Origin of the sequence: Aquabacterium sp. (genome assembly GCF_049274795.1) — a bacterium.
In the GTDB taxonomy this organism is placed as follows: domain Bacteria; phylum Pseudomonadota; class Gammaproteobacteria; order Burkholderiales; family Burkholderiaceae_C; genus Aquabacterium.
Map to the genome: position 1 here is coordinate 1 of NZ_JBASTH010000092.1, position 42,106 is coordinate 42,106.

40 protein-coding genes are annotated in these 42,106 nt (G+C 66.3%); 24 read left to right on the forward strand and 16 right to left on the reverse strand.

All coding sequences use genetic code 11. The features are described 5' to 3' along the window. The 3 genes from WAQ08_RS15125 to WAQ08_RS15135 all read right to left on the reverse strand — a co-directional run. The coding region (locus WAQ08_RS15125; RefSeq protein ID WP_422192581.1) for a c-type heme family protein at nt 1–931 on the reverse strand (931 nt) is incomplete at its 3' end. A 156-nt stretch (nt 932–1,087) separates the two neighbouring features. Further along, nucleotides 1,088–1,930 (reverse strand): archaetidylserine decarboxylase, encoded by an 843-nt coding sequence (gene asd, locus WAQ08_RS15130; RefSeq protein WP_422192582.1) that lies wholly within the window; start codon nt 1,928–1,930, stop codon nt 1,088–1,090. 38 nt (nt 1,931–1,968) lie between these two features. Then, nucleotides 1,969–2,874 (reverse strand): LysR family transcriptional regulator, encoded by a 906-nt coding sequence (locus WAQ08_RS15135; RefSeq protein ID WP_422192584.1) that lies wholly within the window; start codon nt 2,872–2,874, stop codon nt 1,969–1,971. A gap of 99 nt (nt 2,875–2,973) precedes the next feature. On the opposite strand from WAQ08_RS15135, the gene WAQ08_RS15140 reads away from it, so the two are divergent. The 11 genes from WAQ08_RS15140 (at nt 2,974) to WAQ08_RS15190 (ending at nt 12,787) form a co-directional block, all read left to right on the forward strand. Further along, nucleotides 2,974–3,777, forward strand: a complete 804-nt coding sequence (locus tag WAQ08_RS15140) for a sulfite exporter TauE/SafE family protein (RefSeq protein ID WP_422192585.1) — start codon at nt 2,974–2,976, stop codon at nt 3,775–3,777. A gap of 102 nt (nt 3,778–3,879) precedes the next feature. Continuing rightward, a complete protein-coding gene (locus WAQ08_RS15145; protein ID WP_422192587.1) occupies nt 3,880–4,932 on the forward strand; it encodes an ABC transporter substrate-binding protein in 1,053 nt (350 codons plus the stop codon). A 77-nt stretch (nt 4,933–5,009) separates the two neighbouring features. Beyond that, complete coding sequence (locus WAQ08_RS15150; RefSeq protein WP_422192588.1) at nt 5,010–5,849, forward strand: ABC transporter ATP-binding protein; 840 nt, start codon at nt 5,010–5,012, stop codon at nt 5,847–5,849. Continuing rightward, a complete protein-coding gene (locus tag WAQ08_RS15155; protein ID WP_422192589.1) occupies nt 5,846–6,619 on the forward strand; it encodes an ABC transporter permease in 774 nt (257 codons plus the stop codon). Before WAQ08_RS15150 ends, WAQ08_RS15155 begins: the two co-directional genes overlap by 4 nt. Before the next feature lie 182 nt (nt 6,620–6,801). Further along, on the forward strand, nt 6,802–7,407 hold the full coding sequence (locus tag WAQ08_RS15160; protein WP_422192591.1) for an NAD(P)H-dependent oxidoreductase: 606 nt from the start codon (nt 6,802–6,804) through the stop codon (nt 7,405–7,407). A gap of 68 nt (nt 7,408–7,475) precedes the next feature. Then, entirely contained in the window at nt 7,476–8,501 is a 1,026-nt protein-coding gene (locus WAQ08_RS15165; protein ID WP_422192592.1) for an ABC transporter substrate-binding protein, read from the forward strand. Nucleotides 8,502–8,545: 44 nt separating this feature from the next. Beyond that, nucleotides 8,546–9,484, forward strand: a complete 939-nt coding sequence (locus WAQ08_RS15170; protein ID WP_422192593.1) for an isopenicillin N synthase family dioxygenase — start codon at nt 8,546–8,548, stop codon at nt 9,482–9,484. Further along, nucleotides 9,459–10,229, forward strand: coding sequence for an ABC transporter ATP-binding protein (locus WAQ08_RS15175; protein ID WP_422192595.1), 771 nt, complete (start codon nt 9,459–9,461; stop codon nt 10,227–10,229). The genes WAQ08_RS15170 and WAQ08_RS15175 overlap by 26 nt, the downstream gene beginning before the upstream one ends. Next, nucleotides 10,226–11,023, forward strand: coding sequence for an ABC transporter permease (locus tag WAQ08_RS15180; RefSeq protein ID WP_422192596.1), 798 nt, complete (start codon nt 10,226–10,228; stop codon nt 11,021–11,023). The genes WAQ08_RS15175 and WAQ08_RS15180 overlap by 4 nt, the downstream gene beginning before the upstream one ends. Nucleotides 11,024–11,045: 22 nt before the next feature. Then, nucleotides 11,046–12,440 carry an amidohydrolase family protein gene (locus WAQ08_RS15185; RefSeq protein WP_422192597.1) on the forward strand — a complete coding sequence of 465 codons (1,395 nt, stop codon included), beginning with the start codon at nt 11,046–11,048 and terminating at the stop codon, nt 12,438–12,440. Between the two features lie 164 nt (nt 12,441–12,604). Next, complete coding sequence (locus WAQ08_RS15190) at nt 12,605–12,787, forward strand: CsbD family protein (protein WP_422192599.1); 183 nt, start codon at nt 12,605–12,607, stop codon at nt 12,785–12,787. A 503-nt stretch (nt 12,788–13,290) separates the two neighbouring features. On the opposite strand, the gene mscL is transcribed toward WAQ08_RS15190, so the two are convergent. Continuing rightward, nucleotides 13,291–13,695 carry a large conductance mechanosensitive channel protein MscL gene (mscL, locus tag WAQ08_RS15195; RefSeq protein WP_422192601.1) on the reverse strand — a complete coding sequence of 135 codons (405 nt, stop codon included), beginning with the start codon at nt 13,693–13,695 and terminating at the stop codon, nt 13,291–13,293. Nucleotides 13,696–13,821: 126 nt separating this feature from the next. On the opposite strand from mscL, the gene WAQ08_RS15200 reads away from it, so the two are divergent. From WAQ08_RS15200 to WAQ08_RS15210, 3 genes are all read left to right on the forward strand, one after another. Beyond that, nucleotides 13,822–14,322, forward strand: coding sequence for a nucleoside deaminase (locus WAQ08_RS15200; protein WP_422192603.1), 501 nt, complete (start codon nt 13,822–13,824; stop codon nt 14,320–14,322). Nucleotides 14,323–14,424: 102 nt separating this feature from the next. Continuing rightward, a complete protein-coding gene (locus tag WAQ08_RS15205; RefSeq protein ID WP_422192604.1) occupies nt 14,425–16,428 on the forward strand; it encodes an acetoacetate--CoA ligase in 2,004 nt (667 codons plus the stop codon). A 168-nt stretch (nt 16,429–16,596) separates the two neighbouring features. Continuing rightward, nucleotides 16,597–17,118 carry a GAF domain-containing protein gene (locus WAQ08_RS15210; protein ID WP_422192606.1) on the forward strand — a complete coding sequence of 174 codons (522 nt, stop codon included), beginning with the start codon at nt 16,597–16,599 and terminating at the stop codon, nt 17,116–17,118. A 31-nt stretch (nt 17,119–17,149) separates the two neighbouring features. Here the strand turns inward: WAQ08_RS15210 and WAQ08_RS15215 are convergent, their stop codons facing one another. The 7 genes from WAQ08_RS15215 to WAQ08_RS15245 form a co-directional block, all read right to left on the reverse strand. After that, nucleotides 17,150–17,335: a hypothetical protein gene (locus WAQ08_RS15215; RefSeq protein ID WP_422192608.1), complete on the reverse strand. Its 186-nt coding sequence runs from the start codon at nt 17,333–17,335 to the stop codon at nt 17,150–17,152. Between the two features lie 5 nt (nt 17,336–17,340). Beyond that, complete coding sequence (locus WAQ08_RS15220; protein WP_422192610.1) at nt 17,341–17,556, reverse strand: ribbon-helix-helix protein, CopG family; 216 nt, start codon at nt 17,554–17,556, stop codon at nt 17,341–17,343. Between the two features lie 25 nt (nt 17,557–17,581). Further along, complete coding sequence (locus WAQ08_RS15225) at nt 17,582–18,271, reverse strand: glutathione S-transferase family protein (RefSeq protein WP_422192611.1); 690 nt, start codon at nt 18,269–18,271, stop codon at nt 17,582–17,584. After that, on the reverse strand, nt 18,268–19,722 hold the full coding sequence (locus WAQ08_RS15230) for an efflux transporter outer membrane subunit (protein ID WP_422192612.1): 1,455 nt from the start codon (nt 19,720–19,722) through the stop codon (nt 18,268–18,270). The genes WAQ08_RS15225 and WAQ08_RS15230 overlap by 4 nt, the downstream gene beginning before the upstream one ends. A 46-nt stretch (nt 19,723–19,768) precedes the next feature. After that, on the reverse strand, nt 19,769–21,796 hold the full coding sequence (locus WAQ08_RS15235; RefSeq protein WP_422192613.1) for a MacB family efflux pump subunit: 2,028 nt from the start codon (nt 21,794–21,796) through the stop codon (nt 19,769–19,771). A gap of 16 nt (nt 21,797–21,812) precedes the next feature. Next, nucleotides 21,813–23,051: an efflux RND transporter periplasmic adaptor subunit gene (locus tag WAQ08_RS15240; protein WP_422192615.1), complete on the reverse strand. Its 1,239-nt coding sequence runs from the start codon at nt 23,049–23,051 to the stop codon at nt 21,813–21,815. A 108-nt stretch (nt 23,052–23,159) separates the two neighbouring features. Beyond that, entirely contained in the window at nt 23,160–24,143 is a 984-nt protein-coding gene (locus WAQ08_RS15245; RefSeq protein WP_422192616.1) for a DUF3034 family protein, read from the reverse strand. Between the two features lie 110 nt (nt 24,144–24,253). Between WAQ08_RS15245 and WAQ08_RS15250 the strand changes: the two genes are divergently transcribed. Both WAQ08_RS15250 and WAQ08_RS15255 read left to right on the forward strand, forming a co-directional pair. Then, nucleotides 24,254–24,748, forward strand: coding sequence for a group I truncated hemoglobin (locus tag WAQ08_RS15250; RefSeq protein ID WP_422192618.1), 495 nt, complete (start codon nt 24,254–24,256; stop codon nt 24,746–24,748). A gap of 104 nt (nt 24,749–24,852) precedes the next feature. Further along, entirely contained in the window at nt 24,853–25,458 is a 606-nt protein-coding gene (locus tag WAQ08_RS15255) for a methylamine utilization protein (RefSeq protein ID WP_422192619.1), read from the forward strand. 72 nt (nt 25,459–25,530) lie between these two features. On the opposite strand, the gene WAQ08_RS15260 is transcribed toward WAQ08_RS15255, so the two are convergent. Next, nucleotides 25,531–26,523 (reverse strand): asparaginase, encoded by a 993-nt coding sequence (locus WAQ08_RS15260; RefSeq protein ID WP_422192621.1) that lies wholly within the window; start codon nt 26,521–26,523, stop codon nt 25,531–25,533. Nucleotides 26,524–26,605: 82 nt separating this feature from the next. On the opposite strand from WAQ08_RS15260, the gene lexA reads away from it, so the two are divergent. Together lexA and WAQ08_RS15270 are read left to right on the forward strand one after the other, a co-directional pair. Continuing rightward, nucleotides 26,606–27,322, forward strand: coding sequence for a transcriptional repressor LexA (gene lexA, locus WAQ08_RS15265; protein ID WP_422192622.1), 717 nt, complete (start codon nt 26,606–26,608; stop codon nt 27,320–27,322). 141 nt (nt 27,323–27,463) lie between these two features. Then, a complete protein-coding gene (locus tag WAQ08_RS15270; RefSeq protein ID WP_422192624.1) occupies nt 27,464–27,718 on the forward strand; it encodes a hypothetical protein in 255 nt (84 codons plus the stop codon). A gap of 196 nt (nt 27,719–27,914) precedes the next feature. On the opposite strand, the gene phbB is transcribed toward WAQ08_RS15270, so the two are convergent. The 3 genes from phbB to phaC all read right to left on the reverse strand — a co-directional run bounded on the left by phbB (nt 27,915) and on the right by phaC (nt 31,929). Continuing rightward, complete coding sequence (gene phbB / locus WAQ08_RS15275) at nt 27,915–28,652, reverse strand: acetoacetyl-CoA reductase (protein WP_422192625.1); 738 nt, start codon at nt 28,650–28,652, stop codon at nt 27,915–27,917. A gap of 134 nt (nt 28,653–28,786) precedes the next feature. Beyond that, on the reverse strand, nt 28,787–29,965 hold the full coding sequence (locus WAQ08_RS15280; RefSeq protein ID WP_422192626.1) for an acetyl-CoA C-acetyltransferase: 1,179 nt from the start codon (nt 29,963–29,965) through the stop codon (nt 28,787–28,789). A gap of 68 nt (nt 29,966–30,033) precedes the next feature. Beyond that, complete coding sequence (phaC, locus tag WAQ08_RS15285) at nt 30,034–31,929, reverse strand: class I poly(R)-hydroxyalkanoic acid synthase (protein WP_422192627.1); 1,896 nt, start codon at nt 31,927–31,929, stop codon at nt 30,034–30,036. 201 nt (nt 31,930–32,130) lie between these two features. Between phaC and WAQ08_RS15290 the strand changes: the two genes are divergently transcribed. Then, a complete protein-coding gene (locus WAQ08_RS15290; RefSeq protein WP_422192629.1) occupies nt 32,131–32,433 on the forward strand; it encodes a hypothetical protein in 303 nt (100 codons plus the stop codon). On the opposite strand, the gene pgeF is transcribed toward WAQ08_RS15290, so the two are convergent. Continuing rightward, nucleotides 32,359–33,258 carry a peptidoglycan editing factor PgeF gene (gene pgeF, locus WAQ08_RS15295; RefSeq protein ID WP_422192630.1) on the reverse strand — a complete coding sequence of 300 codons (900 nt, stop codon included), beginning with the start codon at nt 33,256–33,258 and terminating at the stop codon, nt 32,359–32,361. The two genes, WAQ08_RS15290 and pgeF, sit on opposite strands and share 75 nt — an antisense overlap. A 94-nt stretch (nt 33,259–33,352) precedes the next feature. Here pgeF and WAQ08_RS15300 point away from each other — a divergent pair, with 94 nt between their 5' ends. The 5 genes from WAQ08_RS15300 to WAQ08_RS15320 form a co-directional block, all read left to right on the forward strand. Next, the gene (locus WAQ08_RS15300; protein ID WP_422192632.1) at nt 33,353–33,952 is read left to right on the forward strand and encodes a chorismate--pyruvate lyase family protein; all 600 of its coding nucleotides are present in this window, start codon (nt 33,353–33,355) and stop codon (nt 33,950–33,952) included. Between the two features lie 43 nt (nt 33,953–33,995). Continuing rightward, the gene (locus WAQ08_RS15305) at nt 33,996–34,541 is read left to right on the forward strand and encodes an NUDIX hydrolase (protein WP_422192634.1); all 546 of its coding nucleotides are present in this window, start codon (nt 33,996–33,998) and stop codon (nt 34,539–34,541) included. A gap of 133 nt (nt 34,542–34,674) precedes the next feature. After that, nucleotides 34,675–36,810, forward strand: coding sequence for a type I secretion system permease/ATPase (locus WAQ08_RS15310; RefSeq protein WP_422192635.1), 2,136 nt, complete (start codon nt 34,675–34,677; stop codon nt 36,808–36,810). Between the two features lie 15 nt (nt 36,811–36,825). Next, on the forward strand, nt 36,826–38,262 hold the full coding sequence (locus WAQ08_RS15315; RefSeq protein ID WP_422192639.1) for an HlyD family type I secretion periplasmic adaptor subunit: 1,437 nt from the start codon (nt 36,826–36,828) through the stop codon (nt 38,260–38,262). A gap of 311 nt (nt 38,263–38,573) precedes the next feature. Further along, nucleotides 38,574–42,106: tandem-95 repeat protein (locus tag WAQ08_RS15320; RefSeq protein ID WP_422192637.1), on the forward strand; the 3,533-nt coding region annotated here is incomplete at its 3' end.

Sequence of the window (42,106 nt, forward strand, 5' to 3'; positions counted from 1 at the left end):
GCGCCCCGCCATCGTCCGCACGGCGCCTGAACATGCCGCGCAGCGTCAGGCCCACCACGCCCAGCCCGGCCAGCGCCGCACCGGCAAATGCCAGCCAGGCCTTGCCCGGCAGGCCATCGCTCAGCAGGGTGTAGGTGTCAGGCACGGGCACGGTCACGCTGATCACGCCGGCGGGCTTGCCCGTCACGTAGCCGAAGCCACCGCCGCCGTTGAACTGGTTGTTCACGCGCAGGAACTCGGGCGCCTTAGCGGCCGAGTCATGGCACTTCAAGCAGCTCTTCTGGGCGATCACGGCACGTGCATACAGCAGGCGCCCGCCCTCCACCTTCCAGTACTCCAGCGGCTCGCCAGCACCTTGCGAAGTGGCCTGGCTGGCCGACTGGTGCGCCACGCGCGCGGCACTGGCCGCGGTCTGGCGCCCGGCCGAAGCCTGCATCGCCGTCAGGGCTTCCAGCTCGAAGGCATTGGGCGCATTGCTTTCGTTGAGCACGGTGCGCGCGGTCAGGCGGTACTGGGCCTTGCTGCCGGCTGCCAGCAGCACATCGGCCAGCTCGCGCTGGATCAGCGCGGGGTTCTTCCAGTGGTAGGCCTCCACGCGCTGCATCACTTCCTTTTCAGACAGCTTGGGCGCGTCCTTCTCTTCAGCGCGGGCCCCTTGCAGGAAAGCGGCATCGCCATTGCTCATGGCGTAGACCGAGCGTGTCAGGAAGGTGCCGGGCAAGGCCGCCTTGGCCCCTTCGGTGCGCACATGCACGCCGCCGTACTGCGAGGCCCAGCGGCCCACGTTCTCGGCCATGTCGGCCACGGTGCGGCCTTCACTGACGGTGCGGGACACCACCAGGGATTCCGCCGACCACCAGGCCCCCGTGCCCAAGGCCAACACCAGGATCGCGGACAGCAGAAGAACCAGGAATCCAGACAGGCGTGGCACGGCAAAACCTTTTCGGGGACCGCTGCGCGTGCCTCAGGGCCCTGTCAGCGGCGGGTGAATCTCATGTGGCGGGAATTATCTCCGCCCATCTGCCCATAATTGAGGACAAATGACCCCACCCCCCACATCCCGGGGGATACCCTTAATCGCAACCGATCAAATGCGCGCCATTTCCTCACCCAGGCGCACGGCGCCGGCGGGCTGCCAGCCCGGATTGAAGGCCAGCGGCCCCTGCGGGAAGAGCAGCACCACGGTGGAGCCGAGCAGGAAGCGCCCCATCTCTTCCCCCTTGCGCAGCACGATCTGCTGATCGTCGTAGCGCCACTCACGCACCTCGCGCGAACGCGGCGGGTTGACCACGCCATGCCACACCGTGCCCATGCTGCCCACGATCGTGGCGCCTACCAAGGTCAGCACGAAGGGCCCGTTCGGCCCCTCGAACACGCAGACCACGCGCTCATTGCGCGCGAACAGGCCGGGCACGCCGCGCGCCGTGGCCGGGTTCACAGAGAACAGATCGCCCGGCACATAGATCATGCGCAGCAGACGCCCATCACAGGGCATGTGGATGCGGTGGTAATCGCGCGGGCTCAGGTAGATGGTGGCGAAATGGCCGTTCTCGAACTGCTTGGCCAGCGTGCCGTCACCGCCCACCAATGCGGTCGTGCTGTAGCTGTGGCCCTTGGCCTGGAAGATCTGGTCGCGCTCGATCCGGCCGAACTGGCTGATGGCGCCATCGACCGGGCAGATCAGCTCCGCATTGGCGATGGGGCGCGCGCCAGCCTTCAAGGGCCGCGTGAAGAACTCGTTGAAGGTGGGATAGACGCTGATGTCCGGGTTGGCCGCCTCGGCCATGTTCACGTTATAGCGCTTGACGAACCAGCGGATCACCGCCGTGGTCAGCGCACCACCCTTGGCCGATGCGGCCTTGCCCGCCAGGGCCGTCAGGGCCTGCTTGGGCAGGACGTATTGCGACAGCACGAAAAGACGGTCAGACACAGGCGCACCCCGGATGATTGCGAAGGGCGCCATTCTAGCTAGGGGGCGGTGGCCCTGTAGGCAGCGAAGCGATCGGCCAGGAAGTCGATGAACACGTGCACCTTGGCCGACAAGTGATGGCGCTGCGGGTACAGCGCATGGATGTCGGCTGACACATCGGCCCACTGCGGCAACACCTGGTGCAACTGCCCCGCCTTCAGCATGGGCGCGATGTCCCATTCCGAACGCAGCAAGATGCCGTGCCCGGCCGTGGCCCAGTCCACCGCCACCTCACCGTGGTTGGTGCTGAGCGGGCCGCGCACCTTCACGCTGGTCTGCTCGCGCCCGTCTGACAACTGCCAGTTGTTAAAGGCACTGGTGTTCTCGCGGATCACGATGCAGCGGTGCTCCACCAGATCACGCGGCGTGGCCGGCTCGCCATGCGCGGCCAGATAAGCAGGCGCGGCACACAGCAGGCGGCGGTTGCTGACAATCTTGCGCGCGAGCACCCGCCGATCGGGCGGTTCGCCGAAGCGGATGCCGATGTCCATGGCGTGGGCCACCAGGTCCAGCGGCTTGTCGGTGAGTTCCAGCACCACCTCGACCTCCGGATAGCGCCACGCAAAATCGGAGATGGCCGGCGCCAGGTGGCGGCGCCCGAAGCCGAAGGTGGCGTTGATGCGCAGCAGCCCGCGGGGCTGCTCACGGCTGGCTGCCAGCGAGCGCTCCAATTGGTCGATTTCTCGCAGGATGCGGCTGCCTTCTTCCAGATAGCGTTCCCCTTCTGGCGTGAGGCTCAGCCGCCGGGTGGTACGGTGCAGCAGGCGCACCCCCAGGCGGTTTTCCAGTGCGGCCAGGCGGCGGCTCACGGCGGGCGGCGTCACCCCCAGTTCCGGCGCGGCCGAAGCCAGGCTGGGATGGCGGGCCAGCAGTTCAAAGAAAGCCAGATCGTGGGCGTCGCTCATGAGGGCAGGCGTTGGTCCGCCAATTGATGCATTCAAGTAATGAATCAAATGATTTCATAACCATTGATGAATCACAAGTCATCAATGAAGATGCAGCCCATGATGACCCTGCCCTTCATCCACCTGGTACCCGCACTGGGGCTGGGCGCGGCGTTGGGCTTCTTCGGCGGCTTGTTCGGCATCGGGGGCGGCATCATCGCCATCCCGCTGCTGGTGCTGGCCTTCGGCATGGACCAGCCCATGGCGCAAGGCACGGCGCTGGTGATGATGGTGCCCAACCTGCTGATCGGCTGGTGGCGCTACAACCGGCGCCAGCCCGTGCCCTGGCAGCGCGCACTGGCACTGGGCCTGATCGCCGCAGCCACCACCTGGGTGGTGGCGCACTTGGCCACGCGCATGCCGCCGCAATGGCTGCGGCAACTGTTCAGCCTGTTCCTGCTGGGCCTGTCGGTGAATCTGCTCTGGAGCCTGCACGCCTCAAAGCACCAAACCGACGCATCAAATCCCGAAAGTGGTGCATCCCGCGTGCCCCAGCGTTACCTGCCCCTGGTTGGCTTGGTGGGGGGCAGCAGCATGGGCTTGCTGGGCATCGGCGGCGGGCTGGTGGCCACGCCCATCTTCACCAGTTGGTTCGGCCAACGCCAGGCTGTGGCGCAGAGTTTTGCCCTGGCCCTGGTGGCACCCAGTTCGGTCATCGCGCTCAGCACCTACGCCACCGCGCACCAGGTGGATTGGTCGATGGGGCTGCCGTTGGCCGTCGCGGGCATGTTCACCGTGTCCTCCGGCGTGGCACTGGCCCATCGCCTGCCGGAGGCCAAGCTGCGCGCGGCCTTCGCGTGGATGCTGCTGGCCACCGCCCTGTGGCTACTGATCGGGCCTTTGCTGACCTCACAAGGCGGTTGATGACCTGATTTCTCAGCCTGGCGGCGAGAGGTTTGGCGGGGTGTGCACGCTTCTTGCTGCACACAGAACTGTATACAGTTTTACCCCCTGGAGCCTCTCGACATGACCGTGATGAAGTCCACCCGCCGCACCCTGCTCAGCACCGTTCTCTCCGCTGCCGCACTGACTCTGGGCATCGCAAGCCCCACCATGGTGCGCGCCGACACCCCCATCAAGTTCCAGTTGGACTGGCGTTTCGAAGGCCCCTCCGCCCTGTTCCTGCAGCCCGCGGCCAAGGGCTACTTCAAGCAGGCTGGCCTGGACGTGACCATCGACGCCGGCAATGGCTCGGGCGGCACCGTCACCCGTGTGGCCTCGGGCACCTACGACATGGGCTTCGCCGACCTGGCCGCCCTGATGGAGTTCCACGCCAACAACCCGGACGTGCCCAACAAGCCCGTGGCCATCATGATGGTCTACAACAACACGCCAGCCGCCGCCTTCATGCTCAAGAAGTCGGGGCTGAAGACCCCGGCCGATCTGGTCGGCAAGAAGCTGGGGGCCCCGGTGTTCGATTCGGGCCGCAAGTCCTGGCCCATCTTCGCCAAGGCCAACAAGCTGGGCGGCGTGAGCTGGATCAGCATGGACCCGCCCCTGCGCGAAACCATGCTGGTGCGCGGTGACGTGGACGCCATCACCGGCTTCACCTTCACCTCGCTGCTGAACCTGGAAGCCCGTGGCGTGAAGGCCGAGGACGTGGTCGTGCTGCCCTACGCCCAGTACGGCGTGAAGGTCTACGGCAACGTGATCATCGCCTCGCCCAAGTTCCTGAAAGAGAACCCCGATGCGGTCAAGGCCTTCCTGAAGGCCTTCGCCAAGGGCGCCAAGGACGTGCTGGCCAACCCCGACGCTGCCATCGACAGCGTCAAGGCCCGCGACGGCATCATCAACGTCAAGCTGGAACAGCGCCGCCTGAAGATGGCCATCAACGACGTGGTCAACAGCCCCGATGCACGCGCCGAAGGTTTCGGCCAGGTCAAACTGCCGCGCCTGTCGCTGATGGCCTCGCAGGTGGGCGATGCCTTCAACACCAAGACCCGCGTGAACCCCGAAGCCGTGTGGGCGCCGGCCTACCTGCCCTCGGCTGCCGACCTGGACGTGCTGCCCAAGAAGTGATCAGCGCCTGAATAACGACAACAACGATCCCCGCTGACCACCCCTTTCATGCGCAACACGAACGAGGTCCCCCACCGATGAGCACCTTCGTCGATTTCCAGAACGTCTGGCTGGCCTACAACGACGAGTTGTTGGCCAACGGCCAGTTCGCCGTCGAGGACATCAGCCTGAAGATGGCCGAGGGCGAGTTCATCGCCATCGTCGGGCCTTCGGGCTGCGGCAAGTCCACCTTCATGAAACTGACCACCGGCTTGAAGATGCCGTCCAAGGGACACATCCTCATCGATGGCAAGCACGTGGACGGCCCGCTCAAGATCACCGGCATGGCCTTCCAGGCCCCATCGCTGCTGCCGTGGCGCACGGTCGTCAGCAACGTGATGCTGCCGCTGGAGATCGTGGAGCCCTACCGCTCCACCTTCAAGGCCAAGCGCAAGGAGTACGAGGCCAAGGCCCGCGCCCTGCTGCAGAGCGTGGGCCTGGGCGGCTACGAGGACAAGTTCCCGTGGCAGCTCTCGGGCGGCATGCAGCAGCGCGCCAGCATCTGCCGCGCGCTGATCCACGAGCCCAAGATGCTGCTGCTGGACGAGCCCTTTGGCGCGCTCGACGCCTTCACGCGTGAAGAACTTTGGTGCGCCCTGCGCGACCTGCAGGCCGCGCAAAAGTTCAACGTGATCCTGGTGACGCACGACCTGCGCGAGGCCGTGTTCCTGGCCGACACCGTGTACGTGATGAGCCGCAGCCCCGGCCGCATCGTGGCACAGCGCGAGATCGAACTGCCGCGCCCGCGTGACCTGGAGGTGACCTACACCCCCGAGTTCACCGGCATCGTGCACGAGCTGCGCGGCCACATCGGCGCGCTGCGCAAGCCCACCAACCTCGCGGCCCCTTCCAACAGCACGACGGACATCGCCCAATGAAGCTCAGCCAGAAACAACTCGAACGCTGGTCGCCCTGGGTGCTGCTGGCCGCGGTGCTGCTGGTATGGCAGTTCATCTGCATGGCCTTCGATGTGCCCGAGTACCTCTTCCCCAGCCCCAGTCGCATCGCGCACCAGTTCCTGGAGTTCCGCGACGAGATCCTGCGGCACGCTTGGCGCACCTTCTGGGTGACGATGCTGGGCTTCGGCATCTCCATCGTCGTGGGCGTGCTGCTGGGCTTTTTGATCGGCAGTTCGCGCGCGGCCTACGCGGCCATCTACCCCTTGATGACAGCGTTCAACGCATTGCCCAAGGCGGCCTTCATCCCCATCCTGGTGGTGTGGGTCGGCATCGGCGTGGGGCCGGCCGTGCTCACGGCCTTTTTGATCAGCTTCTTCCCGATCACGGTGAACATCGCCACGGGCCTGGCCACGCTGGAGCCCGAGCTGGAAGACGTGCTGCGCGTGCTGGGCGCCAAGCGCTGGGACGTGCTGGTCAAGGTGGGCCTGCCCCGCTCCATGCCCTACTTCTACGGCTCGCTCAAGGTAGCGATCACGCTGGCCTTCGTCGGCACCACCGTGTCGGAAATGACAGCCGCCAACGAAGGCATCGGCTACCTGCTGATCAGCGCCGGCTCGTCCATGCAGATGGCGCTGGCCTTCGCGGGCCTGGTCGTCGTCGGTGCGATGGCGATGGTGATGTACGAGCTGTTCTCGGTGGTCGAGAAGCGCACCACGGCGTGGGCGCACCGCGGCAGCCAAGGTCACTGATCGAGTTTGACGAAGATCAACAAGCTGGCCCGCAGTTTGCATTGATCAACAGGCAAGAGTAGAAGCGTTCACCAGCGGCACCTCCCCGGTGCCACTGACCGGAAATTGCTCTTGAGATGGCCCCCAAAGGTTCTGCCGCCACCGCGCGGCAGGGCCGCCATGTCAAGAACGCACACGCCGCCATGAACGCCTTGCCCGGCTTTCAGCCACAGCAGCAATCGGATCCGCACAGCTTCAACGCCGCGCTGCACCAGGCCGCGCTGGACACGTTGCGCGCGGCCGGGCACGAGGTGCGGGATCTGGACCTGTACAAGTTGAGCTTCGACCCCGTGCTGGGCGCGGCCGAGAAGCTCACCTACCTGGGCGACACGCAGGTCAACATCGACGCGCTGAACGCACACGTCGAGCCGCTGCAATGGGCCGATGCGCTGGTTGTGGTCTACCCCACCTGGATGTACGGCCCGCCCGCCATCCTCAAGGGCTGGCTGGACCGCGTGATGCTGCCCGGCGTGGCCTTTCGCCTGGGCGGGCACCCGCTGCGCCCGATCCGAGGCTGCCTGGACAACATCCGCCATTTCGTCGGCATCACCACCTCGGGCTCGCCGTGGTGGTGGCTGCGTGTGATTGGCGATCCGGGCCGCAGCCTCTTCATGCGCGGCCTGCGCCCCCTGTTCGCCCGCCGCTGCTGTGCGCAATGGCTGCAACTGCATTCGATGAACCACACCACGCGCAAGCAACGCCACCGTTTCCTCACGCGGGTGCAGGCCTGCCTTGGCCGGCTGGCATGAGCGCGCGCAGACCCTTCGATTTCACCCCTCACCCTCAACCCCGACTTCACCCCACCGGAGCCTTGACGATGACCCGATGCAAAACCCTGTCGCTGAGCAAGCTGAGCCAATTCACCAAGCTGGCCCTGTCCGCCGCGGCGAGCGCCGCCGTGCTGGCATCGGCCCTGCCCGCGCAGGCGGCCGACAAGTTCACCTTCCTGACCAACTGGTACGCGCAGGCCGAGCACGGCGGCTTCTACCAGGCGCAGGCCACGGGCTTGTACGGCAAGGCCGGCCTGGACGTGACGATCAAGATGGGCGGCCCACAGGTGAACCTGATGCAGCTGCTGGTAGCCGGCCAGGCCGACTGCATCATGGGTTACGACGTGCAGACCATCAAGGCCTGGGAGCAAGGCATCCCCGCCGTCACCGTGGCCGCCGCCTTCCAGAAGGATCCGGCCGTCATCATCGCGCACCCGCAGGTTAAGAAGTTCGAAGATCTCAAGGGCAAGACCATCCTGGTCGGCAGCGCCGGCCTGGTCACCTACTGGCCCTGGGTGAAGAGCAAGTACGGCTTCACCGACAGCCAGGTGCGCCCCTACACCTTCAACATCCAGCCCTTCCTGGCCGACAAGGACATCGCACAGCAAGGCTACCTGGCCTCCGAGCCCTACAGCATCGAGAAGGAAGGCAAGATCAAGCCAAGTGTGTTCCTGCTGTCCGACCTGGGCTGGCCTCCGTACGCCACCACCGTGGTCTGCGCGGCCGACACGGTCAAGAACAAGCCGAAGATCGTCGCAGCCTTCGTGAAGGCCTCGATGGAAGGCTGGAAGAGCTACCTGAGCGCCGATCCGGCCCCAGGCAATGCGCTCATCAAGAAGGACAACCCCAACATGACGGACGACCTGATCGCCAATGGCATCAGCAAGATGAAGTCCGAGGGCATGGTCTTCGGCGGCGACGCGGCCAAGCTGGGCATCGGCATCGTGACCGACGAGCGCATGAAGACCACCTTCGACATGATGGTGGCCAACAAGCTGGTCGACCCGAGCAAGGTCGACCTGAAGAAGACCTACACCACCCAGTTCGTCAAGGACCTCAAGGTGATGCCTTGATGGCCTGAGCACTTGAGCGACGACACAGCCGAGAGCAACACACCATGCACAGCCTGCCCATCATCGACCTGCGCCAGACCGAGGGCCTGGCCGAGCGCATCGACCAGGCCTGCCGTGACCGCGGGTTCTTCTACCTCGTGGGCCACGGCGTGGACCCGGCCCTGCGCGCGGCCATGTTCGACGCGGCGCAGCGCTTTTTCGCGCTGAGCGAGCCTGAGAAGGCCCGCTGGCACATCGAGCGCAGCGGCATCCACCGAGGCTTCGACCCCATCGGGTGGCAGGCGCTGGAGCCGGGCCAGCCGGGCGATCTGAAGGAAAGCTTCTACCTGGGCGTGGACCGGGGCGAAGACGATCCTTTGGTCAAAGCCGGCACGCCGAACCAGGGCGCCAACCAGTGGCCCGATGAAGCGCTGGTCGATGGCTTCAAGCAGGCTGTGCAGGCCTACGAGCAGGCGCTCAATGCGCTGTCTCACCGACTGCTCTCGCTGATGGCCGCAGGGCTGGGCCTGGCGCCCGACCACTTCGAGCGCTACCTGCTCGATCCGATGCCCGTGCTGCGCCTGCTGCACTACCCCGAGCAGCCGCCTTCGGAGGCGCTGCTGCCCGGCCAGATCGGCTGCGGCGCGCACACCGACTGGGGCAGCGTGACCCTGCTCGCGCAGGACGATGCCGGTGGCCTGCAGGTGCAGGCGGCCGATGGCAGCTGGTTCGACGCGCCGCCCGTGGAGGGTAGCTTCGTGGTCAACCTGGGCGACATGATGGCCCGCTGGACCAACGACCGCTACCGCTCCACGCCGCACCGCGTCTTCAACCCGCAGGGGCGCGAGCGCTATTCCATCGCCTACTTCTTCGACATCGACTACCACGCCGAGGTCAGTGCCCTGCCCGGCTGCTTCAGCGATGCCAATCCCCCCCGCTACCCGCCCACCACGGCGGGCCAGCACATCATCGAGATGTATGAACGCACCCGTGCCAGCCATTGAAGTCCTGTCGGCCGAACAGGTCTACCCCAACGGCACCCGCGCGCTGACACCGGTGTCGCTGGCGATCCAGCCCGGCGAGTTCGTGACCCTGCTGGGCCCTTCGGGCTGCGGCAAGAGCACGCTGCTCAAGATGGTCGCGGGCCTGCTGGAGCCCAGCGATGGCCGCATCCTGCTCTCGCGCAAGCCCGTGCAGGATGCCAACGCCGATCATCAACTGTCCTTCGTCTTCCAGGAGGCCACCCTGATGCCCTGGTCCACGGTGGAGGCCAATGTGCGACTGCCGCTGGACCTGGCCGGTGTGCCCAAGGCCGAGGCCGCGCCGCGCGTGGCCCAGGCGCTGGAGATGGTCGGCCTGGGCGCCTTCGGCAAGCACCGCCCGCGTGAACTGTCAGGCGGCATGCAGATGCGCGTGTCCATCGCGCGCGGCCTGGTCACGCAACCCAAGCTGCTGCTGATGGACGAGCCGTTCGGTGCGTTGGATGAGTTCACCCGCAACAAGCTGGACACCGACCTGCTGGATCTGTGGCGCCGCCAGGGCCTCACGGTGGTGTTCGTGACGCACAGCATCAGCGAGGCCGTGTTCCTGTCCACCCGCGTGATCGTGATGGCCGCCCGCCCCGGTCGCGTGGTGGAAGACATCGCCATCGACCCCAGCATCCCGCGCGACGACGATTACCGCACCAGCCCGCGCTTCAACGAGCTGGTGCGCCATCTGCAGCACAGTCTGTCGGAGGCCCACGCATGAGCACCCCGCTGATCAGGAACGAGCGCGCGTTGCAATGGCTGCTGCCACTGCTCGTGGCCGCCGTGCTGCTGGGCCTGTGGCAAGGCTGGACGGTCGTCGCCGACGTGCCCGCCTACCTGGTGCCCTCACCCCGGGCCATCGCCAAGACGCTGGTGGCCGACTGGGCGCTGCTCAGCGGTTCGCTGTGGGTCACCGTCAAGATCACCGTGCTGGCCTTCCTGGTGTCGGTGGTGCTGGGCTCGCTGGTGGCCTTCGCCTTCGTGCAGAGCCGCTGGATCGAATCGGCCTTCTTTCCCTACGCCGTGCTGCTGCAGGTGACACCGGTCGTGGCCATCGCCCCGCTGATCATCATCTGGGTGAAGGACCCCACCGCCTCGCTGGTGGTCTGCGCCACGCTGGTCGCGCTGTTCCCCATCATCAGCAACACCACGGTGGGCTTGCGCAGCGTTAACCCGGGCCTGGCAGCCTACTTCAAGCTGCAACGCGCCTCGCGCTGGCAGACTCTGGTGCGCCTGCGCATCCCTTCGGCCCTGCCTTACTTTTTCGCTGGGCTGCGCATCTCCGGCGGCCTGGCGCTGATCGGCGCCGTGGTGGCAGAGTTCGTGGCCGGCACCGGCGGCACGGGCACGGGCCTGGCCTACCAGATCCTGCAATCGGGCTACCAGCTCAACATCCCGCGTCTGTTCGCAGCCCTGGTGCTGATCTCGGTCACCGGCGTGGGCGTGTTCGCCGTGCTGTCGGCCATCTCGCGCTGGGCGCTGGGCGGCTGGCACGAGAGTGAGATGAGCCGCTGACCGAACCTTGATGCCATTCGACATGACGACACCTTCTTCCATCCTGATCCGCAACGCCCGCGCCATCCTCACCGGCCTGCCCGGTGACGCCATGCGCCACGACGTGGCCACGCATGGCGCCGACATGCGCGTGCGCGGCGACGTGATCGAGGCCATCGGCACGCTTGAGCCCCAACCCGGCGAGCGCGTGATCGACGCCAGCGGCAGCGTGGTCATGCCCGGCTGGGTCAACACCCACCACCACCTGTTCCAGAGCCTGCTCAAGGGCATCCCGGCCGGCATCAACGAAGGGCTGATGGGCTGGCTCAGCGCCGTGCCCGTGGCTTATCGCCGCCACTTCGACCACGACGAGGTGATGCGCGTGGCCGCACGCCTCGGCATGGTCGAGCTGCTGCTGTCGGGCTGCACCACCGTGGCCGACCACCAGTACCACTACTACCCGGGCATGCCCTTCGATGCCTCGGCCGCCGTGTTCGACGAGGCCGAAGCCCTGGGCCTGCGCTTCGTGCTGTGCCGGGGCGGGCAGACCATCGTGCGCGCCATCGATGTGAACCCGCCGCCGCAGGTGCGCCCCGAAACGCTGGAGCAGTTCTTCACCGCCGTGGAGCGCGATGTGCATCGCTACCATCAAGCGGGCCCAAGGCCCATGCGTCAGGTGGTGAGCGCGCCGACCACGCCCACTTGGTCCGTGCCGGTGGAGCACCTCAAGCCCATGGCCCAGGAGGCCCGCCGCCTGGGCATCCGCCTGCACAGCCACCTCAGCGAAACGGTGGAGTACGTCACTTACTGCCGCGAGGTGCACGGTTGCTCGCCGGTGGAGTTCGTCGACCGCCACGACTGGCTGGGCGAAGACGTCTGGTACGCCCACCTGGTGCACCTCACGCCCCAAGAGATCCAGACGCTGGCCGAGACCGGCACCGGCATGGCCCACTGCCCGCAAAGCAATGGCCGCCTGGGCTCCGGCGTGGCGCCCGCGCCCGAGCTGATGCGCGCCGGTGGCCGCGTTTCGCTGGCCGTGGACGGCGCGGCCTCCAACGAAGCCGCCGACATGTTCCACGAAGCGCACACCGCCTGGATGGTGCACCGTGCCGTCAAGGGCCCAGGCGCGCTCAGCACCGATGAGGTCATCCGCATGGGCACGGCCGGCGGCGCACAGGTGCTGGGCCTGCAAGGCGTGGGCACGCTGGCACCGGGCCAGGCCGCCGACCTGGTCGTGCTGCCCTTGAACGATCCGCGGCAGTGGGGCCTGCACGATCCCGCCGTGGCCCCCGTGGCTTGTGGTGCCGCACGGCCCAGCCATGTGCTGTGCGCGGGCAGGCTGGTGGTCGATGAAGGCGTGATCCCCGGACTGGACATGGAGAAGCTTCACGCCCAGGCCGATGAAGCCGTGCGCCACATGCAGAAGGCAATGGCCTGAACGCGCGGCCAGATGTGGCTCAAAACCCTGACGCACTCATGCCATCAGCCCCTTACACATCAATCGGCACGGGCCGACTGACACGCCCCGCAGCCAGGCGCACAGTAGGAGCCATGGATACAGCAATCCATGTCTTCCCACCCGATGACAAAAGGAGCAAGATCATGAACAAAGACCAAGTGAAGGGCCGTATGCACCAGGCTGTTGGCAAGGCCAAGGAAGCGGCGGGCGACGCCACCGACAACTCCAAGCTGCAGGCCAAGGGCATCGCCCAGCAGGCCAAGGGCAAGGCCCAGGCCAACTACGGCGACGCGAAGAATTCCGTCGCCAAGAAGATCGACCGTTGATCACAACCGTTGATGGAGCGAGGGCGATGCGAGACCACTTGACCATATCAGGCGTTTTCGCCGCCCCGCCCAACCCGCCGGATGCGCCGCCGCACCCCAACCCGGTGCACGGCACGCCGCCCATGACGGATCCGGAAGATACCCCGACTCCCCTCCACAGACCCTCCGACGGAGAGCCGGTGCAGGAGCCGGTCGAGCCGGACACCCTCTAGGTGTGCTGACTGCGACGCGCCCCGCAGGCCACCGCTTCAACGCGGTGACCTTCAGGCTCGCTGAGGAACTGCTTGCGAGCAGCACCCCAGCGGGCCTCCTTGCGTTCTGTGCCCGAAAGGCGCCGATGCCATCGCGTCGCCCTTCACGCAGGTTGCCTGTCCTTGCTCTCGTTGCTGCCATCAGGTGTTGGCACGGGGTTGTCCGGCTGATCAGGTACCGTCAGATGCGAGGTGCAATTCGGACAACGGCACGCCTTGATCGGGATGATGCTTCGGCAGTAAGGGCACTTCTTATCGGAAGGCTCGCCCGGTGGTGGCAGTGGCTCCTGGAAATGCGCATCCATCTGCGCCTCCGCCCGGCTCATCAGCCGACTCACGATGAACATCGCCAGGCCCACCAACATGGTGGGCCAGCATCGCGTTGATGAACATGCCGTAGTTCAAGGTCACCGCACCAGCCGCCTTGGCTTGCGCAAGCGTGAGATACGGGCCGGCAGCGCTAGGCCCTTCTCTCAGCACCACGAAGAAATCCTTGAAGTCGGTGCGCCCCATCAGCAGGCCCACAGGCGGCATGATGATGTCGTCCACCAGGCTGCGCGCGATGGTCGTGAAGGCCGCGCCCACGGTGAAACCCACAGCCAGGTCCACCAGGTTGCCGCGGGTCACGAACTTGCGAAAATCTCTCCAGAAATGCATGGCGATGTCATGAGAACAATGTTCACCGCATTGCATCGCCTTTGCGCCCATGCGGCTATCGGCCTGGACCGATGCCCGGTGTAGGCATCGGTCGTCACCTTGTTATCACCTCAAAGCAGTAGAACCATGAGCACCCATCCCGCCCGGCCCCCTCTGAGCCAGGCCCAGATCGTCAAGCACCTGCACCGCGCCAACGAGGTCGCGCGTCGTGCCATGGGCCTGGGCAAGCACCCCTTCGGCGCGATCCTCGTCGGGCCCGATGGGGAGACCGTGCTGGCCGAGCAAGGCAATGTCGACACCGTGAACCACGCCGAATCCGTGCTGGCCCGCACCGCGGCACTGAACTTCAGCCCCGAGGTGCTGTGGCAGTGCACACTGGTGACCACGGTCGAGCCCTGCGTGATGTGCGCCGGCACGCAGTACTGGGCCAACATCGGCCGCGTGGTGTACGGCATGACCGAGCACCGCCTGCTGGAACTCACCGGCAACGCCGAAGAGAACCCGACGATGAGCCTGCCCTGCCGCGAGGTGTTCGCGCGCGGCCAGAAGCCCATCGAGGTCATCGGCCCTGTGCCCGAAGTGGAAGAAGCCATGGCCGCCTTGCACAAGGGCTTCTGGCACCCATGAACTTGGCAATCCTGAACGTTTAAGCGCTGGCGTGCAGTCCTGATTACGCATTGGGAATCCCCTGTCTGCACGTGGCGCCAGGCGCGCGGCACAATCGTCCGCATGACCAAGACAGCCGCGCCCTACATCCCCCAGATCCGCCTGTACCAGCAATGGCTGGAGAAGCGCCATGGCCTGCGCTTCGATGATTTCGAGGCGCTGTGGCGCTGGTCGGTCGATGAGCCCGAAGCCTTCTGGATGAGCCTGTGGGAACACGATGCGATCGACTCGCCCGTGCCACCCACCGTGGCACTGGAAGACGCCACCATGCCTGGCGCCAAGTGGTTCCCGGGCACACAGGTGAACTACGCGCAGCGCGTACTGCGACATGCCGAGGCAGCCCAGCGTGCAGGCCAGCCCGCCATCATCAGCGACAACGAACTGGGTGAGGCGCGTGAGCTGCCGTGGCCCGAACTGCAGCGCCAGGTGGCGTCCTTCGCGCTCACCTTGCGCGAACTGGGCGTGGGCCGGGGCGACCGCGTGGCCGCCTACCTGCCCAACGTGCCCGAAACCATCGTGGCCTTCCTGGCCTGCGCCAGCATCGGCGCCATCTGGAGCGTGTGCGCGCCAGACATGGGCGCCCAGGCCGTGACCGACCGCTTCCAGCAGATTGCGCCGAAGGTGCTGATCGCGGCCGATGGCGTGTACTACGCCGGCAAGGCCATCGACCGAGCCGACACGGTGGCTGCCTTGCGCGCCGCCCTGCCCACGGTCGAAAAGCTCATCGTGCTGCAATCGGCCCATTCGCGCGGCCTGCCGACCGCCGACCTGACCTACGCTCAGGCCACCGCCCGTGACGACGAGGCCACGCGCACCTTCCTACCCGAATGGCTGCCCTTCGACCATCCGCTGTGGGTGGTCTACTCCAGCGGCACCACCGGCCTGCCCAAGCCGCTGGTGCATGGCCACGGCGGCATCATCACGATCGTCGCGGCCATCGGCAAGCACAACGACATCGGCCCCAGCTACGCACCCAACAGCTTTGGCGAGCGCTTCCACTGGTACAGCTCCACCGGCTGGATCATGTGGAACACGCAAGTGGCCGGCCTGCTCGACGGCGCCACCATCTGCCTGTTCGATGGCAGCCCAGGCGGCGGCAAGGAGGCCCCCGACTGGACCGTGCTGTGGCGCTTCGCCGCACGCCACCAGGTCACCTACTTCGGCGCGGGGGCGGCCTTCTACGCCAACTGCATGAAGGCCGGCGTGGACATCGCCGCGTGCGGCGACCTGACGCGCATCCGCGCACTCGGCTCCACCGGCTCGCCCCTGTCGGAAGACGTGCAGCGCTGGGGCACCGAACAGTTCGCGCACATCGGCACACCCGACATCTGGTGGAACAACCTCTCGGGCGGCACCGACTTCGCCGGCATCTTCGTGGGCGGCCACCGCGAACTGCCCAACGAGCCCGGCGTGATGCAGTGCCGCGCCATCGGCCATGCCGTCGAAGCCTGGAACGAGCAAGGCCAGGCCGTCACCGGCGAGGTGGGCGAACTGGTCTGCAGCAAGCCCGTTCCCTCAATGCCGCTGTTCTTCTGGGGCGACCAGGGCAACGCACGCTACCTGTCGAGCTACTTCGACGTCTACCCCGGCGTCTGGCGCCACGGCGACTGGATCAAGGTGAACGACAACGGCAGCTGCGTCATCTACGGCCGCAGCGACGCAACCATCAACCGCCACGGCCTGCGCATGGGCACCAGCGAGATCTACGCGGCGGTCGAGGCACTGCCCGAGGTGCTCGACTCGATGGTGATCGACCTGGAGTACCTGGGCCGCGCCAGCCGCATGGTGCTCTTCGTGGTGCTGCGCGAAGGCTTCACGCTCGATGCGGCCCTCACTGCCCGCATCCAGGGCGCGATCAAGACGGCGCTGTCACCGCGCTTCATCCCCGACGACATCCTTCAAGCGCCCGAGATACCGCGCACCTTGTCCGGCAAGAAACAGGAGGTGCCGATCAAGAAGCTCTTCCTGGGCCAGCCGATCGACAAGGTCGTTAACCGCGAGGCCATGGCCAACCCGCAATGCGTGCCGTGGTACGTGGCACAGGCGGAGGCACCCACCGCAGGTTGACTGCACTGTTGTTGCGGCGCAGCGGCAACTGTTGGGTATTACCGGTTTGGCGATGCCGTTGGCTGGGGCTGATGTAACGGGACCAGTTTCTTGCGTGCTGCTTGCTGAGATTCGGTAAAGTGTGACGCAAACCAATAGCCCAGATTCATGCCCGCAAGCCACGAATTGATGTCTGAATTGCGTGCCGCTGCGGATGTGCTGTCCAGCCCTGACGGGCTGCCCAGGTATCGCCAGTTGGTCGCCGAAGCGCTGCACAAGCGCTTTCAGTGCTCCATGGCCAGTCTGTGGGTGCTCAAGGATGGCGCCAACGGCCGCTACCTGCTGTGCGTGGCCGCTTTCTCTGAAAACCCCACCCTCTCTGCCACGGGTGTCGAGCTGTATGAGGCCAATTTCCAGGCCTACTTCGATGCCTTGATCAACGCCAAGGTCTACAGCTCTCCCAAGGCGCAGGAAGATCCGAACCTGGCCGGTCTGCGGGACAGCTACCTCATTCCGCAGGGCGTGCAAGCCCTGCTGGATGTGGCCTTCCAGATCAACGGCCAGCCGCTGGGCGTGCTGTGCCTGGAACAGCGCGACACGCCTCGCATCTGGAGCAAACTCGACGAGGTTGATCTGCGCACGGCGGCTTCTGTCATCGGCATCGGCATCGCGCGTTACCGCAACGCCGAGCAGCACAGCTCGGTGGCCTGAGCCAGCTGGCTCACACCCGCCTCAGCGCTCATCAGACCTGGTGCAATGGCACCAGATGCAACTGACCTTGCCGAACGCCCCGCTCGGCCAGCACGGCATGCGCGAAGGCCCGCACTTCACCTGCCGGGCCCTTGAGGAGGAGCGTCTCCACACACAGATCGTGCTCCAGGTGGGCGTGCATGGACGACACCGTGAGGTCATGATGGTCGTGCTGCATGTCCATCAGGCGCGGCAATAGCGTGCGCTCATGTGGTCGTACAGGTAGGTCAAGGTGGCCACGCAGGGGCTGAGGGGATCGGACTGGATCGGCTCGTCGCCCAACTCGCGCCTCAACAGGTCACGGAAGGCCTCGGAGCGGTTGTCATAGCCCTTGCGTTCGGACCAGCACTCGAACTGCTCGGCCAGTTCGTCGTCGATAGAGCTGGCCGGGCGTTGCATGCGATGCCTTCCTGGATCAAGCCGCTCAACCCATCACCACCGGCCCGCCCTTGGCTAGCCCACGCTGGTAGGCTGGCCGCGCCACCATGCGCGCCTTGTAGGCCACCAGGTGCGGGCATAGCTGCGCCGCCTGCTGGCTGCGGGCCAGCAGGGCCTCGACGGCAAAGCTCATTTGGAAGTCCGCCAGCGTGAGCCGATCCCCGGCGAACCAGGTGTGCGTGCTCAGGTGGTTCTCGATGAAAGTCTGGCTGTTGCTCAGATTCGGATCGATCAGCTTGGCCTGCACCTGCGCGCACAACTTGCGCGCGATGGGCTTGACGAAGAAAGGCATGGGCTGCCCAGGGATGCTCATGAACACCAGCTTCATCACCAGCCAGTTCATCAGCGAGCCTTCGGCAAAGTGCATCCAGAAGCGCCACTGCAGTTGCTCTGGCGTGCCGGGATGGGGCAGCAACTGTGCGGCCTCTCCCTGCGCCTGCGCACCATAGCGGTCCACCAGGTATTCCAGGATCGCAGCCGATTCAGCCACCACCAAGTTGCCATCGGTGATCACGGGCGACTTGCCCAGCGGATGGATCTTCTTGAGCTCGGGCGGGGCCAGCTTCGTGCGCGGATCGCGCTTGTAGAGCTTGATCTCGTAGGGCACGCCCAGCTCTTCGAGCAGCCACAGCACACGCTGCGAGCGGGAGGTTTCCAGGTGGTGAACGGTGATCATGACGGGGCTTTCTCGGCGGGTGGCATGGTGCCTCCGCCCAGGGCCTGCACCAGGGCCACCCAGTTGTCGAGCTGGTTGTAGCGCACCTGGGCCGCGGCCAGTTCAGCCTGCCGGCGCGATTCCTGCGCGTCCAGCCATATCTTGAGCGGATCAGCCCCGGAACGATAACGCAACTCGGTGAGCTGCTCGACCTTGCGGGCCTGCACCAGGCGATCATTCTGCGACTGGGCCTGGCGCTGCAGCTGGGTCTGGGCCGACAGGGCCGTGTCCACGTCGGCCAGGGCCTGGTAGAGCGTCTTGCGGAAATCGAGCACAGCCGCATCGGCCTGGGCCTGCGAGATGGCCACGTTGCGCTGCATGGTGCCCCAGTTCAGGAAGGGCAAGGCCAGGGCAGCGCCCAGGGTGCCCACCGGATTGGCCAGCACATTGCTCAATGACTGGCTGCTGCCGCCCACGCTGCCATTGAGCGTGAATGTGGGGTAGTAGGAGGCGCGGGTCACGTCCACATTGGCAAAAGAGCCGCGCAGGCGGGCCTCGGCCGCACGCAGATCGGGGCGGCGTGAAAGCACCTCGGCTGGCAACCCTGGCGACAACTCGGGCCAGGGCGTGGCGGGCCACTGCGGCTTGGGCAGCACGGCATCGGCGTTCTGCGAAGGCTCGTCCAGCAACAGGGCCAGCGATTGGCGCACCACCACGCGTTGCTGCACCAGTTGGGACAAGGAAGCCTCCTGGGCCAGCACGCTCTGGCGGGCCTGGGCCTCTTCCAGGCCGGAGACACTGCCCGCCTGGCGTTGGGCCAGCACCAGGTCCAGCGTCTTGCGCGCATAGGCCAGGCTCTGCTCGGCCGTGTCCACCTGCTGCTCCAGATAGGCCAGTTGCCAGTACAGGGTGGCCGTGGTGCCCACAAGGCTCAGGGCCACGGCACGGCGGTCTTCCTCGGTGGCCGCGGCCTCCCACTGGGCGGCGTCGCGCTGGGCGCTCAGGCGGCCCCACAGATCCAGCTCCCAACTGGCCCCCACGCTGGCCGAGGCCGAGCGCGTGGTGGGCTGCGATTCGCCGACGCGGCGCGAAGCATTGGCGTTCACGTTGCCGGAGAATCTGGGCAGGCGGTCGCTTTCAGACTGCTGTAGCTGCAGTTGGGCCTGGCGCACGCGCAGGGCCGCCACGGCCAAGTCAGTGTTGCGGGCCAGGGCCCGGTCGATCAGGTCGCTCAGCACCGGGTCGTTGAAGCCCTTCCACCAGGCCTCGTCCAGCGCCACGGCGCGCGCCGTGCCGGCAGGCGCTGCGGCGTACTGGAACTGGCCGGGCACCTGCGCATTGCCAGCCTGCGGGGCATTGAGGCCAGCCGTCTGGGTAGCACAAGCCGTCAGCAACAGGCAGGCCAGCACGGCACTGGCCGCCAGGGTACGTCGTGCCAAAGGGTGTTGCGAGGCTGTGCTCATCTCGTCCATGTCCTTGTTGTGTCTGTCGTCATCGGCCTGCGGCCAGTGCACCCCATCAGGGGCGGGCCAGGGCTTCCACCGGGTCCAACCGCGCCGCGTTGCGTGCCGGCAGGAAGCCGAACACCACACCGATCAGGCTGGACACGCCGAAGGCCATCACGATGGAGGTCGTCGAGTACACCATGCTGAAGTTGCCTCCAGCCAACTTGTCGAAGATCTGCCCGATGCCCAGGGCCAGCAAGATGCCCAGGATACCGCCCAGCAGGCACACCAGCACCGCCTCGATCAGGAACTGCCGCAGGATGTCGCCCTGCCGCGCCCCGACGGCCATGCGTACGCCAATCTCCTGCGTGCGCTCCGTGACGGACACGAGCATGATGTTCATCACACCGATGCCACCCACGATCAGCGAGATCACGGCGATCGACGAGATCAGCAAGGTCAGCGTCTGCGTGGTGGTCTCGATGGTCTGGCGGATGCTGTCGCTGTTGCGCACGAAGAAATCCTGCGAACCATGGCGCTGGATGAGCAGGCGCGTGATGCCCCTCTCCGCCGCCAAGGACGACACGTCGTCGCTGATGCGCACCGTGACGTTGCGCAGGTAGTTCTGCCCCATCAGCCGACGCATGGCCGTCGTGTAGGGCACCCACACGTTCAGGCTGTCGCTGGCGAACATGCCGTCCTGCGCCTTGGTCACGCCCGTCACGCGCACAGGCACGTTGCCCAGGAAGATCACCTGCCCCACCGGGTCTTCGCCCGGCTTGAACAGAGCATCGCGCGCATTGGGGTCGATCACGGCTTCCTGCGTCTGGCGGCGCACGCTCTCGGCATCGAAGGACATGCCGCTGTCCATCGTGTAGCCCTTGACGCGGAAGAACTGGTCGCCCACGCCGGTCACGCTGGCCGAGGCCTCGGCGTTGCCGCGCCGCAGCGTCAGGCTGGTGCTGACGGACGGCGTCACGCTGTCCACGTAGGTGAGCTGTGCCAGCGCATCGGCATCGGCCGGCACCAGGGTGCGGATGCGGTTGGCCTGCCGGTCGCCAAAACCTTTGCCGGGGAAGATGTCGATGGTGTTGGTGCCCATCGCGCTGATGTCGGCCAGCACGCGCTGGCGCGAGCCTTCACCCAGGGCCACCATCGACACCACCGAGGCAATGCCGATGATGATGCCGAGCATGGTCAGTAAGGTGCGCAGCCGGTGGCCGGCCATGGCGCGCAAGGCCATGCTCGTGGCCTCGCCCAGGCGGCCCCAGTTGGAGGCCAGGGCGCCCAGCCAGCCAGGTGCGGCCTGCTTGGGTTGGCGGATGGCACTGCCCTCGCCTTGCGGTGCGGCCTCGATGTGCTCGGTGCCATCGCCCGCGGGGTCGGTGTTGGCGTGGTCGGCCACGATCACGCCGTCGCTGATCTCAATGATGCGCTGCGCGTTGCGGGCCACCTGCGGATCGTGGGTCACGATGATGACCGTGTGGCCTTCGGCGTGCAGTTCGCGCAGGATCTTCATCACCTCCTGGCCGGAGGTCTTGTCCAGCGCGCCCGTGGGCTCGTCGGCCAGGATCACGTCGCCGCCATTGACCAGCGCCCGCGCGATGCTCACGCGCTGCTGCTGGCCGCCCGACAGCTGCCCCGGCCGGTTGGCCAGGCGCTCGCCCAGACCCAGGCGCGTCAGCAACTGGCTGGCACGCTCACGGCGGGCCTCGCGCGGTGTGCCCGCATAGATGGACGGGATCTCGGCATTGCCCACGGCCGACAGATCACCCAGCAGGTGGTAGCGCTGGAAGATGAAGCCGAAGTGCTCGCGCCGCAGGCGGGCCAACTCGTCCGGCTCCAGCATGGCGGTGCTCTGCCCGCTGACACGGTAGTCGCCACGCGTGGGCCGGTCCAGGCACCCCAGGATGTTCATCAGGGTGGACTTGCCCGAGCCGGAGGCGCCGATGATGGCCACCATTTCGCCCGCGTCGATGCGCAGGTTCACATCCTTGAGCACAGCCACCGTGCCATCGCCCGATGGATATTCGCGCCACAGCCCGCTCACTTCGAGCAGCGGTTGCGGCGTGCCTTGATGATCAGGCCTTGCCTTGGTCATGGGTTGATCCCCCGGCTCAGAACATGCCCGGGCCACGGCGGCCAGCGCGGCCGACACTGCCGGAGTCGCCCGCCTGGGCTTCGCCCACCACGACCTTGTCGCCTTCGTTCAGGCCTTCGAGCACCTGTGCCTGCACGCGGTTGTTCAGACCGATCTTCACCTTGCGCTTGGTGATGCTGGGGTTCTTGGCGTCGCCCTCCAGCACACTCACCGTGTAATGGCCGCTCTTGTCGCGGCGGTCGCTCAGCGCCGACGACGGAATCACCAGCGTGTCCTTGGCCTCGGCCAACACGATGGACACCTGCGCCGTCATCGACACGCGCAGCTTGTCATTGGGGTTGGGCACATCGAACAGGCCGTTGTAGTACACGGCCGTCGTCGTCGACGAACTGCTGCTGGACGAGGACATCGAGGTGTTCGAATCCGTCTGCTCCGATTCGGGCACGGGCTCGATGGCGCGCAGCTTGGCTTCATAACGCTTGTCGGCCTCGCCCAGGATGGTGAAGTACACCGGCAGGCCGGGCTTGACGCGCACCACGTCGGCTTCGGAGATCTGCGCCTTCACCGTCACGGTGTCCAGCTTAGCCAGCTTGATGATGGTCGGGGCCGACTGCGTGGCGTTCACGGTGCGGCCTTCTTCGGTCACCACCGCCACCACGCGGCCATCCATCGGCGCGAGGATGCGGGTGTAGCCCAGGGTGACGCGGGCCGTGTCGGCACTGATGCGGTTCTGGTCGATCTGCGCATCCTGCGCGGCCACTTCGGCCTTGAGCGTGTCCAGGCTGGCCTTGGCCGCCTCGAAGGATTCGCGCGAGGTGGCGTCCTGCGCCAGCAGTTGCTGTTGGCGCTTGAAAGTCAGCTCGGCCTGCACCAGCGAGGCCTGCCGTGCCACGCGGGTGGCCTGGGCGCTGCGCAGCGCGGCCTCGGCATTGCGCAGTGTGTTGGTCTGCGTGTCCGCATCGATCTCGGCGATCAGCTGGCCTTGCTTGACCTGATCCCCCAGTTGCACATACAGTTTCTTGATCTGACCGGACACCCGGGCACCCACCGCCACCTGCTTGATAGCCTCGACCGTGCCGCTGGCCAGCACATTGTCTTCAATGTCTGCCTTGCGGACCTCGGTGGTGATGACCTTGGGAATGGGCGGGGGGCTGAACCACTTGCTCTTGACGAACCAGGCCGCGCCCGCGATCAGCAGCAGCGCCACCCAGAACTTCCAACCCGCCCACCAGCGTTTCGATGTCAATGCGTTCATGCGACGCAGTGTGATGCATCCTTGTTGTCGCCCCGTTGCGTGCCGGTAAATCCAATGTAAAGAAACCGCTTTTTCGGTGGGGTTTCAGGACAAGGCCAAAGGCTGCGTTCAGAAGGTCAACTGGCCTGACAGATACCAGCCGCGCTGCTTCTTCTTGGTGGCAATGTTGCCCAGGTCGACCCAGGCAGCAGTCAGGCTCACGTGGCGGTGCGGGAACCAGGCCAGGAACAGGTCGTAGGCATTGTCTTCCTCGAAGCCGGGCACCGCACCGAAGTTGTCGGGCTTGCTGCGGAATTCTCCGCCCAGCACCAGGTCATCGCGCAGCATCACACCCAGGCTGCCCTCCACCTTCAGGTGGTGGTCGGGTTCGAAGTCGCTGCCGAAACCGAGCAGGCCGAACTGGTTGGCACGGGTCCAGCGCAACGTGACGTTGCCCAGCACGTTGTAGCCGGCCAACGCGCCCAGCCACACCTTGGTGGCGCTGGCGTACAACTCCAGATCCTCACCGGAACGGATGGGCAGGCCGACAGCCTTCAGGAAATCGACATCGTCGGCCATCTTGTAGAGGGCACCGACGCTGATCTGCGGCATCCAGCTGTCCTGCGCATAGACAGCATCTCCGGCCACTTTCACCTTGGCGCCCAGCACGCTCATCTCCAGCCCTTTGCCGCCGGGGATCACATCTTCGCTGACCTTGAAGCTCCAGCGCGCCATGCTCAGCTCGACGCGGTCACGGATACCCACGGCGGCACTGGCCACGCGCAGGCGGTGGTCGCGCGTCTTGACCTCGGTCACGGAGGCCGAGCCGCCGATCTGGTCGCTCGAGCCGCCCCCGGCGATCACGGCCCAGGGGGTGAGCCCGCCACCCGCCGTGCCATCGACAGCGGTGACGCCCCAGGTGGCCAGCAGGCGGTCACCGGCATGGGCCGGACTGGCCCACCACAACCCGGCGCCAACCATGAGCACACTGGCAGCCTGCCAGGCCAGACGGCGCTTCGCAGGCGGCAAGCCGCGTGCGAACACTGCACTTGCCACAGGCGGTGAAACGGGATCATGATCCGCCTGGCGGCAGGGGTGATACGGATTGGTCATGGCTGGGCCCTATCCAGGAAAGAGTCACTCGATCGAGTCGGAATGCACAAACAACCGCTGTCCGGCCCCCTATTGCTGGGATCATCATCGGCAGATCCCCGCGAAAATTTATGACGACGACAGCCAAATCTCATGGAGAACGTCATGCCCCTTCGCCCCCCCCTCGCCTGCTCCCCCTGCGCGCGCTGCTGGCAGCCTCACTGGCCACCCTGCTGTGGACCACCGGGTGCACCACCACCTACCAGGCAGACGTACCGCTCTACAAGCAACTCGGTGGGCCGGACAACATCCGGGCCTTCACCGGCAAGGCCTTGACCCGCGTGGCGGCCGACCCCGTGGCGGGCCGCAGCTTCAAGGGCATCAAGATGCCCTTCCTGATCGACAGCGTCGGCAACTACATCTGCAAGGTGGCTGACGGCCCCTGCGCGTACGAAGGCCAAGACATGCACAAATCCCATGCTGACCTGAACCTGGGCGGCTCCGAGTTCGACGTGCTCGTGCAGACGCTGCGCGAAGAGATGGATGCCGCCGGTGTGCCCAACGGCGCCAAGAACGAACTGCTGCGACGCCTGGCCCCCAGCCGCAGTGAGATGGTCACCCACTGAACCCGCGAACACAAGCCCCCACGCGCGTCGTACCCCGTGTCAACGCTGCTGCCTCAGGTTCTTCACAGCCCCTCACGCAGAAGTTTTGCACCAATGGAATCGCCATGAACATTGCCGCCCACCTGACCACACCGATCCGCCTGTCGCTGTCGATCAGCACCCTGGCCCTGGCCTGCACCGCCGCCTTCGCGGATCCGCAGGCCATCACCGTGGTGGATGCGTCAGGGCAGCCCATCGCATCGGCCGCCGTGTCGGTGATGGTCAAGGGCGCCAAGGCCACGGCACCGGCCGGCACCTCCGCCGACATGGTGCAAAAGAACCGCCGCTTCACGCCCACCGTGCTGCCCGTGCAGACCGGCACGGCCGTGAGCTTCCCGAACCTTGACACGGTGCGGCACCACGTCTATTCGTTCTCGCCGGCGCGCAAGTTCGAGATCAAGCTGTACGCCGGCACACCGGCCAGCCCTGTCGTGTTCGACAAGCCTGGCACGGCCACGCTGGGCTGCAACATCCACGACACCATGGTGGGCTACATCCACGTGGTCGACACACCCTACTTCGGCGCCACCGATGCCGCAGGCAAGGTGAGCATCGACCTGCCGGCCGGCGAGCACAAGGCGCACGTGTGGTACCCGGCCATGGGCGAGACCACCCCGCCCGTCGAGCTGGCGCTCAAGACCGGCGCACCGGTCACGCTGCGGATGAAGTGATCAGCCGAGGTCTCATGAGAAAACGCCGGGCCGTCCCAAGTTTTCTCATCTCCCTTGGGGGGCGGGCCGGGCTCAGCCCGGCCCTGGGGGCGCTCTCAAGGCCAGGGTGATCGCCAGCACCACGCGTGCCTGCGCCGGTGTGAGCCGCCCAGCCACGGGCCAGGTGTCATCCGGCCTTGATTCAACGCCACCGCGCGCCACGCGCGAGCTGCGCCACACCACCACTCCGGCACGGCGTGCCCTGAGCAGCGCCGGCTCCAGTTCCCGGTGCCAGGTGCCATGCCCCGTGCAGGCCACGACCAAGCCACGCAAGCGGCGCTCATCCGAGGCGGGCCAGGTCGCCAGCAAGGCATCGACCACGGCGCCATCGGCATCGGCATGGCTGGTGATGATTTCGACACGGGGCAGATGTGGCAACGCGCTCATGGACTGCAGCCATTGCCCACGCGGCGGCACCCAGACAGCATCCGCTATCGGCATGACCTGGCCATCGCTGACCAGCGCCAGCGGCTCGGCCCCACCACCATCGAAGGCATCGATGTCCCGGCTGTGGGCCTTGCGCACATCCGTGCCTGCCCAGACCTTGCCTTCGAGCACCGCCACCACACCGGCAAGCCCTTGATCGGCTGCCCAGCGCGCCACGCACACGGCATCAGCCAGGTTGCGAGGCCCATCGGCCTCGACTGACGACGCGGGCCGCATGGCCGCCGTCAGCACCACGGGCTTGAGCGGAGGCGCCAGCAGATGCAGCAGCCAGGCCGTTTCATCGAGCGTGTCCGAACCATGGGTGATCACCACCCCGAGCACGTCGGGCCTGGCCAGGGCCTCTGACAGGGCTTGCACCAGCGCACGCCAAACATCCCAGCCCATGTCCTTGCTGTCAAGCTGCGCCACCTGGAGCGACTCGATGGGCTGCGTTGCCAGCGTCGGCACCGCAGCCACCAGTTGCGTCACGTCCAGTTGGGCGGCCAGGTAGTCCTGATCACGCCCCGTGGTGGACACACCGGCGATCGTGCCGCCCGTTCCCATCACCACCACCACGCCGGAAGCAAGCGCGTCATGCATCACTTCGTCTCCTGAATGCCACGAAAACACTGGACAAAGCAACAGCCCTGTATAAAATGACAGCAAACCTTCTGGTGCCGCCATGAACGATAAACCCAAACTTACACCGCGTCAGCAACAGATCTTCGAACTCATCCAGCGTGCCATCGCCAGCACAGGGGCCCCGCCCACGCGTGCCGAGATCGCTGCTGAGCTGGGCTTTCGCTCGGCCAACGCGGCAGAAGAACACCTGCAGGCCCTTGCCCGCAAAGGCGTGATCGAGCTAGTGGGCGGCACCTCGCGCGGCATCCGCCTCAAGGCTGGCACCCTTCGCACCGTCAACGAGGCCCGCAAGCGCTCTGCGGATGAGCCCGGCCTGATCAGCCAGGTGCTGGGTGGCTTGAGCCTGCCTCTGCCCGGCCTGGAGCAACTGGCACTGCCACTGATCGGCCGCGTGGCCGCCGGCAGCCCGATCCTGGCCCAGGAATCCATCGAGCGCACCTACAACGTCGAAGCCAGCATGTTCGCCAAGCGCCCCGACTACCTGCTGCGCGTCAAGGGCATGAGCATGAAGGATGTCGGCATCCTCGATGGCGATCTGCTGGCCGTAGCCCGCACGCGTGAGGCCCGCAACGGCCAGATCGTGGTCGCCCGCCTGGGCGATGAGGTCACCGTCAAGCGTTTCCAGCGCACACCCCAAGGCATTTCGCTGCTGCCCGAGAACCCTGATTTCGAGCCCATCGTCGTGCCCCCCAACCACCCTGAGTTCGAACTCGAAGGCCTGGCGGTAGGGCTGATACGCAACCACATGCTGCTGTAGCCCAGGCTGCAGCAGCACCCCATCGATGCCCAGGTGGCGGGCATTTGCTCCCGACCGGCCCACAGGCCCACGCGGAGCGATCCTGAGCATTGATGGTCCTGACGGAATCCTGCCGAACTTCAAGTCTGATCGGAGTTCACCATGATTCATCACTTCGCACGCGCACTGGCTGTTCGGGAACAAGCTCGCACCCAGGCACCGGCCACACAACGCTCGCCCGCAGGCGGCGCCAACCCGGCGTCTTCGGCCGCGGTCACGCCGCTGCAGCCCCGGGCCAACCGGCTGCGCATCCACCGCGACCCATCGGATGCCCGCCGCACCGTCATCGCCGGCCGCTTCGCCGATGTCTGCGCGGCACTGGACCGCATGGCCGCCGAACTCGAAGCCGCCGCCTGAGCCAACGCCCAAGGGCGTCAAAGACATCAAGGGCGTGGCCCCCTCCATGGAGCCCGAGGCCGCCCACCCCATGGCGCTCGCCCATGAAAAATCCCCGCGCACCGCAAAGGTGGGCGGGGATTTTTGTGGCCTGCTCGACGCAGGCCCTGGCTGCAAGTGCCACCACCTGTCACAGCGGGGGCACCATACGGCCTCGTCAGCCCATGTGCAGGCCGCCGTTGATTGAGAAATCAGCGCCGGTGGCAAAGCCGGCTTCGTCGCTGGACACCCAGGACACCATGGAGGCGATTTCCTCGGGCGTGCCCAGGCGCTTGACGGGGATCGTGGCCACGATCTTGTCCAGCACATCTTGGCGGATGGCGCGGACCATGTCGGTGCCGATGTAGCCCGGCGACACGGTGTTGACCGTCACGCCCTTGTTGGCCACTTCCTGGGCCAGGGCCATCGTGAAGCCGTGCATGCCGGCCTTGGCGGCGGAATAGTTGGTCTGGCCGAACTGACCCTTCTCGCCGTTCACCGAGCTGATGTTGACGACGCGGCCCCAGCCACGATCGACCATGTCGTCGATGACCTGCTTGGTCACGTTGAACAGGCTGTTGAGGTTGGTGTCCATCACCGCATCCCAATCGGCCTTGGTCATCTTGCGGAACATGCCATCACGCGTGATGCCGGCGTTGTTGACCAGCACGTCGATCGGGCCGTGCTCGGCGCGGGCCTTCTTGAAGGCCTCGACGGTCGACTCCCAATCGGCCACGTTGCCCACAGAGGCATAGAAGGTGTAACCCAGGGCCTTCTGCTCGTCCAGCCACTTCACGTGGTCACGGCTGGGGCCGCAGCCGGCGATGACGATCAGGCCGTCGCGGTGCAGACGCTGGCAGATCGACGTGCCGATGCCGCCCATGCCGCCGGTCACGTAAGCCACTTTTTGAGCCATTTTTGAATACTCCTCGTTGGGGATGTGAATGCTGTCGTTGGTGAAGAAACAAAGTGCCCGCGCGCGTTGTCAGCAAGGTGGCGCGGGCCCAAGGAGAAAACCAAAGAGCAAGATGCTGGCCAGGTCTACCGGGATCAACGCTCGACGGTGAGCGCCACGCCCATGCCGCCACCGATGCACAGCGAAGCGATGCCCTTCTTGGCATCACGCTTTTGCATCTCGTGCAGCAGCGTGACCAGGATCCGGCAGCCCGAGGCGCCGATGGGATGGCCGATGGCGATGGCGCCGCCGTTGACGTTGACCTTGCTGGTGTCCCAGCCCATTTCCTTGTGCACCGCGCAGGCCTGCGCGGCAAAGGCTTCGTTGATCTCGAGCAGGTCCAGATCGGCGGCCTTCCAGCCGGCACGCTCCAGTGCCCGGCGCGAGGCAGGCACCGGGCCCATGCCCATGTAGGCCGGGTCCAGCGCCGCGTTGGCGTACGAGGCAATGCGCGCCAGGGGCTTGAGGCCGAGTGCTTCAGCCTTCTTGGCGCTCATCACCACCACGGCGGCCGCGCCGTCATTGAGGCCCGAGGCATTGCCCGCCGTCACGCTGCCGGCCTTGTCGAAGGCTGGGCGCAACCCGGCCAGGGCATCGGCGTTGGTCTTGCGGTTGATGTACTCGTCCGCGTCGAAGACGATGGGATCGCCCTTCTTCTGCGGGATCGTCACGGGCGCGATCTCATCCTTGAAGCGACCGGACTCCTGGGCGACCGCCGCCTTCTGCTGCGAGGCCAGCGCCAGCGCGTCCTGTTCGGCACGGCTGATGCCGTACTGCTTGGCCACGTTCTCGGCGGTGATGCCCATGTGGTACTGGTTGTAGACGTCCCACAGGCCGTCGGTGATCATGGAATCGATCATCGACCAGTTGCCCATGCGCTGGCCATCACGTGAGCCGGGCAGCACGTGCGGCGACAGGCTCATGCTTTCCTGACCACCGGCGATCACGATGTCCGAATCACCATCGCGGATGGCCTGGGCGGCCAGCATCACGGCCTTGAGGCCCGAGCCGCACACCTTGTTGATGGTGTAGCCCGGCACGCCCTGCGGCAGGCCAGACTTGATCACGGCCTGGCGCGCCGGGTTCTGGCCGCAACCCGCCTGCAGCACCTGGCCCAGGATGACCTCGTTGATCTGCTCGCCAGCCAGGCCCGTGCGCTTGAGCAGGTCCTGGATGACGATGGCACCCAGCTCGGCGGCGGGTGTCTTGGCCAGGGTGCCACCGAACTTGCCCACTGCTGTGCGGGAAGCGGCGACGATCACGATGTCGGTCATGGGGTTCTCCTTCAGGGGGTCAAGCCTGCTGGCCACTTGGGCCTACCTTAGCAGGCATATCGCAAAAATCACGCCCGGCGCTTGACATAACGCCCCGGGGCAGGCTCGATCGCGGGATAGTCCTTACTTCCCGCTGCGGCCGGCGCCTTGATCCAACGGCCGCCGTGTTCGTCCAGCCACGCGGCCCAGGTCGGCCACCAACTGCCGGGTTGCTCATCCGCCGCCTGCAGCCAGTCGGCCGGCTTGGGCGGCAGCGAACCGGCACCGGCCCGCGCCTGCCAGAAGCTGCGCTTCTTTTTCTCGGGCGGGTTGATCACACCAGCGATGTGGCCCGAGGCGCCCAGCACGAAGGTGGTCGGCCCGCCCACCAACTGCGTGGAGGCGTAGGCGCTGTCCCAGGGCACGATGTGGTCTTCGCGCGAGCCATACACGAAGGTGGGCATGGTCAGGCGGCGCAGGTCCAGCGGCGTGCCACACACCTTCAGGGCGTTGGGCTGCTTGAGCTTGTTCTCGAGGTAGGTATTGCGCAGGTACCAGCAGTACATTGGGCCAGGCAGGTTGGTGCTGTCGCTGTTCCAGTACAGCAGGTCGAAGGCGGGCGGTGTCTCGCCTTTGAGGTAGTTGCCCACCACGTAGTTCCACACCAGGTCGTTGGCCCGCAGGAACGAGAAGGTCGTCGCCAGCTCGCTGCCCTTCATCAGGCCGCCGCCCTGGGGGCTCTGCGCGCCGATGGTGAGTTCGCGCATGTGCACCAGGGCTTCGTCCACGAAGACATCGATCGTGCCGGTGTTGACGAAATCCAGGAAGGACGTGAGCAGGGTCAGGCTGGCCACGGGGTGTTCGTCGCGCGCGTCGAGCACGGCCAGTGCCGAGGCCAGCAGCGTGCCGCCGATGCAGAAGCCCAAGGCGTTGATCTGCTCGGCGCCGGTGATGTCCTGCACGGCCTGGATGGCGCGCATCACGCCTTGCTCGGTGTAGTCGTCCCAGGTGGCCTGCGCCAGACTCTCGTCGGCATTGACCCAGCTGACGATGAACACGCGCTGGCCTTGCGACAAGGCATAACGCACCAGCGAGTTGTCGGGCTGCAGATCGAGGATGTAGTACTTGTTGATGCACGGGGGCACCAGCAGGAAGGGCCGCTCGCGGACCTTCTCCGTCAGCGGCTTGTACTCGATCAGCTGGAAGAAAGGGGTCTCGAAGACCACGGTGCCTTCGGTGGTGGCCACGTTGCGGCCCACCTCGAACACGGATTCGTCGGTCTGCGACATGTGGCCCTGGCGAATGTCGCCCAGCAGGTGCTGGATGCCCTGCTTGAGGCTTTCGCCCTGGGTGTCCAGCGCCAGCTTTTGCGCTTCCGGGTTGAGTGCCAGGAAGTTGGACGGCGAGGATGCATCCACCCACTGCTGCACGGCGAAGCGCACGCGCTCACGGGTTTTGTCATCGCCCTGCAGGCTGTCGGCCAGCTGCTTGAGCGTGCTGGCGTTGAGCAGGTACATCGAGGCCATGAAGGCCGAGCCGGGCTGGCGTGTCCATTCGGGCGAGGCGAAGCGGCGGTCCTTCAGCGCGATGGACTCGGGCTGGGTGAGCGCGCGGTTCCACAGGTCAGCCGCTTGCTGCAGATAATCCTGCTGGATCTGGGTGAGGCGATCGGGCGCCACGCTCAGGCTGGCCACGGATTGCGCCAGCGAGCCAACCTCCTGGGCCACGGTTTCGACGGCATCGACCGCTTGGCCGACCGGTGGCAGACCGAACGCGTTCGCGGCATCCGCCGATTGGGCTTGCGATGCGTTGGCGGCACGGGCGCGGGCGGTGCCGGCGGGCTTGTCCTTGATGGGGGACGCTGCCGTGCGTGCGCGCGGCTGAGGCACGGCCTTCAATGGCGCGGCGGTCGAGGGACCGGTCTTGTCGGACGAAGCAGGCTTCTTGACCGCGGCAGATGCGCGGCGCCGGGGTGTGGCGGCCATAGGTCTCCTCTTAGGGCTCTTTCAACGTGAAGGCGTCGTTGAGAGACGCGATATATGCCTGCCTATTCTGGGCCGTTTTTCCCCAGGGCAACGACACAGGCCCTGGTTTTACGCGGATTTGCCCGATGGTTTGATGACCGCAGACAACAACCCGCGCGATGGCCTTACCGCCGAGTTCCGACATGACGCACTGCGGTCACAATGACCCCCATGTGGATCGTGGTGATTGCGTGGATGTATGTGGCCGTGATGATGGCGGTGGCCGAAGCGTTCGGCCCGCAGGGCTCCATCCTGGGCGGCCTGTTCACGCTGCTGCTGTACGGTGTGGCGCCGCTGGCCCTGGTGATCTACCTGATGAACACGCCCATGCGGCGACGCCGCTTGCGTGAGGCGGAAGCCCGGGCCGCTGTGCCCGAGGCCTCAGCCGACTCAGGATCTGTCCAGCCAGATGCAGGCGGCCTGCCGGCCGGTGACGCCATCGCGCCGGAACGAAAAGAACCTTGAGGCATCGCTGACGGTGCACCAGCGCCCGCCAGCCACCTGGGTCACCCCCAGGGCAGCCAGCCGGTGCCGTGCCAGCCCTGCCAGATCGGCCAGCCATTTGCCCGAAGCGCCCACAGGCTTGAACAGTGGTGTAGCCGGCGCTTGCGGATCGGCCCCGAAGCCCTGCAACACATCGGCGCCCACCTCGAAAGCCGTCGGACCGATACAAGGGCCCAACCAGGCTTGCAGCTCAGAAGGGGCACTGCCCGTGCCCTCGCACAGGGCCGCCACGCCGGTGTCCAGCACGCCCTGCCCTGCCATGGCGCCAGCCCCCGCCAGGCCACGCCAACCCGCATGCAGGGCCGCTACACCGCGCTGCCCGGGTGCGGCCAGCAGCACGGGCAGGCAATCGGCCACCATCACCGCGCAGGCCACGCCAGGCTCGGTCGTCCAACTGCCATCGGCCTGCACCGGCTCGGCGGGATCCCAGGCCTGGCCGTCGACCAGCCAGCCGGCGGCCTCGCCCTGCCCCAGCCGGACCACGCGGTGGCCATGCACCTGGTTCAGCCAGAAGGGATGCGCACCCAGCACCTGCGCCAGGGCATGGCGGTGGGCCGCCACAGTGGCCGGATCATCGCCGACATGATCCCCGAAGTTGACATCGTCGTAAGGTGCGTGACTGGGTACCGGCAACCCATCAGGCAGACGATGGGTCAAGCGCGCAGCCTGGCCTACCGGCCAGTGGCGCGTGCTCATCCACGCCCGCACTCCGGGTTGCGCAGGCCAGGCCAAGGGCCCCAGGGGGTCATCGGGGGTATCGGTGGTAGCAGCGAGATACTCGGTCATGGCGTAAAGCTGTGCTCAAAGAAGCCCCCCCTGCAGGCTTGGGCCACTGAAAGCGGACAGCCCCTGCCAGGCTCGGGGCTAAGATGCCGCCCCGATGCTACCCCGTTCCTCCCCTCAGGCCACACGCGCCCATGCACGGCGGGCCAAGGCATTGCACTGGCCGGTGCAACCGGTCTCGCCGGCGCTGCGCCGCTGGCTGAAAGCCCCCGGCTCGCTGACCGCCCGCCTGCGCGCCCTGGGCACCGTGCACGTCGAGGTGATGAGCCAGGGCACGAAGCGCCTGTGGCCCACCGAGCGCCGCCTGTTGCGGCAAACCAGTGGCCATGTCCGCGAAGTCATCCTGTGCGTGGACGGCCAGCCCATGGTGTGGGCGCGCAGCGTGACCACGCCCCGCGCCTTGAAAGGCCCCTGGAAGGCCCTGAAGGGCCTGGGCACCCGCCCGCTGGCCGAACTGCTGTTCAGCCATGCCCGGGTTCGACGCGGCCGCCTGGCGCAACATGACTGGCAACGTACCGGCCCCCAGCAGACCCGAGCTCGGCGCGACTGGCAGCGCCTGGCCAGGCAAGCGAACCGCCCGGCCATCACCACCAAGCCACCGGGCTGGGCCCGCCAATCGGTGTTCTGGCACCACGGGGCGCCCCTGCGGGTGATGGAGTCTTTCGCGCCGTGCATGAGGGGCCGTTTCACTCCTTGAGACAGTGGCGATCGCACCATGGGCATGCTCTACACTGGACACCATGCATTTTTCACGGCGCATCGAGCATTGCCCCATGTGTGGCACACGGGTCGATCATCGCATCCCTGATGACGACAACCGGGAACGAGCCGTGTGCCCCTCCTGCGGGCACATCCAGTATGTCAACCCGCTGAACGTGGTCGGCACCGTGCCCGTCTGGGGCGACCAGGTGCTGCTGTGCCGCCGAAACATCGAGCCTCGCAAGGGTTACTGGACACTGCCGGCAGGGTTCATGGAACTGGGCGAAACTTGCGAAGAAGGCGCTCGCCGGGAAACCGATGAAGAAGCCGGGGCGCGCATCGAGATGCAGGGGCTGTACTGTGTGCTGGACGTGGTCAATGCCGGCCAGGTGCACCTGTTCTACCGCGCGCGCCTGCTGGACACCAATTTCAACCCTGGCCCCGAGACCATTGAGGCCAAGCTGTTCACCGAGGCCGAGATCCCCTGGCAGGAGCTGGCTTTCCGGACGGTGAAACTGACGCTGGAGCGCTTCTTCGCTGATCGACGTGCGGGTCAATTTGGCGTGCATTGTGCCGATATCCGCTGAACGACACTGTTGACTCTAAGCGCGATGCTCCCTCAAAGGGGCGCGCCACAGGCTCATGAACGCACCTGACAAACCACAGGCAGGCCCTCTCGCTCCATCCGAAGGCCCTAAGCCTCCCGAGGCTGGTACAGCCTTGCGGCTGCGCGAGGATCTCATCGCCCCCGATCCCCTGCTCGATTGCTTGATCGAGGTCTGCCGCCTGCATGGCCTGAGCGCCTCGCGCGCCTCGCTGTCGGCCGGGCTGCCGCTGGACAAGGGCCCCCTGAGCCTGACCCTGGCCGAGCGTGCCGCCGCCCGCGCCGGCCTGGCCACGCGCGTGCAGCGCCTGCCGCTGGACCAGATCGACGCCCTCACGCTGCCTGCCATCCTGCTGCTGCAGGGCAACCATGCCTGCGTGCTGCTGGGGCGGGAGGCCGATGGCCGCCTGCGCGTGCTGTTCCCCGAGACAGGCCAGGGCGCCCTGACGTTGAGCGCCGAGGAGCTGTCGGCCCGGTTCAGCGGCGTGGTGCTGTTCGCCCGGCCGCACTTCCGTTTCGACGAACGCGCGCCCGAAGTCCGCGCCACTCGCTCGGGCCACTGGTTCTGGGGCGCGGTGCTGGCCCAGCGCTTCGTTTACAAGGATGTGCTGTGGGCCGCGCTGCTGGTCAACCTGTTCGCGCTGGCCTTCCCCCTGTTCTCGATGAACGTGTATGACCGCGTGGTGCCCAACCACGCGGTCGAGACCTTGTGGGCCCTGGCCGTGGGCGTGGCCCTGGTGCTGGGCGGCGATCTGTTCATGCGCCTGCTGCGCAGCCACTTTGTGGACGAGGCCAGCGCCCGCATCGACGTGAAGATCTCGGCACGGCTGATGGAAAGCGTGCTGGGCATGAAGCTGGAGAACCGGCCACAGTCGGTGGGCTCCTTCGCTTCCAACCTGCGCGGCTTCGAGCAGGTGCGCGACTTCATCGCGTCGAGCACCGTCACCGCGCTGATCGACCTGCCCTTCGGCCTGTTGTTCGTGGCGGTGATCGCCTGGATCTCGCCCTGGCTGGTGATCCCGGTGGTGATCGTGTTCCTGACCGTGCTGGTGGCCGGCTACGTGCTGCAGCATCGCCTGCATGAGCTGTCTCAGACCACCTACCAGGCCTCGGCCCAGCGCAACGCCACCCTGGTGGAGAGCCTGACCGGCATCGAGACCATCAAGGCCCAGGGCGCCGAAAGCGTCATCCAGTCGCGCTGGGAGCGTGCTAACGAGTTCCTGGCCGCCACCAACGTGAAGATGCGCGGGCTGTCGTCCAGCGCGATGTACAGCACCTCGACGCTGCAGCAACTGGTGTCGGTCACCATCGTGATCATCGGTGTCTACCTGATCACCGACAAGAGCCTGACCATGGGGGGCCTGATCGCCGCCAACATGCTGGCCGGCCGCGCGCTGGCACCCGCCGGGCAGATCGTGGGCCTCTTGATGCAGTACCAGGGCGCCCGCACCGCGCTCGAATCGCTGGAACAGATCATGGCCAACCCGGTCGAACGGCCGGCGGACAAGACCTTCATCCAGCGCCGCGAGCTCAAGGGCGAGATCGAGTTCCGCAACGTATCCTTCGCCTACCCGAACCGGCAGGATGCGGCGCTCGACGGCGTGAGCTTCAAGATCAACCCTGGCGAGAAGGTGGCCTTCATCGGCAAGGTGGGTTCAGGCAAGACCACGATCCAGAAGCTGGTGCTGGGCCTGTACCAGCCCAAGGAAGGCTCGGTGCTGCTCGACGGCATCGACATGCGCCAGCTGGACCCGGCCGACGTGCGCCGCAACCTGGGTTATGTCTCGCAGGACGTGACCCTGTTCTACGGCTCGCTGCGCGACAACATCACCTTCGGCATGCCGCACGCGGTGGATGAATCCGTGGTGGCTGCGGCCGAGATGGCCGGCATGACCGACTTCGTGCACCGCCACCCGCAGGGCTTCGACATGCAGGTGGGCGAGCGCGGCGAACTGCTCTCGGGCGGCCAGCGCCAGAGCGTGGGCATTGCGCGCGCCGTATTGCACAACGCCCCGCTGCTGCTGCTCGATGAGCCCACCAGCGCGATGGACTTCTCCACCGAAGCCTACGTGACCCAGCGCATGGCCGAGTTCGCCCAAGGCAAGACGGTGCTGCTGGTCACGCACCGCACCTCGATGCTGTCCTTCGTGGACCGCGTGATCGTGGTCGACCAAGGCAAGATCGTGGCCGATGGTCCGCGCGAACGCATCCTGCAGGCGCTGTCTGCCGGCCGCATCGCCCGGGCAAGCTGAGGAGGCGCCGACATGATGAACAAGCTCATGAACGCCGGCAAATCCGTGCTGGGCCTGCTCGAAGCCATCCGCGTGCGTGTGGCCCCCATCACCGACCGCATCCTGGACAGCATCACTGGCCAGCGCGTATCGCCCGCCACGGCCGCCGATGCCGGCATGCGCAATTTCGAGCTGCAGGCCGACGCGGTGATGTCCACCGCCACCACCTACCGCGCCCAGACGCTGGTGCGCACGGCCCTGCTGATCGTGGTGCTGCTGATCGTGTGGGCCACGTTTGCCCATGTCGATGAGGTAACCAAAGGCGAGGCCAAGGTCGTGCCCTCCAAGCAGTTGCAGGTGATCCAGGCGCTGGACGGCGGCGTGGTGACCGAGATCAAGGTGCAGGAAGGCCAGGTCGTCGAGGCCGGCCAACTCCTGCTGCGGATCGACGAGACCCGCGCCACCTCCGGCGTGCGCGAAAGCGCCGCCCAGACCTTCTCGCTCAAGGTCAAATCCATCCGCCTGAAGGCGCTGGCCGAAGGCACGAGCTTCGTGCCCCCCATTGCCGGCGGCCCGGAAGAGCAGCGCGTGGTCGACGAGGAAAGCCAGCTCTACGATTCCAAGCGCTCGGAGTTGTCGGCCCTGGTCGGCATCAGCCAACAGCAGTTGGCCCAGCGCCAGCAGGAGCTTTCCGAGGTGCGCGCCAAGCGTGAATCGGCCACCCGCAGCCTGGAGCTGTCGCAGCAGGAGCTGAGCAAGACGCGCCCCCTGCTGGCCACCGGCGCCGTCTCCGAGGTGGAAGTGCTGCGCCTGGAGCGCGACGTGACCCGCGCCCGCGGCGACATGGAACAGGCCAGCGCCCAGAGCGCCCGCGTGCAGGCCTCCATCGCCGAAGCCTCGCGCAAAATCCAGGAAACCGAGCTGTCCTTCCGTAACGAGGCGCGCAAGGATCTGTCCGAAACCCTGGGCCGTCTGAACAGCCTGACCGAAGGCGCTGTTGCCCTGGTCGACAAGGTGGACAAGGCCCAGGTGAAATCACCCGTGCGCGGCCGCGTGCAGCGCCTGATGGCCAACACCGTGGGCGGCGTGGTCCAGCCCGGCAAGGACATCGTCGAGATCGTACCGCTGGACGACGCCCTGGTGCTGGAGGCCAAGATCCAGCCCAAGGACATCGCCTTCATCCACCCCGGCCAAAACGCCACCGTGAAGTTCACGGCCTATGACTTCTCCATCTACGGTGGCCTGGACGCCCAGGTCGAGAACATCAGCCCGGACACCATCACGGACGAGCGCGGCGTGAACACTTATTACGTGGTGCGTGTGCGCACCGCGCAGCCCAATTTCGGTGAAAAGATGCCCATCATCCCGGGCATGACCGCCGAAGTGGACATCCTGACCGGCAAGAAAACGGTGATGTCCTACCTGCTCAAGCCCGTGCTCAAGGCCAAGACCTACGCCCTGCGCGAGCGCTGAAAACCCGTGCCAGGGCCTGGGAAGACCCTGCGCGCAACATGCCCTTCCTGCGCACAAATCCGTGCGCAATTCCTTCATTTCCGGCCCAGGCTGCCGAAATAGCGGCCAGCTTGAGCCATGGGTTCGTCCGTCGTGACGCGGGGCTTGCGGATGCAAGACAACGCGGACGGCCTGACGGAGGGGCTTAAGCGCATAAATATCCGGCCCAGAAGTGCACTAGTTCTCAGGCGCCCAGCGTCAACCCCTTGCTCGCGGGGGGTGCGGGCTTCAATCTAGAGCCCGGCCGGTTGTTACGTTTCGAGAGGATTTCCATGGTCACCACCGCACAAGTGCCCGTCGGCACCGTCAGCAGCCTGAAGGGCAATGTCAGCGTCATCCCCGCCACCGGCGGCCCGGCCCGTCCCCTGCAAGTCGGCGACGTCATCCACCCCGGCGATCGCATCATCTCTGCGGCTGGCGCCCAGATCCAGGTGAAGGATGCGGAAGGCAAGCTGTGGGCCCCTCGTGACAATGCGCCCCTGAACACCACGGCTGCAGACGACGCCGCTACGGCTTCGAAACCCGACGCTGGCACCGCCAAGGCCAAGATGGCCGCCACGGTGCTGGGCGCTGGTGACAACCTCGACGACGTGATCGCTGCCGTGAACACCGGCAACGAAGAAGACGCGACCGCGGCCGGTCTGGCCGGCGGCGGCGGTGGCGGCACGCTGGGCGAAGGCCTGCGCGTGGACCGCGTGACCGAAGTCGTCAGCGCGCAGGAGTTCAACTACGGCACGGGTAACCGCGCCCAGGTTCAGAACGCGCAGACCGCCGTGCCGCTGGTCAATGCCAACGACGCACCGGTGATCACCGACACGCCCACCGATCCTGACCGCCCCACGACCTCCTTCGATCCGACCACCGGCAACTACAACGTCACAACGCCCGAGGACACCCCTGTGTCCGGCCAGGTCAAGGCCACCGACGCCGATGGCGACCCGCTGACCTACACCCTGAGCGGTACTTCTCCGGCCCACGGCACCGTGGTCGTCAACGCGGACGGCACCTGGACCTACGCCCCCGGCAAGGACTACAACGGCAGCGACGCCTTCACCGTGATCGTGTCCGACGGCCGCGGTGGCACCGCCACGTCCACCGTGTTGATCGGCATCACGCCCGTGAACGACCCGCCTGTCATCACCGATGTGCCCAACGATCCGGATCACCCCGGCACCACCTTCGATCCGACCACCGGCAACTACCAACTGACCACGCCTGAGGACACGCCCGTGTCCGGCCAGGTCAAGGCCACCGATGTCGATGGCGACGTGCTGACCTTCGCCCTGGGCAACAAGAGCCCGGCCAACGGCACCGTGGTCGTCAACCCCGACGGCACCTGGACCTACACGCCCAACAAGGATTACAACGGCTCCGACAGCTTCACGGTGCTGGTCAGCGACGGCCATGGCGGCTTCGCCACGTCCACTGTCAGCATCGGCATCACCCCCGTCAACGACCCGCCCGTGATCACCGATATCCCCGGTGATCCCAACACGCCCGACTACACCGGCTTCGATCCCCAGACCGGCAACTACAACGTCACTACGCCTGAGGACACCCCCATCTCCGGCCAGGTCAAGGCCACCGATGTCGATGGCGACGTGCTGACCTTCGCCCTGGGCAACAAGAGCCCGGCCAACGGCACCGTGGCCGTCAACCCCGACGGCACCTGGACCTACACGCCCAACAAGGATTACAACGGCTCCGACAGCTTCACGGTGCTGGTCAGCGACGGTCATGGCGGCTTCGCCACGTCCACCGTCACCATCGGCATCACGCCGGTGAACGACCCGCCCGTGTTCACCGATCCGGACGTGCCGAACCAGAACTTCGACCCGACCACGGACACCTACAAGATATCCACCTCGGAAGACACGAAGGTGGTGGGCAAGGTGGCCGCCACAGACGTGGACGGCGACACGTTGACCTTTACCCTGGGTAACGCCCAGCCGGCCCACGGCACTGTGGAGATCGCCGCCGATGGCAGCTACACCTACACGCCGAGCAAGGATTTCAGCGGCAGCGACAGCTTCACCGTGGTGGTGGACGACGGCCATGGCGGCAAGGTCACCTCGACGGTGACAGTGAACATCGCCCCCGTGGCCGACATCCCCCTGGTCGCCGTATCGCTCGGCAAGGCCAGCCCTGACGTCGTGACGATCACCAAGGACAACGCCACGGCCACAGACCTTGGCTTCAAGGTCACCGCCACCAATTTCGACGGCTCCTCCGGCGCGGTCAGCGCTGTGAACGGAAGCCAAGTGGCCGGCTTCGGCGTCGCTGGCAGCGCCTCCCCGGACACGGGGAACGACGGCGAGCCCACCGAACTGGGATACGACAGCACCACCCAGCGTTCTGAAAAGCTGTCCATTGCCTTCGACCACCCGGCCAGCAGCGCCACGGTCCAGTTCTCGTGGCTGTCGCCGACGGAGCATGCCGCCTACACCTTGTACGACGCCAATGGCAATGTCATCGGCAGCGGCGTGGTCACCGGCATCACCGACCAGATCGACCCAGCGATCACGCTCAAGGCCGACAACGGCACCCCGATCAGCCGTATCGATTTCACGGCGCCTGGGACCCATGACGACTACCTGATCAACAACGTCACCTACGTCAAGAGCGAGAGCATTCCGATCAGCGTGACGGCCACGCCGACCGACATCGATTACTCCGAGCATGTCAGCGCCCTGGTGATCTCGGTGCCTGGCGATGCCACGCTGTCGGCAGGCACGAAGAACCCGGACGGCACCTGGACCTTGCCGTTGTCGAGCAACGGCGACTACCAGGTGGTGATCGACCCTGTCACGCATGCGGTCACGGTCACCGGCCTGGTCATGACCCTGCCCAGCGACCACGTGGGTGACATCAAGGTCACCGCCACGGCGACCGTGTACGACACCGTCACCAACGTGACCGCGCAAGGCAGCGGCTCGGCGGAGAACAACGTGCCGGAGCTCACTGATCCGGACGTGCCTGGCCAGACCTTCGACCCGGTCACGGGCAACTACAAGGTCACCACGGACGAGGACACCCCCGTCTCCGGCCAGGTCAAGGCCACTGACGCCAATGGCGACACGCTGACCTACACCCTGGGCAGTGCCAGCCCGGCCCATGGCAACGTGGTCGTCAATGCCGATGGCACCTGGACCTACACTCCGGGCAAGGATTACAACGGCAGCGACAGCTTCACCGTGCTGGTCGATGACGGCCATGGTGGCAAGGCCACCTCCACCGTCACCATCGGCGTGAACCCGGTCAATGACCCACCCGTCATCACCGACACCCCGGCCAACCCCGACCATCCCGGCACCACCTACGACCCGACCACCGGCAACTACAAGGCCTCCACGCCTGAAGACACACCGGTCTCCGGCCAGGTCAAGGCCACCGACGTCGATGGCGACACGCTGACCTTCGCCCTGGGCAACAAGAGCCCGGCCAACGGCACCGTGGCCGTCAAGGCCGATGGCACCTGGACCTACACGCCCAACAAGGACTACAACGGCTCCGACAGCTTCACCGTGCTGGTCGATGACGGCCATGGCGGCAAGGCCACCTCCACCGTCACCATCGGCGTAACACCGGTGAACGATCCGCCCGTCATCACCGACGAGCCCACGAACCCCGATTTCCCGGGCATCAACTACGACCCGAGCACCGGCAACTACAAGGCCTCCACGCCTGAAGACACACCCGTCTCTGGCCAGGTCAAGGCCACCGACGTCGATGGCGACACGCTGACCTTCGCCCTGGGCAACAAGAGCCCGGCCAACGGCACCGTGGCCGTCAACGCCGACGGCAC

What these genes read in the sequence shown, in the direction of transcription:
- WAQ08_RS15135 (WP_422192584.1), bottom strand. Translation starts at nt 2,874, where the DNA reads ATGAGCGACGCCCACGATCTGGCTTTCTTTGAACTGCTGGCCCGCCAT.
- WAQ08_RS15140 (WP_422192585.1), top strand. Translation starts at nt 2,974, where the DNA reads ATGATGACCCTGCCCTTCATCCACCTGGTACCCGCACTGGGGCTGGGC.
- WAQ08_RS15145 (WP_422192587.1), top strand. Translation starts at nt 3,880, where the DNA reads ATGACCGTGATGAAGTCCACCCGCCGCACCCTGCTCAGCACCGTTCTC.
- WAQ08_RS15150 (WP_422192588.1), top strand. Translation starts at nt 5,010, where the DNA reads ATGAGCACCTTCGTCGATTTCCAGAACGTCTGGCTGGCCTACAACGAC.
- WAQ08_RS15155 (WP_422192589.1), top strand. Translation starts at nt 5,846, where the DNA reads ATGAAGCTCAGCCAGAAACAACTCGAACGCTGGTCGCCCTGGGTGCTG.
- WAQ08_RS15160 (WP_422192591.1), top strand. Translation starts at nt 6,802, where the DNA reads ATGAACGCCTTGCCCGGCTTTCAGCCACAGCAGCAATCGGATCCGCAC.
- WAQ08_RS15165 (WP_422192592.1), top strand. Translation starts at nt 7,476, where the DNA reads ATGACCCGATGCAAAACCCTGTCGCTGAGCAAGCTGAGCCAATTCACC.
- WAQ08_RS15170 (WP_422192593.1), top strand. Translation starts at nt 8,546, where the DNA reads ATGCACAGCCTGCCCATCATCGACCTGCGCCAGACCGAGGGCCTGGCC.
- WAQ08_RS15175 (WP_422192595.1), top strand. Translation starts at nt 9,459, where the DNA reads ATGAACGCACCCGTGCCAGCCATTGAAGTCCTGTCGGCCGAACAGGTC.
- WAQ08_RS15180 (WP_422192596.1), top strand. Translation starts at nt 10,226, where the DNA reads ATGAGCACCCCGCTGATCAGGAACGAGCGCGCGTTGCAATGGCTGCTG.
- WAQ08_RS15185 (WP_422192597.1), top strand. Translation starts at nt 11,046, where the DNA reads ATGACGACACCTTCTTCCATCCTGATCCGCAACGCCCGCGCCATCCTC.
- WAQ08_RS15190 (WP_422192599.1), top strand. Translation starts at nt 12,605, where the DNA reads ATGAACAAAGACCAAGTGAAGGGCCGTATGCACCAGGCTGTTGGCAAG.
- mscL (WP_422192601.1), bottom strand. Translation starts at nt 13,695, where the DNA reads ATGCATTTCTGGAGAGATTTTCGCAAGTTCGTGACCCGCGGCAACCTG.
- WAQ08_RS15200 (WP_422192603.1), top strand. Translation starts at nt 13,822, where the DNA reads ATGAGCACCCATCCCGCCCGGCCCCCTCTGAGCCAGGCCCAGATCGTC.
- WAQ08_RS15205 (WP_422192604.1), top strand. Translation starts at nt 14,425, where the DNA reads ATGACCAAGACAGCCGCGCCCTACATCCCCCAGATCCGCCTGTACCAG.
- WAQ08_RS15210 (WP_422192606.1), top strand. Translation starts at nt 16,597, where the DNA reads ATGTCTGAATTGCGTGCCGCTGCGGATGTGCTGTCCAGCCCTGACGGG.
- WAQ08_RS15215 (WP_422192608.1), bottom strand. Translation starts at nt 17,335, where the DNA reads ATGCAGCACGACCATCATGACCTCACGGTGTCGTCCATGCACGCCCAC.
- WAQ08_RS15220 (WP_422192610.1), bottom strand. Translation starts at nt 17,556, where the DNA reads ATGCAACGCCCGGCCAGCTCTATCGACGACGAACTGGCCGAGCAGTTC.
- WAQ08_RS15225 (WP_422192611.1), bottom strand. Translation starts at nt 18,271, where the DNA reads ATGATCACCGTTCACCACCTGGAAACCTCCCGCTCGCAGCGTGTGCTG.
- WAQ08_RS15230 (WP_422192612.1), bottom strand. Translation starts at nt 19,722, where the DNA reads ATGGACGAGATGAGCACAGCCTCGCAACACCCTTTGGCACGACGTACC.
- WAQ08_RS15235 (WP_422192613.1), bottom strand. Translation starts at nt 21,796, where the DNA reads ATGACCAAGGCAAGGCCTGATCATCAAGGCACGCCGCAACCGCTGCTC.
- WAQ08_RS15240 (WP_422192615.1), bottom strand. Translation starts at nt 23,051, where the DNA reads ATGAACGCATTGACATCGAAACGCTGGTGGGCGGGTTGGAAGTTCTGG.
- WAQ08_RS15245 (WP_422192616.1), bottom strand. Translation starts at nt 24,143, where the DNA reads ATGACCAATCCGTATCACCCCTGCCGCCAGGCGGATCATGATCCCGTT.
- WAQ08_RS15250 (WP_422192618.1), top strand. Translation starts at nt 24,254, where the DNA reads ATGACGACGACAGCCAAATCTCATGGAGAACGTCATGCCCCTTCGCCC.
- WAQ08_RS15255 (WP_422192619.1), top strand. Translation starts at nt 24,853, where the DNA reads ATGAACATTGCCGCCCACCTGACCACACCGATCCGCCTGTCGCTGTCG.
- WAQ08_RS15260 (WP_422192621.1), bottom strand. Translation starts at nt 26,523, where the DNA reads ATGCATGACGCGCTTGCTTCCGGCGTGGTGGTGGTGATGGGAACGGGC.
- lexA (WP_422192622.1), top strand. Translation starts at nt 26,606, where the DNA reads ATGAACGATAAACCCAAACTTACACCGCGTCAGCAACAGATCTTCGAA.
- WAQ08_RS15270 (WP_422192624.1), top strand. Translation starts at nt 27,464, where the DNA reads ATGATTCATCACTTCGCACGCGCACTGGCTGTTCGGGAACAAGCTCGC.
- phbB (WP_422192625.1), bottom strand. Translation starts at nt 28,652, where the DNA reads ATGGCTCAAAAAGTGGCTTACGTGACCGGCGGCATGGGCGGCATCGGC.
- WAQ08_RS15280 (WP_422192626.1), bottom strand. Translation starts at nt 29,965, where the DNA reads ATGACCGACATCGTGATCGTCGCCGCTTCCCGCACAGCAGTGGGCAAG.
- phaC (WP_422192627.1), bottom strand. Translation starts at nt 31,929, where the DNA reads ATGGCCGCCACACCCCGGCGCCGCGCATCTGCCGCGGTCAAGAAGCCT.
- WAQ08_RS15290 (WP_422192629.1), top strand. Translation starts at nt 32,131, where the DNA reads ATGACCCCCATGTGGATCGTGGTGATTGCGTGGATGTATGTGGCCGTG.
- pgeF (WP_422192630.1), bottom strand. Translation starts at nt 33,258, where the DNA reads ATGACCGAGTATCTCGCTGCTACCACCGATACCCCCGATGACCCCCTG.
- WAQ08_RS15300 (WP_422192632.1), top strand. Translation starts at nt 33,353, where the DNA reads ATGCTACCCCGTTCCTCCCCTCAGGCCACACGCGCCCATGCACGGCGG.
- WAQ08_RS15305 (WP_422192634.1), top strand. Translation starts at nt 33,996, where the DNA reads ATGCATTTTTCACGGCGCATCGAGCATTGCCCCATGTGTGGCACACGG.
- WAQ08_RS15315 (WP_422192639.1), top strand. Translation starts at nt 36,826, where the DNA reads ATGAACAAGCTCATGAACGCCGGCAAATCCGTGCTGGGCCTGCTCGAA.